A 57,671-nucleotide genomic window follows, 5' to 3' on the forward strand; every position below is an offset into this window, starting at 1 on the left:
CCGTACGCACGTACTGGCAGCCGCCGCTCGACCTGCCCGACGCCGCCGCCGTCGCCGACCTGCGCCAGGTGCTGCCCTGGGTCGACGCGGTGCATGTCTTCTCCTGGTGGCCCGGCTACCATCGGCTGCCGTTGACCGCCCGCGACCGGCTCTGGCGCGACGTCTTCGCCGAACTGCGCGGTGCCGGCCGCGACTTTGACACCCTGCTGGAGTTCGTGATCGACGACGATCCCGCCCGGGTCGCCACCGAAGCGGCTTCGCTGGCCCAGCTGATCACTGCCGATCGGCATGACGGCTGAGTTCGGGCCGCCGGCGACGGCCGGGCCCGGGCCGCTCGCCCGCCGGTGGGCGGCGCTGGATCCGCACCAGCGGACGGCAGCACTCGACCAGGCACGGCAGGCGATCGGAGTCACCGCCGGCACCGGTCGGTCGGCTTGGCCGCATGTCGACGACGTCACTGAGCGGGCCATCGTGGCAGCCGCCGAGGCCGACCGGGGCACCGCCTGGCCCCGACTGCTGCTGTCCGACTACGCCCGCTACTGGCGCGACGGGGTCCGCACCGCTTACGAGCAACCCGCCGGTGAGCTGCGGCGGCGTACCGCCACATCCGCGCTGGCCGCCGCGCTGCACGGCCAGCCCTACCTCGACGAGGCCGCCGACGGGCTGCTGCAGCTCTGCGAGCAGACCACCTGGTGCTGGGCGGCGCACGAGCAGTTCGCCGCCGAGGCCGGTCGGGTGGTGCCCGACGTCGACCGGCCGTACCTGGACCTCGGGGCGGCCGAGACGGTTGCCGTACTGGCCTGGGCCGACCTGATCCTCGGTACGGCGCTCGACGAACGCACCCCGGGGCTGCGCCAACGGATCCGCCGGGAGACCCGCGCCCGGGTGATCGAGCCGTTCCTGGGCAGCCGTGACTGGCACTGGCTCGGCCTGGACGGGCACCTGCACAACTGGAACCCGTGGATCCACGGCCACCTGCTGGCCGCCGCGTTGTTCCTGGTCGATGACGCGGACGTCCGGACCCGAACGGTCAATCTCGTCGTCGACGGACTCGACCGCTACCTCGGCTCGCTGCCCGCCGACGGCGGCTGCGACGAGGGGTACGCGTACTGGTGGAACGGGCCGGCGCGGCTGGCCGAAGCCCTCGACCTGCTCGACCGGGTCCTCGGCGGCCGGCTCGACCCGTGGCGGTGGCCGCCGTTGCCGCAACTGGCCCGCTACCCGCCCCGGATGGCCCTCGGCGACGGCTGGTACGTCAACGTCGGCGACGGGCCGGCCCGGCCGAGCGCCGCGCAGGCCTGGCAGGTGCTGCACCGCTGGGGCCGGGCCACCGGCGACCGGCAGGTGATCGACCACGCGGCCAGCCACCGTATCCCCGGTGAGCCGGCCGTGACGCTCGCCGCCGGGCTGGGCCGGGCGGTGCTCGGCCTGACCGATCCGCAGTGGATCACCCAACCACCGACCGCGCCGCCGTTGCCGGCCACCACCTGGCTGCCCGACCTGCAGTTGCTGGTCAGTCGGGAACGGGCCGGCAGCACCGCCGGGCTGACCGTGGCGGTCAAGGGCGGCCACAACGACGAGAACCACAACCACAACGACGTCGGCTCGTACCTGGTCGCGCTGGACGGGTGCCCGGTGCTGGTCGACCTCGGCCAGCCCACCTACACCGCGATCTCGTTCGCCGACCGCCGGTACGAGCAGTGGGTCACCCGCAGCGAGTGGCACAACCTGCCGGTCGTCGGTGGCCACGGGCAGGCCGCCGGCCGCGACTTCCGGGCAGCGTCGGTCGCCGCCGACACCGGACCCGATGCCGACGCGCTGCACCTGGACCTGGCCGCCGCGTACCCGCCGGAGGCCGGCTGCCGGTCGTGGCTGCGGCAGGTGCGGCTGGACCGCCGCCGGTCGACGGTGACCGTCACCGAGCGGTGGCAGGTCGACGACCCGGCCGACCTGCGGCTGCACCACGTCGTCGCCGGCGAGCCGCTGACCCACACCGCCGGGCGGCTCGCCGTACGGACCCTGGCCGGCGGGGACATCGTCCTCACCTGGGATCCGCTGCTCGGCGTCGGCCGGCTGGAGCGAGAGTCGGTCGACGACCCGCTGCTGCGCGACGTCTGGGGCCCAGCCGTGCACCGGCTCGTGCTCACCCTGCCGGCCCAGCGGACCGGTTCCGTCACCGTGACCGTCAACGGAGGCTCCGAATGATCGCCGACGAAGAGGCAGCCGACGACTGGCGGCTGTCGCCGTTCACCGGCTACACCCGCGCGCACTGGGCGGCGGCCGCCGACCGGATGCTGCTGGCGCTGCGTCCGTACGCCTCGCCCGACCACGCCCGGATCGACCTGCCCGGCCGGTCCAGCGCCTACGGACCGGACAGCGACTCGCTCGAGGCGTTCGCCCGGTCGTTTCTGCTGGCAGCGGTCCGGCTGCACGGCGAGGCCGGCGCCGACCCGCACGGGCTGGCCGACTGGTACGCCGCCGGGCTGCGCGCCGGCACCGACCCGACCTCGCCGACCGCCTGGCCCCGGCCGGACCGGCTGGACCAGGCCAAGGTCGAAGCTTGCTCGATCGCGTTGGGGCTGCACCTGACCCGGCCCTGGCTGTGGGACCGGCTCGACGAGGCGACCCGGCAGCGCACCGTCGACTGGCTGGCCACTGTCGTCGGGCAGGCGTATCCGCCGATCAACTGGGTGTGGTTCCAGATCGTCGTGGAGACCTTCCTGCGCTCGGTCGGCGGCCCGTGGTCGACTGAGGACATCGAGTCGGGGCTGCGGGTGCACGAGTCGCTGTACCGGGCCGACGGCTGGTACTCCGACGGCCCGGAGCGCGCCTACGACCACTACGTCGGCTGGGCGTTGCACGTCTACCCGCTGCTCTGGGCCGACCAGGCCGGTGAGCTGTGCCCGGACGGGCTGCGTCAGGCGTGGCGGCAGCGGCTCGCGGCGTTCCTCGACGACGCGGTCCGGCTGGTCGGGGCCGACGGGTCGCCGCTGATGCAGGGCCGCAGCCTGGCGTACCGGTTCGCGGCGGCCGCACCGCTGTGGGTCGGGGCGATGACCGGTGCGACCGACGTGGCGCCGGGGGTGCTACGTCGGGCGGCGAGCGGGATGCTGCGCCACTTCCATGACCACGGGGCACCGGACGGGCGTGGTCTGCTGCCCATCGGCTGGCACCACGAGTGGCCGACGATGGCCCAGTCGTACTCGGGGCCAGGGTCGCCGTACTGGGCGGCGAAGGGGATGCTGGGGCTGGCCCTGCCGGCCGATCATCCGGTGTGGACGGCGACCGAGCAGCCGTTACCGGTCGAGCGGGCGGACCTGCTGGCCGCGCTGCCGACGCCGGGCTGGCTGGTCGCCGGCACGCGGAGTGACGGCGTGGTCCGGGTGGTCAACCACGGCACCGACCACTCGGTGCCCGGCGACGAGCGCGCCGACTCGCCGCTGTACGCCCGGCTCGGCTACTCGACGGCGACGATGCCGCCGCTGACCGGGGCCACCGTCGGCGACCCGTCGGACAATTCGGTCACGGTGGTCGACGCGACGGGCCGGAGCAGTCACCGCAACGGGTTCGTGACGGTCGACTGCCGGCTGGTCAACGGGGTCGGTTGGGCGGTGTCGCGGGCCGACACCCACTGGGTCGACACCGACGACGACACCGGCCCGGACCACGGGTCCGGCCGGCGGGGCCGGCTGCGCCGGGGCCCAGTGGTGACGGTGGCCTCGGCGGTGCGCGGCCCGACCGAGGTACGACTGGCCCGGGTCGACTCCGCCGACGGCCTCGACGACGGCACCGTGCTGGAGCTCAGCGGCTGGCCGGTCGCCGGTGACGTACCGCCGCCCGCGCGTACCGGCGACGACCCGCCGGTGTCCGTCGTGGCCGGCGCCGCGGTCACGTCCCGGCTGGTCGGCCTGGCCGGCTTCGAGCATGCGCAGGTACGCCGGGAGCGGTCCACCTCGCCGCTGGGTGATCAGGTGGCGGTGCCGGTGCTGCGGACCGCCACCGCGCCGGCACCCGGCCGGGTGCACGTGGCGGCCGTGACCCTGACCGGCGCCGGATCCGACCCGGCCGGTGCCGGGGGAGGTCCGGCGGATGCCGCCGCGCCGGCGGTTGCGGTGACGGCCGGCGGCCCTGGCGACACGGTCGACATCCGCTGGCCGGACGGTCACACCTCGACGATGCTGCTGCCGGCCGCGCCGGGGTGAGCTCAGCGCGGCGGCCGGGGCGTGGACGATTCGCGGATCACCAGTTCGGGGGTGATCAGCACCCGTTGCACCGGGCGGCGCCGGCCCTCGACCAGCCGGGCCACCATCAGCTCGACCGCCACCCGGCCCACCTGGTTCTTCGGCGGGCGGACGGAGCTGAGCGCCGGCTCGGCCAGGTGCGCCACCTCGTCGTCGTAGGAGACCAGGGCGAGCTGGTCGGGGATCGGCACGCCCTGCTCGGCGCAGTACTGCGCGACCGACATGGCGTCCGGGTCGCCGTGCACGATCAGTGCGGTGACGCCTTCGCGGCGGCACCGCCGCAGCACGTCGCCGATGATCTCCCGGTGCCCCGGGGAGTCCAACGCGACCGCTTCCCGGATGACCAGGTCGGCGGGCAGGCCCAGGTCCGCGCAGGCCAGCGCCCAGCCCTGGGCGAGGTGGGCGGAGGTGGGACTGCCCTTGGAGAGCACCAGGCCGATCCGACGGTGACCGTGCTCGTGCAGGTGCCGTACCGCCATCTCCAGGCCGAGGGCGTGGTCGCTGCGGACCCATTCGAGCTGGCGCAGGGTAGGGGTCCACCGGGGGGCCTGCCGTTCGACCAGGATCGTCGGCACCGGCAGGTTGCCGATCCAGGCGATCATGTCGGCGGCACCGTCGGTGTCCAGGCTGGGTGCCAGCAGTAGCCCCTGCACCTGTTGCGCGTCGATCAGCCGGGTGATCTGCCGGCGGTCCTCGGTCGGGTCGTAGCTCGACCCGCGCAGCTGGATGTGTACGCCGAGCGAGGCGGCGGCGCTGCGGGCGCCGGTGACGATCTGCGGCCAGTAGTAGTCCAGTGACGGCACCACCATGCCGATGGTGAACCGGGTCGGCGCCACCCGGGGTCGGCGCGGTGCCGGCCCGAGCTGGGTGGGCAGGGTCGCACCGCCGTGCACTCTGGTCAGCAGGTTGCTCTCGGCCAGGGCGGCGATGTCGCGGCGTACGGTCAGCTCACTCACCCCGAGCAGCGGGGCCAGGTCGGCCACCCGTACCGATCCGTGCCGGCGCAGCTCCTCCAGCAGCCGCTCCCGGCGCTGCAGGTTGAACATCCGATCCGCCGGCATGGGCACTCCCGTCCATGTTCGTTCGCGAACGTTTCCGACCGAATGAGATCGGCTGGTAGCGAGCATGTTCACCGAAGGTTAACCATGTCACATCGGCGAATCCAGCAGGTCCCCACGACGTCGGACGTCGGCCGGAGATTCGCCACCAGAGGAGACACGTTGACGGTGCACACCCCGCCGCAGGCGCTCGTCGTGATGGACCGGGACTCCTACCGGGCCCACTTCGACGAGGCTCGGCTGGAGCGCCTCGGCGGCCTTGTCGCCCTGGCCGATCCGATCTGGGCCGACGAACTCGACTCCCCGGCGGTACGCGCCCGGCTGGCCACGGTCGAGGTGCTGGTGACGTCCTGGGGGGCACCCCCGCTGACCCGGCAGCGGCTGGACACCGCGCCCGCCCTGCGCGCCGTCTTCCACGCCGCCGGCAGCGTCCGGTCACTGGTGACCGACGAGGTGTGGCGGCGCGGCATCCAGGTCAGCACCGCCGCCGACGCCAACGCCGTGCCGGTCGCCGAGTACACCCTCGCCGCGATCATCTTCGCCGGCAAGAAAGTGCCGTTCATTGCCGCCGACCCTGACCGGGCGTACCGGGGATGGAGCCACCACCACGGGCACGGCGACCTGTCCAACTACCGCCGCACCATCGGCGTCGTCGGCTTCTCCCGGATCGGCCGCCGGGTCGTCGACCTGATCGGCTGCCTCGACTCGGCCCGCTGCCTGGTCGCCGACCCGTACGCCGACCCGGCCGAGGTCACGCTCGCCGGCGGCACCCTGGTCGAGCTGGCCGAGCTGCTGCCGCACAGCGACATCCTCACCCTGCACGCGCCGGAGCTGCCCAGCACGTACCGCATGATCGGCGCGGCCGAACTCGCGCTGCTGCCCGACCACGCGACCGTGATCAACACGGCCCGGGGCAGCCTGGTCGACCCGGCGGCGCTCGCCGCCGAATGCCGCTCCGGCCGGCTGTACGCGATCCTCGACGTCACCGACCCCGAACCGCTACCCGTCGACGCCGCCCTGCGCGGCAGCCCGAACGTCATGGTCAGCCCGCACCTGGCCGGTTCCCTCGGCACCGAGATCCACCGGCTGACCGACCACACCCTCGACGAACTGGCCCGCTGGACCGGCGGGGAACCACTGCACGCCGAAGTCACCCCGGACGCGTTCACGCTGCACGCCTGACCGGCCGGGCTCCGTACCACTAAGAAATCCCGCACCCTCCGCAAAAGGAGTCACCTGATGAACCGACACACCGGCAGGATGAACCGACACCTCGGCAGGGCGGTGGCCGCCGCGACCGCACTGGTTCTCGTCACCGCCGGCTGCGGTGGTGGCGACGAGCCGGCCGTCGGCGACGACGGCCGCGAGATTCTCACCATCGCCCTGTGGAACTACGACAGCACCCCCGAGTTCGCGGCCCTGATCGACGGGTTCGAGGCCGCTCACCCGGACATCGACGTGCAACCGGTGGACATCCTCGCCGACGACTACGCCGAGAAGGTCACCACCATGCTGGCCGGTGGCGACCAGACAGACGTGCTCACCATGAAGAACGTCACCGACTACTCCCGGTACGCGCTGCGCGGCCAGTTGGCGTCGGTGGCCGACGAGGCCGCCGACCTCGACCAGAGCAAGTACCTCAGCCTGGAGCCGTTCAACCTCGACGGGGACTACTTCGCGTTGCCGTACCGCCAGGACTTCTGGGTCCTGTACTACAACAAGGCCATGCTCGCCGACACCGGCGCCGACCTGACCAGCCTCACCTGGGCCGAGTACGCCGACCTGGCCAAGCAGCTGACCAGCGGCAGCGGCCAGGACACCGTCTACGGCACCTACCACCACACCTGGCGCTCCATCATCCACTCGACGGCGGCGGCGCAGAGCGGCGGCGACCTGATCGGCGGCGAGTACGGCTTCCTCAAGGACCGCTACGAGATGGTCCTCGACCTGCAGGACGCCGGCGCGACTCTGCCGTGGGCCACGGCGTCGACGCAGAAGGTCCAGTACCACACGATGTTCTCCACCGAGCAGGCCGCGATGCTGCCGATGGGCACCTGGTACGCGGCCCGGCTGATCGAGGAGAAGAAGGCCGGCAGCATCGACGTCGACTGGGGCATCGCGCCGCTGCCGCAGGTCACCGAGGGCGGCCCGGTCACCACCTTCGGCTCGCCGACGGCGTTCGCGGTCAACAACAAGGCCCGCAACTCCGAGGCCGCCCGGACCTTCGTCGCCTGGGCCGCCGGCCCCGAGGGCGCGGCGGCGATCGCCAGCATCGGCGTCTACCCGGCCTACTCCGACGAGACGATCACCGAGACCTACTTCGGCGTCGACGGCATGACCAACGACGAGGTCGCCCAGGCGGCGTTCCAGCCCGACGAGGTGGTGCTGGAGATGCCGGTCAGCGAGAAGTCCTCCGACGTGGACGTCATCCTCACCGAGGAGCACGAGCTGATCATGATCGGTGAGCGGGCCGTGGACGACGGGCTCGCCGAGATGGGCGAGCGGGTCACCTCCGAGGTCGACTGACTCGCACCATGGCGATCCACACCCCGATCGACACCGTACGCACACCGGTACCCGGCGGTCCGCCGCCGGGTACCGGTGCGGCACGTCGGCTGCGCCGACGCAACACCCTGGCCGGCTGGAGCTTCATCCTGCCGAACTTCGTCGGCTTCGCCGCGCTGACCCTGGTGCCCGTCGTCGCCGCGCTGGCGTTGGCGTTCTTGGAGTGGAACTCCTACAGCACCCCGGAATGGGTCGGGCTGGACAACTTCCGCCGGATGGTGGGCAGCGAGACGTTCTGGACCGCGCTGTACAACACCACCTACTACGCGCTCGGGCACATCCCGTTGACCCTGGTCGCCGCGCTCGGCTTCGCCGTACTGCTCAACCGGGCGCTGCGCGGCGTCCGGTTCTTCCGTACCGCGTTGTTCTTCCCCTACATCACCGCGCTGGTCGCGGTGGCCGTGGTGTGGAACATGCTGTTCAACCCCGACGCCGGGCCGGTCAACCAGCTGCTGCGGGCGATCGGCATCGACAACCCGCCGGGCTGGACCACCTCGACGACCTGGGCGATGCCGGCGGTGATCATCACCAGTGTCTGGCGGGACATGGGCTACTACATGGTGCTCTACCTGGCCGGGCTGCAGACCATCCCGGCCGAGCTGTACGAGGCGGCCCGCACCGACGGGGCGTCGGCCTGGCAGCGGTTCCGGCACATCACCGTGCCGTCGCTGCGGCCCACCACCTTCTTCGTGCTGATCATGCTGACCATCTCCAGCTTCAAGGTGTTCGACCTGATCCAGGTGATGACCGAGGGCGGTCCGGGCCGCTCCACGCTGGTGCTGTCGCAGCTGATCTTCCGGGAGGGGATCACCCAGGGCCGGTTCGGCTACTCGTCGGCGATCGCCATGGTGCTGTTCGTGGTCGTCCTGGTGATCACGGTGGTCCAGTTCCAGCTGCAGCGGAGGGGGGAACGATGAGCCTCGCCGTGCTGCGCCGGGCCGTCCTGCAGGTGCTGCTCACCGTCCTCGGCCTGGCCGTGCTGGTGCCGTTCGCCTGGATGCTGGTCTCCTCGGTCAAGCTGGACTCGCAGGTGCTCACCGTGCCGATCCAGTGGATCCCGCAGGAGTTCCACTTCGACAACTACGTCCGCATCTGGGACCGGATCCCACTCGGCACCTACCTGTACAACTCGATGTTCCTCAGCGTCACCATCACGTTCCTGCAGGTGCTGACCGGCAGCTTCGCCGCGTACGGCTTCGCGAAGATCAGCTTCCCGGGCCGTGACCTTTTGTTCCTCGCCTACATCGCCACGATCGCCGTGCCCTGGCAGGCGTACATGGTGCCGCAGTACATCATCATGGAACGGCTCGGCCTGGTGAACACCCACCTGTCGCTGATCCTGCTGCAGGCGTTCGGCGCGTTCGGGGTGTTCCTGATGCGCCAGTACTACCTGACCATCCCCGACGAGCTGACCGAGGCCGCCCGCATCGACGGCCTCAACGAGTACGGCATCTGGGCGCGCATCGTGCTGCCGCTGTCCAAGCCGGCGCTGGCCAGCCTGGCGCTGCTCACCTTCGTCAACACCTGGAACGACTACATGGGACCGTTCATCTATCTGACCAGCAACGACCTCTGGACCGTACAGATCGGGCTGCGAACCTTCATCGGGCTCTACGAAGCCGAGTACGCCATGATCATGACCGGTTCGGTGCTGTCGATCCTGCCGATCCTGGTCGTCTTCCTGTTCGGCCAGCGCTACTTCGTGCAGGGCATCGCCACGAGCGGGTTGAAATGACGGCGGCCCGCATGCGTCAACCGGCCCGGCAGCCGCTGCGGCCGTCGCTGACCGCGCGGGTCAACGTCGGCGCGGACACCTGGTCGACGATCTGGTCACTGGTGCACCGGGTGCTGGTGGTCAACCTCGGGCTGGCCGTGGCCAACCTGCCGCTGCTGGTCGCGCTCGCCGTCGTCGCCCAGCCGTGGCGCTACCCGGTCTTCTTCGGGCTGCTGTCGCTCAGCGTCGGGCCGGCGGTCACCGCCGCGTTCGGCTACCTGCGGCAGGCCGAGGACGACGACCGGGCACCGGTACGCGAGTTCTTCCGCGCGTACCGGCGGAACTTCTTTGCCGCGCTGGCCCGCTGGGCGGCGGCGACGGCGCTGGTGGCGGTCCTGGTGACCGACATCGTCTGGCTGCACGACGCCGGCACTGCGGCGGTGCTCGTACCGCTGCTGGTGGTGCTGACCGTGCTGGTTGCCGCCACGACGGTGCTGCTGTTGGCCCTGGTCGAGCTGGCCCCGGGCCTCGGCGTGCGCGCGGCCGTCCGGGCCGCGGCCTGGTCGGCGGTACGCCGGGCACCGCTGAGCCTGCTCAGCCTGGTCGTGCTGCTGGCCGCCCTGCTGTCGGTCAACCAGGCGCCGCTGCTGGCGCTGTCGACGCTGCCCGGCTGCGCGCTGCTGGTCGTCTGGGTCAACAGCCGCGCCGCGCTGGCGTCGAGTACTTGACGTACTTGACGTACGCCCCTGCCTGCGGCTTGCTTGTTCCCAAGAGGACGAGGAGGTGCCCGATGTCGGTCACGCACTATGACAGCTACACCGAGGCTCGCGCGCACTTGAAGGATCTGCTGGACGCGGCCGAGCGGGGGCGCGTGGCTACGGTCAGGCGGGATGCGGCGCGGACGGCCGTGGTGGATGTTGAACGCCTCCGTTCCTCCCTCGCATCGCTCAGTGCACACCGCGCGCAGGTCGTCGCCGAAGCGGGCGGATGGTCGGTTTTCATCCCTGGCCTGCCCATCGCGGCGGATAGCGCGACGTTCGACGAGGCGATCACTGAGATGATCGTGGCGCTGCGCGAGTACGCCGAGGACTGGCAGGAGCGCCTGCTCGACGCTCCGAATCACCGGAGCAACTGGGCGCTGGTACAGATGATCAGTCTTAGCGACGATGATCAGTTGCGAGACTGGCTTGCGGGGTCCGGCCGGTGACTTGGCCGCCGCCCACTCGCCAGGACCACGAGAGATTCTGCGACACCGAAGGGTGGAAGCGGGTGCGTGACGCCCTCGGCCGCGTCGAGGACGTACGGCGTCATGGTGAGAGATACGAGCCGCTGACGGTGGCGGGGCTGGGCGCGCTGCTCGTCGGCGCTGACGAGCAGCGACGGTGGCGGTTGGTGGCGGAGTTCCTTGAGGAGTACCGGTCGGAGCCAGCGGAGAATCGGACTGCTCTGCTGGAGCAGGAGCCGGCTGTCACCGGCGATGAGCGCTGGGACGTGTTCCTGGCCGCGTTGACGGAACACCTGGCGACCAAGGATGGTCGCGGGGCACCGGCATGGGCCGAGGCACGATCACTGCGCCGGTTCTGGTTCCCGTTCAACACCCGGGCCGCGCGGGTCGACGCGGTGGTGCACGCCCCGGCGGCGTTCCGCCGTCGCGGAGTCTACGTATCGCCGCAAGAATTGAACGTCGCGTGAGCGCCGCTGATCCGCTCCTGGACCGCGTAGCGATCGAGGACGCATTCCGCCGGCTCGACGACAAAACCTACCCGGGGTGTTCCCTCGACAGCCGGTACCGTGACATGAGGTGCGATCCGGGGTAGCGATCGCGTTTCCATGCGATGAGGAGGTTCGGGAATGGACTCCATGCCTGGTCTGACCTTCGGACAGCGTCTGAAGGTCTACCGCGAGCGGTCCGGAAAGACCCGAGCAGTGCTCGGCGGCCTCGTTGGTCGCAGTGCCGAGTGGGTCAAGGCAGTGGAAACCGATCGAATCCTGCCGCCGCGCATACACATGCTGGACCGCATCGCCCGTGTCCTGAAAGTTGATGTATCCGCGCTCATCGGGGAACTGGGTGACCACTCGGCCGTGGTGAACGGACCGGAGCATCCAGCATTGGCATCGGTTCGCGACGCCGTGAACCGCTCAACGCTGTCCAACGACGTCGCGGTACAGCCGTTGCCTCGGATCCGGGAGCGCCTTACGGCGGCGTGGCGGGCACGCCACCAGGCATCTGATCACCGCACGGTGCTTGGTGCACTCCTGCCGGACCTGTTGCGGGACGCGCAGCGTGCCGCGTTGATGTACGACGGCGACGAGCGTCGGCAGGCGCAGGCGCTGCTGGCAGAGGTACTGGGGCTGGCGCAGATGTTCCTGGCCTACCAGCCGGCGGCGGAACTCCTGTGGCGCGTCGCGGACCGCGCGATGGTCGCGGCTCAGGAGTCGGGGGATCCCGAAGCATTGGCGTGCGCTGGTTGGTTCTTGTGCCAGGTGCACCGGGACGCGGGAGACTGGGACACCGCCATGGCGGTGACGCTCGATGTCGTTTCGACGTTGGAGCCGCAGGTAGCCGAGTCGAACGCAAACTTGTTCGCTCTGTGGGGAGCACTGAACTTCGAGGCTGCCTACACCGCCGCGCGCGCCGGTGAGGAAGGTCGTGCGTGGCGGTACTGGGACCGTGCCGATCAAGTCGCTCAACGACTTCCGCAGGGCTTCTACCAGCCGCAGACCTCGTTCTCCCAGATCATCATGGGCGTACATGCGGTGACGGTGGCAGTGGAGTTGCAGAAGCCCGGCGAGGCGGTGCGGCAGTCACGGCGGATCGACCCGGCTGCAATCCCGTCAAGGCCGCGTCGTGCTCGACATCTGATCGAGGTTGCTCGTGGCGCTCACAGCAGGAGTAACTACGAGGCGGCTGTGGCGGCACTTCGGCAGGCGTACGAGTCGGCACCGGAGACGATTCGCTTCAACGGCTACGCCCGCCAGATCACCCTGGACCTGCTCGACGGGCCACGGACAATGAGGAACGAGGCTCGTGACCTTGCATCGAAGGTTGGCTTGGTCGCGTAGCGGAGCATCGCCAACTAGAGATTTGTGGAGGCGCTGTTCAGCGTCCCGCCCTACCCGGGGTAGGAATCGTCCCTCTTGGAAGATCGGGTTGCCCATAGCGTGCTGTGTGGGCCCGGCGTCGCATCCCGTGATCGCCCTTTTCGCGTGTCGGGCCCGCCTGCTGGGCGGCGGCTCGGGGTTGACGTGGAGAGCCACCTCGGGTCGCCGCCCTTCCAACGCTTGTTGAGGGGGGACCGTGTTCGGGAAGTGGTTTCAGCGTGCGGACGTACCGGTGGATGTGGTGTATCCGGTGCCGGGTCGGCGGCGGTACGCCGACCGTACGGTGCCTCCGCCGGATCGGCGGCCGGCGACCCGTACCGATCGCGCGGAGCGGCGTGGTGGTAACGCCGGCCGGCACTTCCTGCGGTGAAGAAGCCTCGGGCTGGCGGTGGGCCGGTGCATGAGCCGGTGCGTCCATCGTGGTGCTGTGCGGTCTGTCCGGACGGGACGCCGTGGCCGTGTCCGCCGGGTCGGACGCAGTTGGCGGAGGCGTACGTCGGGGAGCCGTTGGCGTTGTCGGTCGACGTCGGCGAGCTGCTGACCGTGGCGGCCGAGGAGGCCGGGATCACCGACCCGGCCGAGTTGTACGAGCGTTTCGTGTCGTGGACCTGGATCGACGCGGGTGGCAGGCGATGAGCGTGGCCGTCGGGCGTCGGATCGCGCTGTGGCGGGTACGGCGGCGGATGACCCAGCAGGTGCTCGCCGACCGGGTCGGTCGGTCGAAGAGCTGGGTGGAGAAGGTGGAGCGTGGTGTCCGGACGTTGGACCGGTTCTCGTTGATCCGGCAGGTCGCCGAGGTGCTGCGGGTCGACCCGGCGGAGTTGGTCGGCCCGGACCGGCCGTCGGGGGCCGGTGGGGCGGTCGACGGGGTGGCGGCGGTCCGAGCGGCGTTGGCCAGCTACGAGGTGTTCACCGCCGCCGACAGCGGACCGGCAGGGGAACGCGAGGTCACGCAGCGGGTGGAGCATGCGTGGTCGACGTACCAGCATGGGGATTATCCCCGGTTACTGCGGACGGTGCCGGAGTTGCTGGACGCCGCTCGGCGGCTGCACGCCACCCGGCCTGCGCCTGGGGCGGAGTTGTTGGTGCGCGCGTACCGGATCATCGCGCTCGTGCTGGTCAAGGTCGGCGAACCCGAGCTGGCCTGGTTGGCGGCCGATCGGGCGCTGGCCGTGGCCGGCGGCGATCCGGTGCTGGCCGGGTCGGCGGCGGTGCCGCTCGGGCAGGCGCTGCGTGGGTTGGGCCAGGACCGGTTGGCGATGACGACGACGGTCGCCGCCGCCGACCGCATCGCGGCGGTGTCTGTCGAGCGCGGCACGGTGTACGGGACGTTGCTGCTGCAGGCCGGGTTGGCCGCTGCCGGCTGCGGCGAGACCCGCAGCGTCGATGAGCTGCTCGGCCGGGCCGCTGACGTCGCTGGCCGGATCGGCGACGGGCTGGACTACCGTACGGCGAGCTTCGGCCCGGCGGCCGTCGAGCTGGCGCACGTCGTGGCGGCCGTGGAGTCGGGCGACGCCCGGCAGGCGGTACGCCGACACGAGGCAGCCGCCGGGCGGCAGGCGTGGCGCGGGCTGCCGGCCGAGCACCGGGCAGCGTATCTGGTGGACGCCGCGCGGGCATACCTCGACGTCGGCGACTTCGCGGCGGCGGGACGGTGGTTGGTCGAGGCGGACCGCGTCGTACCGGCTGAGATTCGCTGCCGGCCTTCCGCCCGTACGGTCGTGGCTGAGATTGCCCGGTGCGGGCCGGACACTGCCGGCGTCGCTCGGCTGGCGACGGCCCTCGGCCTGACGACCGGCGTTCCGTGACGAGGGAACCTGTATGACCCTCAACCCGCCAGTTTTACGACAACACAGGTTCCCTCGTCGGCGTCAGGCGGGCGGGCTGCGTCACCGCGTTCCTCGGTGAGGTGGAAGGCACTGATCCATGCCTCGGTACGCGCACGTTCCGTCGCCAGCGCGGCGTCGTCCCCGTCGTGTAGTTCGCTGCGGACGTCGTCCCAGTCGTGGAACTCGGTCATTGACTCTCCTGTCAGCGGGTCAAGGGGTAAACCATACGGGCGGGCAAGATGTAAGTATAGTTATAGTAACTACGCTTACACTAGCGTGGCGGGGTGGTGGGGTGGAGAAGCCGGCGGAGATTTTCGACCGTGACGTCGAGTGGGACGAGTTGGTCCGGTTCGCGTGCCTTCCTCAGGGCGGCGCGACGCTGGGAGTGGTCTCCGGTCGTCGTCGTCAGGGCAAGACGTTCCTGCTCGACGCACTGGTACGGGCGGCCGGCGGATTCATGTTCACGGCCACGGAGTCGTCCGAGGCTGACGCGTTGCGCCAGTACGGAGAGGCGCTCGGCGGCTATCTGGGTGAGGCGACGCCGCTGCGGTTCGCGAACTGGGACGAGGCGGTCATCCGGACGATGACACTCGCCCCTGCCGGGCCACTTCCGGTGGTGATCGACGAGTTTCCGTTCCTGGCCCGAGTCAGTCCGGCGCTGCCCTCGATCATCCAGCGGGCGCTCGACCCGGCTGGACAGCGGTCGAACACCCAGGTGCGGCTGCTGTTGTGCGGTTCGGCGTTGTCGTTCATGGGCGGCCTGCTGGCCGGCACCGCGCCGCTGCGCGGACGGGCCGGCCTGGAGTTGGTGGTCCGCACGCTCGACTACCGGGCAGCGGCCCGGTTCTGGGGGATCGCCGACCCACGCACCGCCCTGCTGGTCAACGCGATCGTCGGCGGCACCCCCGCCTACCGGCACGAGTTTACGCAGGACGACTCGCCGGCCGGACCGGACGATTTCGACGACTGGGTGGTGCGGGCCGTGTTGAACCCGGCCCGCCCGTTGTTCCGGGAGGCCCGCTACCTGTTGGCGGAGGAGCCCGACATCCGCGACCCAGCGTTGTACCACTCGGTGCTGGCGGGGATCGCGGACGGTCGTACCCGGCGTGGGGAGATCGCGAACTTCCTGGGTCGGCAGCCGTCCGACCTGGCCCATCCGCTGGGTGTGCTGGAGGACGTCGGCCTGGTCGTGCGGGAGACCGACGCGTTCAAGAGCAACCGGGGCGTCTACCGGATCGCTGAGCCACTGCTCGTCTTCTACCACGCCGTGATGCGTCCGGCCTGGGGCGATCTGGAGCGTGCGGGTCGGTCGCGGCAGGTCTGGCCTCGGCTGCAGCGCACGTTCCTGAGCAAGGTCGTCGGTCCGCACTTCGAAACGATCTGCCGCGAATGGGCCCGCTGGGAAGCCGATCCGGACGTTCTCGGCGGCTTTCCGACCCGGGTCGCGGCCGGTGTCGTCAACGACCCCGCCGCCCGCAGTCAGCACGAGGTGGACGTGGCGGTCTTCGGTCGCGACGAGCAGGGCAGCGAGGAGCTCCTCGCGATCGGCGAGGCCAAGTGGCGCGAGACCGTCGGCACCGGCCACCTGCGACGCCTGGCGCACATCCGTGACCTGTTGCGTGGCCGCGACAGCGTCCGGGTCGACCGGTGCCGGCTGCTGCTGTTCAGCGGCGGTGGCTTCGCCGACGACCTTCGCGCCGTGGCGGCCACGGACCCCGGCGTCCAGCTCGTCGACCTGGACCGCTTGTACGCGGCGGACCGATCCTGAGCGAACGACGTCAGCTCGACCGGCCGGCCTGACGCAGCACCCGGAGCAGGTCCTCGACCAGGTCCTCGGCGCTGGCCCGGCCCTTTCCGTCGGCCGCCAGGTGGCCGGTGATGGACAGGTCGGCGGCGCCGTGCGCCAGCGCGCGGACCAGCGCGGCGGCCCGTTCCGGGTCGCCGGCGGGCAGCGCCCCGGCGGCCTGGGCCTCGGCGGTCAGCTCGACGAGTCGCCGCCAGGTGGCGCCGGCCCGCTCGTGCAGGTCCGCGGAGGCGTTCATCGACCATCCGTAGACCAGCGCGAACCGACGCGGGTGCCGCTGCGCCCAGCGTACGTAGTCGAGCATGACGCGCCGCAGCAGCGCGGCGGCCTCGGCCCGTGGCGACGGTGTCGCCGTCATGACCCGTTCGAGCCGGTCGAACTCCTGGATGGCGACGGCCTCCAGCAGGGCCTGCTTGTCGGTGAAGTGCTTGTACGGCGCGTTGTGCGACACACCGGCACGACGGCCGACCTCCCGCAGGGTGACCCGCTCCGGGCCGCCCTCGTCGAGTAGTGCGGTCGCCGCGGCGACCAGGTCGTCCCTGGTGCTCATCGCCCGATCCTAGATCAGGTTGACGCTGTCAACCTGAACGACGTAGGGTCAAGTTGACAACGTCAACCTGTCGAAGGGTGCACACCGATGAGAACCGTCGTCATCACCGGAGCCACCACCGGCCTCGGGCTGCGCGTCGCCGCGCGGCTCGCCGCCCAGGGCTGGCACGTCGTGCTCGGCCACCGGTCAGAGAGCCGGGGAGAGGCGGCGGCCCGGCAGATCCGTCGCCGGACACCCGCGGCGAGCCTCGAACTGCTCCGGATCGACCTGGCCGACCTGAAATCGGTGGCCGACGCGGCCGGGGCACTGCGCCAGTCCGGGCAGCGTCCGCCGCTGCACGCCATCGTCGGCAACGCCGGCATCCAGGTCATCGACGGGGTACGCCGGTCCGCCGACGGCTACGAGCTCACCTTCGCCACCAACCACCTCGGTCACCACCTGCTCGTCACCGGGCTGCTGGACGACCTGCCCGCCGGGGCCCGGATCGCGATCGTCAGCAGCGGCACCCACTGGCGGGAGAAGAGCATGGGCTTTCCGGAGCCGCGCTGGACGAGCGCCCGCGAGCTCGCCGACCCGCCGCCGGATGCCGATTCGACCCCGACGGCGGGGCGGGTCCGCTACTCCACCTCGAAGCTGGCGAACATCTACTTCGTGTACGAGCTCGCCCGCCGACTGGACGGACGGCCGATCAGCGTCAACGCGTACGACCCGGGGCTGATGCCCGACACCAGCCTGTCCCGCGACTACCCGGCGCTCGCCCGGGCCGGATACCGGATGGCCGCCCCACTGATCAGCGCGCTGCTGCCCGGCGCCCGCAGCTCCCGGGCCTCCGCCCGGCACCTGGCAGACCTGGTCGGCGACGCCCGGTTCGACGGCACCACCGGGGCGTACCTGGAAGGGCCGAAGATCGCCCGGTCGTCACCCGAGTCGTACGACGTCGCCCGGGCGCGGCAGCTCTGGGCCGACAGCGAGTGGCTGATCGACCAGGCGCTCGCCCGCCGCTGAGCCGGGTGGACCGGTGCGGGTCGGTTCACCAGCCGCCGTGTTACGGTTGATGTTCGGGAAGTCCTGAACGTTCGTGATAATGGCGTTCCTCGATGGTGGCGTTCCTCATGGTGGGGCGTTCTCGGTGGCGAAGGAGATGTGCGTGGACCCGGACGCCGGGCGGCGGTACGCCGAAGAGGTCGGGGTCGCCCTCGCTCAGATGGGTACCACCCCGGCCTTCGGCAAGCTGCTCGGCTGGCTGCTGATCTGCGACCCGCCGGGCCAGACCACCGCGCAACTGTGCCAGGCGGTCGGGCTGTCCAAGGCCTCCGTCTCGGCCGGGATGCGGGCCCTGGAGCAGTCCGGCATGGTGCGTCGGGTGCCGACCAGCGGCCGGGGCCACGCGTACGAGATGCACCCGGACGCCTTCGCCCGGGCGATCGACCCCACCGACAAGATGCGCACCTTCATCGACCTGATGCAGCGCGGCATCGACCTCGTCGGCGACGCCGACGCCCCGGAGGCGGACCGGCTCCGGCACACCCGCGACTTCTACACATTCATGATCGAACGGACGCCCGCGCTGATGGAGGAGTTCCGGCGGCAGACCGAACGGGACGTGTGACGGTGCGGGTCCTGATCGTCACCGTCGGATCCCGCGGCGACGTCCAGCCGTACCTGGCGCTCGGCACCGGGCTGCAGGCGGCCGGCCACGACGTCACCCTGGCCACCTGCGCCAGGTTCCGGTCCTTCGTCACCGACCACGGCCTGGTGTACGGCCACCTCGGCGATGACATCCTGCAACTGCTCGATTCGGCGGCGGGCCGCGCCGCGATGGAGGACACCACCGGGCTTCTCGGCTCGATCAGGACCAACATCAGGCTGGCCCGGCAGGCCAACCCGATCAACCGGGGGCTGCTGGCCGACGTCTGGCAGGCGGCCCGCCAGGCCGACCCGGACGTGATCGTCTACCACCCCAAGGCGCTGGCCGGCCCGCACGTCGCCGAGAAACTCGGCGTGCCGGCAGTGCAGGCGGTGCCCGTACCGATGTCCGTGGCGACCGGCGACTTCCCGATGATCGGCATGCCCGCGTTGCCGCTCGGCCGCCGGTACAACCGGCTCACCTACCGGCTCGCCGGTGCCGGCTACCGGATGTACGACGGCATGGTCAACACCTTCCGGCAGGAGACGTTGGGGTTGGCCAGGAGCAGCGGCGCGGCCCTGGCCACCCGGCTGCCCGACGGGCGGCCGATCCCGGTGCTGCACGCGATCAGCGGCCACGTCGTGCCGCGCCCCGCCGACTGGCCCGGCCACGCCCAGCTCACCGGATACTGGTTCCTCGATGATGCCACCGGCTGGCAGCCACCGGCCGAGCTGATCGACTTCCTCGACGCCGGTGACCCACCGGTGTACATCGGCTTCGGCAGCATGGCCGGGCGGGACCCGCGGCGCCTCACCCGGGCCGTCACCGCAGCGCTGCGCCTGGCCAACGTACGCGGCGTCGTCGCCACCGGCTGGGGTGGGCTGGACGCGGCGGACCTGCCGGACACCGTCCTGCCCATCACCCAGGCACCGCACGACTGGTTGTTTCCCCGGGTGTCCGCCGTGGTGCATCACGGCGGGGCCGGCACCACCGCTGCCGCCCTGCGCGCCGGCCGACCGTCGGTGATCTGCCCGTTCATCCTGGACCAGTTCTTCTGGGGTCGGCGGGTCGCCGCGCTCGGCGCGGGCAGCGCCCCGGTGCCGCAGTCCACGCTCACCGGGCAGCGGCTCGCCGCCGCGATCCGCCAGGTCACCACCGACGCCGACATCCAGGAGGCGGCGGCCGGGTTGGGGCGGCGCATCACGGCCGAGGACGGCGTCGCGAGCGCGGTGGCGCGGATCGAAGCCGCAGCGGCGTGACCGACCCCGGGTCGTCGACGTTCACGGTCCCGAGTCGGGTTTCGGCCGCACGATGAACCAGATCGCGTGCACGTCCTGGTCGCTGCGGTTCTCCAGCAGGTGCGGGCGGGACGAGTCGAACACCATGCTGTCCCCGGCGCCGAGCACGACCTCCTGGAAGCCGACCTGACAGGTCAGCTCACCCTCCATGATGTAGGCGTGCTCGTGGCCGGTGTGCCGCTGGAACCGGCCGGACACACTGGACTTCGCACCGGGCGGGTAGGTGACCCGCAGGAACTCGGTGCCGGACCCGGTCGCCGGGCCGAGCTGCTCCCAGACGACACCGCTGTCCATCTCGATCCGTCGACCCTGGTCGCGGCGCACGATCGCCACCTCGGTGTCCAGCCGGGCCTCGATGGTGGCGGCGGCGGGGACCGGTGCGGAGCCGTTCGGCGACGGCGGGGTGTCGAACAGGTCGACCATCGACATGTCGAGGGCTTCGACGATCGCGTACAGCGTGCTCACCGAGGAGCGGGACCGGCCTGTCTCCACCAGTGAGAGCATGCTCGCTGAGACGCCGACCTTCTTGGCGAGCGCCCGCAGCGACATACCGCGTGCCTGGCGGGCGGCGCGGATCCGCCCACCCAGGTCTTCCGCCTCAGACAATGTCAAGCCACCCCAAACAGCCCAATCAGTCGATCTCTGTGAATCTACCCGATCACGCCCGGTGTCGGCTAGCTGATGCCGGGGTTTCGGTGAGTCCTGTTGAACGAAGTGTTGACTGAGGCTTGACACTGGCGTGGTGTGCGTCTCATCCTGGGCAGACACATTTCCTGGACGAGTCACCTGGGTTTCAACGACGTTCACGTAGTTCGACGAAGGGACGGCACCGATGACAGGCAACGTCCTGCTCGCGGGAGGAATAGTTGTCACGTGCGCCGGGGCAGACGAGGTGCTCTGGCCGGCGGACGTACTGATCGACAACGGGGTGATCACGGCGATCGGTCGTGACCTGCCCGCCGGTCACGCGCAGCGGGTCGACGTGTCCGGGCGCATCGTCATGCCCGGTCTGGTCGACACCCACCGGCACACCTGGCAGGCAGTGGTCCGCAACATCGCCTCGGACTGGACCCTGGACCAGTACCTGGTCGGCCTGCACGTCGGGCTGAGCCGCTACTTCCGGCCGGAGGACACCTACGCCGGAACGCTGATCGGCGCCCTGGAAGCGCTCGACGCCGGCGTCACCACCCTGCTCGACTGGTCACACAACCTGTTCACCCCCGACCACACGGACGCCGCCGTGGACGCCCTCACCGACGCCGGACTCCGCGCGGTGTTCGCCCACGGCGGGGGCGCGCAGCAGTGGGGCGGGGAGATGCCCTCACCGGTGCCGCACCCCGAGGCCGACGTACGCCGGTTGCGCGCCGGCCGGTTCGCCGACAACACCGGCCTGGTCACCATGGGGCTGGCGCTGCGCGGACCGCAGTTCAGCACCCTGGAGGTCACCAAGGGCGACTTCCAGCTCGCCCGCGAACTGGACCTGCGGGTGTCGGTGCACGTCGGCGACGGACACTGGGGCAAGATCAAACCGATCCACCAGATGAACGGCGAGGGCCTGCTCAGCGACCAGGTCACCTACGTGCACTGCAACACGCTCGCCGACGACGAGCTGCGGCTGATCGCCGACACCGGCGGCACCGCGTCGATCGCCCCCGACGTGGAAATGCAGATGGGGCACGGCTGGCCGGCCACCGGGCGGCTGCTCGACCTCGGCGTACGGCCGTCGCTGTCGGTCGACGTGTGCAGCTCCATCGGCGGCGACATGTTCACCACCATGCGTACCGCCCTCGCCGTGCAGCGGGCCACCGACAACAGCGCCGCGGTCGCGGCCGGCGAGGCCCCCGAGCGGGTCCGACTGTCCTGCGCCGACGTGCTGCGCTTCGCCACCATCGACGGCGCGCGGGCCAACGGACTCGACGCGGTCACCGGCTCGCTGGAGGTCGGCAAGGCGGCGGACATCGTCATCCTGGCCGGCGACTCACTCGCCACGATGCCGATGAACAACCCGGTCGCCTCCATCGTCTACGCCGCCCACCCCGGAATGGTCCGCGACGTGCTGGTGGCCGGCCGGTTCGTCAAGCGCGACGGCAAGCTCGTCGGGGTGGACCTCGACCGGCTGCGGGGCCTCGCCGAAGCCTCCCGCGACCACGTCATCTCCTCGCTCGACGGCGCGGCGATCGGCGGCGGCTGGCAGCCCGACCCGAAGCTGCTGCTGGCATGAGCACCCAGACCGTGGCGGGCGCACCGCCGACACCGACGACACCGGCCGTGCGGCTGGCCGACCCGCTGCGGGTGCAACTCGCCGGCTGGCCCGCGAGCCGCGCCCTGGCCGCGGTCGTGGTGCTCTTCGCCGCCAGCGCGATCATCTCGCCGGCCAGTGTCGGCAGCACGGCGCTGCTGGCCATGCTGCCGTTCGCCGCGCTGACCATGGTGGTCTCGCTCGGCCAGACCCTGGTCGTGCAGCAGGCCGGCCTCGACCTGTCGGTGGCCGGTGGCATCGCCCTCGGCGCGCTCGTCGTCGCCCGCTACGGCGGCGCGGACGCTCTCGGGCTCGCCCCGGCGATCGGGCTGGCGCTGCTCGTCGCGGCGGTCGCCGGACTGGCCAGCGGGCTCGTGGTGACGTACCTGGGGCTGCCCGCCCTGGTCGTCACCCTCGCGATGAACGCGGTGCTGCTCGGCTTCGTGCAGTACCTGTCCGGCGGCTACAGCGCCCAGGTCACCGAGTCGTTCGCCGGCTTCGCGGTCGGCCGTACCCTCGGCCTGCCCAACCTGCTCTACCTGGCGGTGGCGCTGGTCGCCGTCGCCCAACTCGTCCTCAAGACCACCGTGATCGGCCGCCGGTTCGAGCTGGTCGGCGCGAACCGGCGGGCCGCACACGCGGCCGGCATCAACACCCGGCGCTACACGGTCGCCGCCTATCTGCTGTCCGGGCTGCTCGCCGGGGCCACCGGGGTGCTGCTCGCAGGCTTCCTGCGCACCACCACGCTCAGCGCGGGGGACAGCTACCTGCTGCCGTCGGTGGCTGCCGTCGTGCTCGGCGGCACCGCACTCACCGGCGGCCGGGGGAGTCTCGTCGGCACCGCCCTGGGTGCGCTGTTCCTCGGTCAGCTCAACCAGCTGGTGCAGACGTACAGCCAGACCGCCGCGATCCAGAACATCGTCCAGGCCGTGATCATCGGCGTGGGCGTGGTGGTCCAACTCAGCCTCGCGGCGCGGCTGCGCCAACGGGCGATCAGACGTACCAGCGGATAGCCCGACCGGACCAACGGACAGCACGCCCGGACCCGAGAGCGCGACCGGACCAACGGACAAGACCAGCCCTTGACGGACCGACCCCCGTCGGCGGAAGACCTCCGCCGGCCGGCCCACTGTGGCCATATCAAGATGAATTTTCACTCTATTTCATGATCCTGATCCATCATCAAGTCAGGAGAATCTCGATGACCCGAACAACCAACCTGCGCCGCCACCGGCGGTCCGCAGCCGTCACCTTGTTCGCCACCGCCTGCCTCACCGTCACCGCCTGCTCGTCGACCGCCGCCCCGAACGAGGAGACCGGCACCGACGGCGGCACCGTCGCCATCGGCAACACCGGCCCGCTGTCCGACCTGATCGACATGAGCGAGGTCTGCGGCGACGAGCCGGTCACCGTCGGCCTGGTCGACGGCTTCGGCACCAACTCGTGGTCGCGGATCCTGCGCGCCGAGATCGAGGACGAGGCAGGCAAGTGCCCGGCGATCGAGGGCGTCGAGTACGCCGCCGGCCGCGGCGACCTGCAGGCCACCCTCTCGGCCATCACCGGCATGACCGCCAAGGGCGTCGACATCCTGCTCGTCGTGCCGTCCGCCGGACCGGGCGCGTCGCACCTGCCGGCGATCCAGGCCGCCCACGCCGCCGGCGTGGTCGTCGTCCCGATCGCCGCCGACCCCACCGGTACGCCCGGCACCGACTACTTCGACTACGTCGACTGGGACACCCGGCACGACGGCGTGCTGTGGGCACAGTGGATGGTTGACCGGCTCGGAGCGGAGGGCGGCAACGTCGTCCTGCTCGGCGGCCCGGCCGGCAACGCGGTCAGTCAGCAGGAACTCGAAGGCATCAACGAGGTCTTCGCCACCGCCCCGCAGATCAACGTGCTGACCCCGGAGCCGGTCACCACCAACTGGGACCCGGCCATGACCCAGCAGGCGATGGCCGGTCTGCTCGCCAAGTACCCGCAGATCGACGGCGTGATCAGCGACTACGGCACCGCCACCATGGGCGCCATCCGGGCGTTCCAGAGCGCCGGCCGGCCGCTGGTGCCGATCGCCACCACCGACGACAACGAACTGAGCTGCCTGTTCGACGACGCCAAGGCCGACAACCCGGACTTCGAGCTGGCCACCGTGTCGGCCCGTACCTGGATCGGCCGGGTCGGGCTGCGCAAGGCACTCGCGCAGATCAACGGCCTGGACAACCCGGAGCCGTCGCTGATCCAGCTCAGCCTCTACGAGGACTCCACCGGAGCCGCCGACGGCGCGGTCACCCCCGCCGACGCCTGCCAGCCGGCGCTGCCGCCGGGTGCCTCGCCCTCGTCGCAGCTGTCCGCCGACGACCTCGCCGCGCTGTTCGAGGGCTGACCGCGATGACGACGTCGGTCCGCCACGACACCGTGTTGACCCTGCGCGGGATCGTCAAGACCTATCCGGGCGTACGCGCCCTCGACGGGGTCGACCTGACCGTGCGGGCCGGCGAGGTGCACGCCGTCCTCGGTGAGAACGGGGCCGGAAAGTCCACCCTGGTCGGGGTCGCCGCCGGCGCGGTGGCCCCCGACTCGGGCACCATCACCCTGCTCGGGCGCGAGCACCGGCGGCTGACCCCGGCGCTGGCCCGCGACGACGGCCTGGCGCTGGTCTACCAGACGCCGGTGCTCGTCGGCAGCCTCACCGTCGCCGAGTCGATGCTGATGCTGCTGCCCGAGCGGGTCCGGCCCGGCGTCGACCAGGTGGCCACCTGGACCCGCCGCCACCTCGACGAACTCGGCCTGCCCATCGACGCCGACACCCTGGTCGCCGACCTCACCCCACGCCAGGCGCACCTGGTCGAGATCGCCGCCGCGCTCGGCAGCGAACCGCAGGTGCTCGTCCTCGACGAGCCCACCGAGGCGCTCGGGCCGGACGAGACCGAGTGGCTGTTCGAGCAGGTCCGCCGGCTGGTCGCGGCCGGCGGGGCGGTCGTCTACATCACCCACCGGATCCCGGAGATCCGCCAGATCGCGCAGCGGCTGACCGTGCTGCGTGACGGCCGGGTGGTCGACAGCGGCGACGTCGGGGCGCAGACCGACGAGGAGATCGTCGAGCTGATCGTCGGGCGCTCGCTGGAGACCACCTTCCCGCCAAAGGCCGATCTGCCCGCTGGGCGGGCCGCCGCCGACCTGCCTGCAGCCGGGCAGGCGGACCCCGACCCGCCGCTGCTGACCTTCGACGGTCTCACCGGCACCGGGTTCCGGGGCGTCGACGGCGGGGTACGCCGCGGCGAGATCCTCGGCCTCGCCGGGGTCGAGGGCAACGGGCAGCGGCAGTTCCTGCGGGCGCTCGCCGGCCTGGTGCCGGCGAGCGGCCGGGTGGCGGTCGACAGCCGGCCGGTACGGCTGACCGGGCCGGCCGCCGCCGCCCGCCACGGCATCGTCTTCCTCTCCGGCGAACGGCTCGCCGAAGCGATGTTCGGCCAGCTCAGCGTCCGGGAGAACGTGGCCGCGACGCACCTGCCGGCGGTGTCGATCGGCAAGGTGCTGCCCCGGCGGGGCGCGGAGCGGCAGACGGTGGCCGCCGCGGTGACGTCGCTGCGGGTCAAGACGGCCACCCTGGACAGTCCAGTCGGCGCGCTGTCCGGCGGCAACCAGCAGAAGGCGCTGCTGGCCCGGGCAGCGCTCGGCGAGCCCGCCGTACTGCTGGTCGAGGACCCCACCCAGGGTGTCGACGCCGGCGCCCGGGTGGAGATCTACCGGGTGCTGCGCGAGATGGCCGCGCGCGGCACCGCCGTGGTGGTGCTGTCCACCGACGCGGTCGAGCTGGAAGGGCTCTGCGACCGGGTGCTGGTCTTCTCCCGGGGCCGGGTGCAGGCCGAACTGGCCGCCGACACGCTCTCCGAGCGGCACGTCACCGGCGCCGCCGTGCTCGCCACCGAAGCGGCGGTCGAGCATGGCGCCAACCGGGCCCGTCCGCCCCGGCGGCGGCTGTTCGGCGGCGAGACGCAGACCCTGGCGGTGCTGGCGATGACCGTCGTGGGCGCAGCGGTCACCGCCGCGTCGTCGCCGGCCTTCCTGAGCCTGATCAGCCTGCAGCAGCTGCTGGTCGCCGCCGCGTCGCTGGCCCTGGTCGGCCTCGCCCAACTGGTCGTCGTCCTGACCGGCGGGATCGACCTGTCGGTCGGCTCGACGGTGGCGGTCGCGGTGGTCGTCGTGTCGTTCTTCGCCGACGGCGCACCCGCCGCCTTCGCTGTCGGGATCGTCGCGGCTGTCGGCGCCGGCGTCCTGGTCGGCCTGATAAACGGGACCCTGGTGACCGCCGTCGGGCTGCCCCCGGTGGTGGCCACACTGATCACCGGGATCGGCGTACTCGGGGTGGCGCAGCTGCTGCGGCCGCTGCCCGGCGGGGCGGCCAGCGGCGCGCTGCGGACCCTGCTCGGCACCACGATCGCCGGCGTACCGCTGACCTTCCTGGTGGCGGTCGTCGCCGGCGTCGCCGGGCACCTGCTGCTGCGCCGCTCGCGCCTCGGCCGGGCGCTGCGGGCCACCGGCTCCGACCCGGTGCGGGCCGCGCGGATGGGCGTCGACACCACCCGGACCAAACTCACCGGGTACGCCCTCGCCGGCGCGCTGGCCGCGCTCGGCGGGGTGGTGCTGTACGCGCAGACCGGAGTCGGCAACGCCGCCGTCGGCCAGGCGCTCACCCTCGCCTCCGTGGCGGCGGTGGTGCTCGGCGGGGCGAGCATCTTCGGCGGCTCCGGTTCGGCGCTGGCCACCGTCGCCGCCGCCCTGTTCCTGCAGACCGTCACCAGCGCGATCAGTTTCCTGTCGTTCAGCCTCGCCTGGCAGTTCTGGATCCAGGGCGTCCTGGTGGTGGCCGCCGCCTCGTTCCCGCTGCTGCGCAGCCGGCGACGCAGGCGGGCCGTCGTCGCACTCGCCGCCGACTGAGGCCGGCAGGCCCGACCGGGGCCAGCAGACCTGCGTACGGAAGAAGGGGGATCAGCACATGTACGGGGATCAGCGCGTCTACCACGTGACCCGAATGGACGACGAGCGGGCGGTCACGCCGCCCGGGTACGCCGAGCACAGCACCGGCTTCCGACGCCAGGACCTGATCGGCCGGGAAACCGGCTCGCACCACATGACGATGAGCACCGGCATCCTCGACCCGGGCGGTGCCATCGCGGTCACCGTTCACTCGTACGAGAAGAGCCTGTGGATCTGGTCCGGTGAACTGACCCTGACCATGCTCGGCCAGCGGCTGACCCTGCGGGCCGACGACTGCGCGTTGGTGCCGGTGGCGGTGGCGCACCAGCTCACCGCCGGGCGCGCCGGTGCCCGGTGGTTGGAGATGTCCGCGCCGGTGCGGCTGCTGCCCGGCGACCACCGCCGGGACACCTTCTTCGTCCCCGGTGAGCTCACCGGCGGCGAGTTCGGCGGCGAGGCCGGCGGGGTCGACCTGCGCGACCCCCGCAACCGGCACTCCTTCCGCTTCGACAGCTCCTCGATGGACCTGCGCCGGCTGGCCCGGGGCAGTGACCCGAACGCCCCGGAGGTGTCCGCCAGCATGGCCACCGCGCTGCTCGCGTACAGCGGCATCGGCATCCGGATGCTCGCCGACCAGCGGGTCGGTGCGCAGCTGCACACCATGTTCATGGTCGAGTACCAGCCGACCGCGGTCGCCCACCCGCACGACCACCCGTTCGAGGAGGCGTACGTGTTCACCGAGGGACGCACCGAGGCGGTGGTGGCCGGCGGCGTCGAAGTCAGCCTCGAACCCGGCGACGTGCTGTGGACCGGCTCCGGCTGCGACCACGCCTTCTACAACCGCACCGACGGGCGGACCCGGTGGATCGAGACCCAGTCGCCGCAGCCGCCCGCCCAGCACTCGTACCGGTTCAACCGCGACTGGGAGTACCTCGACCGGCAACTCTGCGCCGGAGTCCGGGTCGATCCGCGGTCGACCGGGGCCGCGCCGGACGACACCGGGACGGCTCCGCGATGAGGATCGGCCAACTGGGCACCGGGCGGATGGGCACCGCGATCGCGCGGCGGCTGATCGACGCCGGCCACCAGGTCACCGTCTGGAACCGCACCGCGGCCAAGGCCGCGCCGCTGGTCGAGCAGGGAGCGGTACCCGCGGCGACGCTCGCCGACCTGGCCGGCTGCCCGGTGGTGTTCGTCTCGGTCTCCTCCTCCGACGACCTGCTCGCCGTGCTCGACCCCGGCGACGGGTTGCTGTCCGCAGCCGACGGGGGGTTGCGGACCGTGGTGGACTGCTCCACCGTCGCGGTCGAGGCGTCCGCCGCCGCCCGCGAACTCTGCGCACAGGCCGGCGTGGCGTTCCTCGCCGCGCCGATCAGCGGCAACCCGGAGGTGGTCGGCTCCGGGCGGGCCTGCCTGGTCGCCTCCGGGCCGGCGGGCACCTTCGCCGACGTCGAGCCGCTGCTGCGGGCCGTCGGCCGGATCGCGGTGCACGCCGGGGAGCAGGAACAGGCCCGGCTGGTGAAGCTGGCCCACAACCTCTACCTGGGCGCGCTCGCGCAGGCACTGGTGGAGGTGACCACGCTGGTCGAGAAGGCCGGCACCGACCGTCGGGCGTTCCTCGACTTCCTCGGCAACGCCGTCGTCGGCTCCGAGTGGGTGCGCCAGCGTACCCCCGATCTGGCCGACCGGGACTGGACGCCCACCTTCACCGGCGTCCTGTTGCGCAAGGACCTCGACCTGGGCCTGGCCGCCGCCCGCGACCACGAGGTGCCGATGCCGGTGGTGTCCATGGTGCACCAGCTGGTGCAGCAGGCCGTCGGCAACGGCTACGGCGAGCAGGACCTGCTCGCCCTCTACGAGATCCAGGCCGCCGCCGCCGGCCTGACCGACCACCAGATGCAGGAAAGGAGTGCCCGATGAGCACCGCCACCTTCGGGTTGAACGTCGTCGACTGGGAGGCCCGGGTCGACCCGGCCCGGCTGCGCCGTGAGCGGCTGGCGCGGCTGCGCCGCCAACTCGACGCGTCGTCGGTCGGGGCACTGCTGACCTTCGACTTCCACAACATCCGCTACATGACCGCCACCCACATCGGCACCTGGGCGATGGACAAGCTGATCCGCTTCGCGCTGCTGCCGCGCGGGGGGGAACCCGTACTGTGGGACTTCGGCTCCGCCGCCCGCCACCACGAGCTGTACGCGCCGTGGCTGGACTACCGGGGCGCGACCGACGGCGAGGGCCGGCCGATCGCCCCCGCCGCGCAGGGCACCAGTGGCTCCCGGGCCGGCATCTCGGTGCTGCGCGGCGCCTTCCACCCCGACGCCGGCGTCGCCGAGGCGGTCGCGGACAAGATCTACGCCGAACTCGACCGGTACGGGCTGACCGACGCCCCGCTCGGCGTCGACATGCTCGAACTGCCGATCCTGACCGCGTTGCAGGCCAGAGGCATCGAGGTCGTCGACGGCCAGCAGATCTTCCTGGAAGCCCGGCGGATCAAGACCCCCGACGAGATCGCGCTGCTCACCACGGCCGCGTCGATGGTCGACGCCGCCTACGACGACCTGTACGCGTTCCTACGCCCCGGCGTACGGGAGAACGAAACCGTCGGGCTGGTCGCCAAGAAACTGTTCGACCTCGGCTCCGAACACGTCGAAGGGGTCAACGCGATCTCCGGGGAACGCTGCTCGCCGCACCCGCACGTGTTCAGTGACCGGCTGATCCGCCCCGGCGACCCGGCGTTCTTCGACATCCTGCACAGCTTCATGGGCTACCGCACCTGCTACTACCGCACCTTTGCGGTGGGCAGTGCCTCCCGGGCCCAGGTCGACGCCTACCAGCGGTGCCGCGACTACATGGACCAGGCGATCGAGCTGGTCAAGCCGGGCGCGACCACCGCCGACATCGTCTCGGTCTGGCCGACCGCGCAGGAGTTCGGCTTCGCCGACGAGGAGGCCGCGTTCGGCCTGCAGTACGGCCACGGCGTCGGACTGTCCATCTGGGAGAAGCCGATCTTCAGCCGACTCGTCTCACTGGAGCACCCCGAGGTGATCGAGGAGGGCATGGTCTTCGCGCTGGAGACCTACTGGCCGGCCGCCGACGGCTGGGGTGCCGCCCGGATCGAGGAGGAACTGGTCGTCACCGCCGACGGTGCCGAGGTGATCACCAAGTTCCCGGCCGAGCAGCTGCTCGTGGCCGGTCAGCGCTACTTCACCACCGGCGGGGCGCTGCCGCTGCAGCGGCACAGCCAGTCGCACATCAACAACCGGCCCGGTGCGGACGGAGTGGACCGATGACCCTGCCGCTGCAACACCACCTGTACGGCGAGCACGACGCCGTCCTGCCGCCGGGTGACGTGACCCGGCACGACAGCGCGCCGATCGACCTGGACACCCGGCTGCACCTGTACCGGCGTCAGCAGGAGATGCGCCAGTTCGAGAAGCGGGCGTACGACCTGTTCATGCAGCAGCTGGTGAAGGGCACCAGCCACCTGTCGCTGGGGATGGAGGCGATCGCCGCCGGCTTCGGTGTGGCGATGCGCGCCGACGACTACAGCTTCGCCACCTACCGGGGTCACGCGCACACCCTGGCCCGGGGCGTCGGGATGACCCCGGTGCTGGCCGAACTGCTCGGCCGGGCCAACGGCCTGCTCGGCGGCAAGGGCGGCTCGATGCACCTGACCAGCGTCGAGCACGGCATGCTGGGCTCGTACGCGATCATCGGCGCGCATCTGACGATCGCCAACGGCGCGGCCTGGTCCGCCCAGTACCGGGGCTCCGGGCAGGTCGCGGTCTGCTTCTTCGGCGACGGCACCACCAACATCGGGGCGTTCCACGAGGCGCTCAACTACGCCGCCGTGTACCGGCTGCCGGTGGTGTTCGTCTGCGAGAACAACCTGTACATGGAGTACACGGTCACCAGCGACATCACCGCGGTGCGCCGGCCGGCAGCCGACCGGGCGGCGGCGTACGGGATGACACCGATCGAGATCGACGGCAACGACGCCGACGAGGTCTACCAGACGGCCGTGGCCGCCCTGGCCCGGGCCCGGTCCGGCGCGGGACCGTCGCTGGTGGAGGCGGTCACCTACCGCCACGGCGGGCACTCCCGTGCCGACCCGGGCAAGTACCGGCCGGCGGCCGAGGTGGACGCCTGGAAGGCGTACGACCCGGTGGCGATCTACCGGGGCCGGCTGCGGCGTCTCGGCGTCGACCCGGCGCAGCTGGACCGGATCGACAAGGAGGTGGCCGACGCGGTCGACGAGGCGACCGAGCAGGCCAGCGCCGGTGAGCTGCCCCCACCGGGCAGCGCGATGACCGAGCTGTGGGCGGATGGAGGATCGTCATGGCGCAACTGAGCTACCGCGAGGCGGTCGCCCGGGGCATCGCCCAGGAGATGGACCGCGACGAGCGGGTGGTGCTGGTCGGCGAGGACGTTGCCGGTGCCGGCGGGGTGTTCAAGACGACCGCCGGGCTGCTCGACCGGTTCGGGCCGCGCCGGGTCGTCGACACCCCGATCTCCGAGCAGGCCATCCTCGGCGCGGCGATGGGTGCGGCGATGACCGGGCTGCGCCCGGTCGCCGAGATCATGTTCTCCGACTTCTTCGCGGTCTGCTGGGACATCGTGGTCAACCAGATCGCCAAGACCCGGTACATGACCAACGGCCAGGTCAGCCTGCCGCTGGTGATCAAGTCCGGCAACGGCGGAAGTCTGCGGTTCGGTGCCCAGCACTCGCAGTCGGTGGAGAACTGGGCGATGGCCGTACCCGGTCTGAAGGTGGTCAGCCCGTCCACCCCGACCGACGTGGTCGGCCTGATGGCCGCCGCCGTCCGCAGCGACGACCCGGTGCTGTTCTTCGAACACAAGGGACTGTACGCGGGGCGGGCCGAGGTGCCCGACGGGGAGATCGTCGACACCCTCGGCACCGCGAAGATCCGCCGGCCGGGCCGGGACGCCACCGTCGTCGCGCTCGGTCTGATGGTGCCCCGGGCGCTGCAGGCCGCCGACGAACTCGCCGGGCGGGGCATCGACGTCGAGGTCATCGACGTCCGGTCGCTGGTGCCGCTGGACGTGACCACCATCCTGGACTCGGTGCACCGCACCGGGCGGCTGTTCACCGTCGAGGAGAACCCGCGGCTGCTCGGCTGGGGCGCGGAGATCGCCTCGATCGCCGTCGACGAGGCGTTCTGGGACCTGGACGGGCCGGTCCAGCGGATCACCACCCCGCACATTCCACTGCCGTCCGCCGATTCGCTGGAGGACCTGGTCATCCCGTCGGTGGAGAGCATCGGGCAGACCATCGAGAAGGCGCTGCAGTCGTGACCCGCCAGCAGCACAGCCCCCGGGTGCGGCGGCTCGCCGGCGAACACGGTGTCGACCTGGCCGGCCTGCGCGGGAGCGGCCCGGCCGGTCGGGTACGCCCCGCCGACGTGCTCGCCGCCGCGCAGCCGGCCACCCGGTCGGCATCGACAGCCGCGACCGCCGCCGTGCCGAGTGCCGCCGCCGTCGTCGTGCCGGCGGCCGGCTCCGGCCGTACGGTGGCAGCCGCGGTGGTCGAAGCCCAGCTCGGCGTCGCCGACGATCGTCCGGTCGGGCCGCTCGCCGCCGTCGCGCTGCTGCGGGCGCTGCGCCGCACCCCGCTGGCCGACGCCGACGGACGGCACCTGGCGGTGCTTGTCGACGGCGCGGACGGCAGACGCGGCGTACGGGTGCTGCGCGACGCCGGGGACCTCAACCCGGCGGCCGTCGCCCGCCATCTCGCCGACCCGGACGGTCTCGCCGAGGAAGCGTCCGCCGCCGGCGACGGACCGGCACCGGCTGTCGCGCTGTGCGACAGCGCCGCCGCCGGCCTGCTGCACGAGGTCCCGCAGCTGCCGGCCGGGCTGGCGGCGGTAGTCAGCGTCGGAGTACCCGTCGAGCGACCCACCGTGGTGCGCCACGACGGTCAACCGATGCTGGCCATCGGCGCGGTCAGCACCGTCGGCATCGTCCACGACCCGGCGCGGATCGCACCCGCCGCCGCCCACGCGCTGCTCGGTGCCGTACGCGCCGAACTGGAAACCCTCCGCTCGACGACGAACCCGACGACGAACAGGAACCGTTGACCATGCCCATCGCCACCGTGAACCCGGCCACCGGCGAGACCGTACGGACGTACCCGTCGATGAGCGACGACGAGATCGAGCAGGCCCTCGCGGCTGCGGCCGCCGCCCGGCCGCCGATGCGGTCCGCCAGCTTCGCCCAGCGGGCGTCCTGGCTGCGGGCCGCCGCCGACCTGCTCGACGCCGACGCCGACGAGCTGGCCGCCACCATGACCCTGGAGATGGGCAAGCCGATCGGCGCGGCGCTGGCCGAGGTACGCAAGTCGGCGGCCGGTTGCCGGTTCTACGCCGAGCAGGCCGAACGGATGCTCGCCGACGAGCCGGTCGACCCGGCGGCGGTCGGCGCGCGCAGCGCGTACGTGCGCTACGAACCGCTCGGCGTGGTGTTGGCCGTGATGCCGTGGAACTTCCCGCTGTGGCAGGCGCTCCGGTTCGCGGCACCGGCGTTGATGGCCGGCAACGTCGGCCTGCTCAAGCACGCCTCCAACGTGCCGCAGACCGCGGTCTACCTGGTGGAGCTGTTCACCCGGGCCGGGTTCCCGGCCGGGGCGTTCCAGAGCCTGCTGATCGGCGCGTCGACGGTGGACCGGGTGATCCGCGACGACCGGGTGGCGGCGGTGACCCTCACCGGTAGTGAGGCGGCCGGGCGGGCGGTGGCCGCCGCCGCCGGGCAGGCGCTGAAGAAGACGGTGCTGGAGCTGGGCGGCTCGGACCCGTTCGTCGTGCTGCCGTCGGCGGACGTGACTCAGGCGGCGGCGGTCGCCGCGCGGGCCCGCTGCCAGAACAACGGGCAGTCGTGCATCGCGGCGAAACGGTTCATCGTGCACCGGGCGGTGCTCGACGAGTTCACCGGCGAGTTCGTGGCCCGGATGGCGGCGCTGGTGGTCGGTGACCCGGCCGACCCGGCGACCGAGGTCGGGCCGCTGGCCACCGCGCAGACCCGGCAGGACGTGGCCGACCTGGTCGACGACGCGGTGGCCCGGGGAGCGACCGTGCTGACCGGCGCGAAACTGCCGGACGGGCCGGGCTGGTTCTACCCGCCGACGGTGCTCACCGGCGTCGACCCGACCATGCGGCTGTACGCCGAGGAGGCGTTCGGCCCGGTCGCGGTGATCTACCCGGTCGACTCCCTCGACGAGGCGATCGCGGTGGCCAACGGCACCGCGTTCGGGCTCGGCTCGGTCGTCTGGACCGGCGACCCGGCCGAGCAGCGCCGCTGCGTCGACGAACTGGCGGCCGGCAGCGTCACGGTCAACGGAATGACGGTGTCCTACCCGGAGCTGCCGTTCGGCGGCATCAAGACCAGCGGGTACGGCCGGGAGCTGTCGGTGCACGGCATCCGCGAGTTCTGCAACGTCAAGGCCGTCTGGCAGGGCTGACTCCCTCGCGCCAGCGGTGCCGTGTTCATCGTCAACTGCTCAACCTTTTCAAGCGCATCTGCTTGGCGAGCTGAAACGCCTTCCTCCACGGGAACACGGTTCGTCGGTCGGTGCCGGTGCCTGGTGGGTGTGGTGTCCAATCGTCGTCCGGGCCGGAGATGACCCGGACGCCTTCGGCCCGCAGGCCGGCGATGGAGCGTTGGTACGGGGCACGGGCGGCTAGTGCGGCGTTGACGAACGGCACGACGACGGTGGGGACGCCGCGTCCGATCAGTTCGGCGGTCGAGGTGAGCGGGTAGGTGTCGGCAACGCCGCTGGCGAGACGGCAGGGGCGTCGATGAGTCGAGTGCGCTGGCGGTGGCGGCGAACTCGGTTACGGTCCGTAGTGCCGACAGTCCTTGCTCGTGTCGTCCCCACTGGACGTAGGCCGGAGCGACGTCGACGAACAGGGCTGCTTTGCGTTCGGTCAGGGTGATCTTGCCGATCCTACTTGGCGGGCGTAGGTGATGGTGGTGCCGGCGTCGCCTGTGGTGAGGGCGATGTTGACTCGGTGCTGCAGCACGTTGGTGGGGCCGAAGCCGGTCCACCGGTCGTTACCGTCGTGCCCCAGTCGGTTGGCGGCCTGCGTCGCCTCGTCCAGCATGGTGGTGGCAGCGTCGCGGTCATAGCGTCGCGGTCATCGAGCCGGGCGGCGGCGGATGCCTGCGCGAGGGTGACGGCTTGTCGGGTGTGGCCGTTGCTGATCGGTGCGTGGGTCATGATCCGTGCGTTGGTGCCGACCGCGAGGGGGTCGCCGCTGTCCGTATCGGGTGTCACCGACCAAAGGCATCTCGACGCTACTGCCGTTCGCCTGACCGACGCCGGTCGGCGTCTCGGATGGCGTGCCGGACAGCAAGGCGGATGACCCAGTAGAGGGCGACGAACCCGACCGCGTAGATGACGAGGGCACCAATGGGGACGGCGAGGGAGCCGATCTGCAGGACGTCGGACACGGCACCGACGATAGGGGGTTGGCGCCAACGTCGATGCCCGCTGTGCTGACGTCGCCGCCGGTACGCGCGTGGCCCACTCTATCCCTGAACTGGGGTGGGACGCACGAGTCGACCTGTACGTCGGATCTGTCCCGTACGCGCCGGTTGCCCCGGATCGCGCAGCGGTGGCGGCCATCCATCTAGGCCTACCGTCGCCGGCAGGCTCCAGCGGCCTACCCGCAGACTCGGGCGGGCAGCCCTCGAACGCCTGCGCAGGTCGGCGTCTCGCGACACCGGCCCTCTTGGCCTTGCTCCGGGTGGGGTTTACCGAGCCATCCCGGTCACCCGGGATGCTGGTGGGCTCTTACCCCACCGTTTCACCCTTACCGGGCGTTTCACCACCCGGCGGTCTGTTTTCTGTGGCACTGTCCCGCAGGTCGCCCCGGGTTGCCGTTAGCAACCACCCTGCCCTGTGGAGTCCGGACGTTCCTCGGCAGCAGGGGACGTATCCCCCGCTGACGCGGCCGCCCGGTCGACTCATCCGTCCGAGCATCAATCGTACGCAGCCCACGATCATTCCCGCCCGCAGGCCCGGCGGGCCACCTCGACCAGCCCAGAACAGTGATCTAGAAGAACTATGGTCGATATACCGGCCAAATCCTTCTAGATCCACCGCTCGGAAGCTGACCAGGGTCGGCGGAGCGTCGCTGCGCCACTGCACGATCGTCAACCCGCAGTTGAACTGGTTCAACCCGAGCCACCGCCAGTACGGCGCGTGCAGCGCGTGCCGGACCGCCCAGCCGATCACGAAGTTGTGCGTCACCACCAGTTCGTGCCGGTCGACGTCGCCGACCCGCCCCCAGCGGTTCGCCGCTGCCTGTGCCCGTACCGCGCCGGCCGCGAACCGACACTCGTGCACCGCGACCCGGGCAGGGCGGCGACGATCTCCTCGGCGGTCTGCACGGCCCGCGTCGCCGGACGTGGTGTGGTGGACGGCATTCCGGCCGCCGTCGCCGTCAGCGGGCTCTGGGCGCACGAGTTGGTGCACGAGTTGAAGGTCAGCGACCTCGCAAGCGGCAGATAGGGTATCTGGCCTTCAACTCGAGCGCGGAGGCCAACCCCAGCGTGGATGGAACCGGCAGGACGGCGGTCGGCGCAGGGCGCGGGTCAGCGCAGGGCGCGGACCAGCAGCAGGTCGCCGATACCGACGCCGAGGAGGCCGATGTCGACGCCGGCGGAGCATCGGGCGGCGTACCTGGTGGACGCGGTGCGGGCACACCTCGACGTCGGTGACTTCAAAGCGGCGGGTCGGTGGGTGGTCGAGGCGGACCGCTGAGATCCGCGATCGGGCTGACGACCGGCACCTCACGACGAGGGAACCTGTATGACCCTTAAACCGGCGGGTTGAGGGCCATAGCGGTTCCCTCGGTGGCGTCGGCCGGGCCGAGTACCCGGATCTGGTCGCCGGGCCGGATGACGCCCCCGACCACGACGCGGGCGTAGAGGCCACGCAGCCGGGCCTGGCGACCCTGCTCACTCCAGACCAGTTTGTGCGCGTCGCGTCCGTAGCGGTTGGCGAACTTCGCGCACCCGGTGTGCGGTTCGGCCGTCACCTCGATGACCGCCTCGTCGCCGACCGCCAGCCGGGTGCCGGCGGGCAGCGCGTCGGTGTGCAGGTCGAGATCGGCGAAGAGCTGGTCGCCGGCCAGCCCCCAGTGCTGCGGGTCGTCGCCGGCGACCAGCCGGACGAACCGGGAGTTCATCACGGTGAGCTGCCGGTCCGGGTGCGCCGAACCGTCGCCGGTCGCCGAGCTGCCGCGCTGCGCCCAGCTGTCGCCGACCAGCCCGTCGGTGATGTCGAGCGTCCCTTCGGCGAGCAGTTCCCGCTCGTCGACGGCCGGCCGGCGGACGACGAGGTCCAACGTGCCGGAGCCGCGTGGGGAGCGGGCCACCTCGGTGAGCCCGGCGGTGAGCTCGGCGGTGGGCAGGTGACGGGGCGCCGTGGTGTCCATCGGGGGGTGGTGGTCCATGTCCGGAGTGTGGCAGAGCGTACGCACGCCGTCGATAGGATTCACCGCACGCCGGTGCCGCATCGCGGCATCGAACACGTCAGGTCAGCCCGGCCTCCTTAGCGAGGATCGCGGCCTGCACCCGCGAGGCGCAACCGAGCTTGGCCAGCACCCGCGAGACGTGGGTCTTCGCGGTCGCCTCGGTGATCGCCAACGATGCCGCGATGTCGGCGTTGGACAGCCCGCGGCCGAGCGCGGCGAGCACGTCGCGTTCCCGGCTGGTGAGCGCGTCGAACGAGGGACGCGTCGATGACACCTCAGGTACGGCGGCGGAGACGAAGGCAGTGAGGAGCCGACGGGTCACCTCGGGCGCAATCACCCCGTCGCCAGCCGCGACCCGGCGGACCGCGTCCACCAGAGCCACGGGCTCGACCGACTTCAGCAGGAAACCGGCCGCTCCCGCCCGGAGTGCTCCGAACAGGTACTCGTCGATGTCGAAGGAGGTCAGGACGAGCACGTCGGCCACTCCCGCCGAGGTGATCGCCCGCGTCGCGGCGATGCCGTCGGTGCCGGGCATCCGGATGTCCATGACCACGACGTCGGGGCGCAGCGCGCACGCCTGCCGGATCGCCACCGTACCGTCGGCGGCCTCGCCGACGACGGCGATGTCGGCGGCCTGCTCCAGCATCAGCCGTAGTCCGGCGCGGATCGCGGCGTGGTCGTCGGCGAGGACGACGCGGATCCGGGCCGCCGTCACCGTAGCCCTCCGGCCGGCCGCGCCACCGGCACCTCGACCGTCGGGTGCCGGGGCAGCGTCGCCCGGACCCGCCAGTGGTCGCCGTCACGGCCCGCGCTCAGGGCACCGCCCAGCAGGGCGGCGCGCTCACGCATCGACGCCAGACCGGTGCCGGAGCTCAGCGTGGGATGGCCGAGGTCGACGGCCCGGATCAGGGTGTTGGTGACCGTTACGGTGACATGATCCGCCGCCTCGGCCACCTCGACCCGTACCTGGGATCCCGGCGCGTGTTTGCCGGCGTTCGTCAACGCCTCACGGACGATCCGGTAGGCGGCGTGCCCCACCAGCGCGGGGACCTGCGGTACGGCGGCCATGCTCAGGTCGACCCGCAGGCCGCCCGCCTCAGCCGCATCCGCCAGCTCCGGCAGGCGGTCCAGGCCGCCGGGTGCGGTGGCGTCGGCGGCCGGGAAACCGTCCGCCCGCAGTAGGAAGATCATCGACCGCATCTCCTCCAGCGCGGCGAGGCTGCTGGTGCGCACCGCCCGCAGCGCCGCCCGATCGTGTTCGGCGTCCGGCGGTCGCGCGAGTGCCGCGCCGGAGTGGATCGCCGTTGTGGACAGGTGGGCGGCGATGACGTCGTGCAGGTCCCGGGCCACCGCGGCACGTTCGGCGAGCACTGCCTCCCGGGCGGTCCGCTCGGCGGTGAGTACGCCCAATATGCGCTGCTGGCGGAGGTTCGCCGACCACCACAGCGGCACGAACAGCAGTGTGGTCAGCTGCAGACCGATGAAGACCGCGGCCCGGAACTCGCCGATGGCCAGGCCGCCGACGACGCTCGCCGTGCCGATCAGCACGAACACGACGGTCGTCACCGCGGCGCGGGCGCGGGCGGACGCGAACTGCCCTGCCGAGAAGAGCAGGTCGAACAGGACCAGAACGATCGCGATACTGCCGCCGAGGATGGCATCGGCGGCGACCACGCCGGCACCGACGCCCAACGCACGCATCGGATGCCGGCGTTTGCCCAGCATCGCGAGGCAGCCGACGGCCAGCAGGACCGAGTGCCACCACCCCTGCGTCGGACCGGCAAGGTGCCCGTCCAGCACGTCGAGGTCGTGCCAGACGTCGGTCAGCCCGACCAGGTTCAGCACCACACCGACGGCGAAGGTGGTCACGGCGGTGAGGTTGTCCTGCAGCTGGGTGCTGCCCCGCCAGCGTTCGGCCAGCCTGTGCCGCAGTCCTGGCTCCGTCACGCGGTCCATCCCATCACGGCCGGTGCGACGCCGCGTCCGTCGAAGGAGGTACGCGGGCCGGGGCCGGACAACTTTCGGCCGACGCGCCGACCTGACCGCAGCCGGCACCTTACGGCAATGGACTTTGCGCTTCTGGGGTCACTGGTCGTTCTCGCGTTGATCGACTCCACCAGTTTCGGCACGCTGCTCATCCCGATCTGGCTGCTGCTGCACCCGGGGCGGATCCGTCCCGGTCGGATCCTGGTCTTCCTCGGCACCGTCGCCGCCTTCTACTTCCTGATCGGCGTCGCCGTCGCCTCGGGCGCCGAAGCGTTCCTGCCGCAGGTCAGCCGCCTACTCGACGCCCGGCCGGTGAGGTGGGCGCAACTGGTCGTCGGCGTCGCGCTGTTCTTCTGGAGCTTCCGGCTGGACCGCAAGAACAAGCCAGCTGCTCGGGAAGGCCGATTGCAGCGCTGGCGGCAGCGGGCGCTGACCGCCGACGTGTCCGGTCTGGTCGGCTTGGCGCTCGCCGCCGCAGCGGTCGAGGTGACCACGATGCTGCCGTATCTGGCCGCTATCGGGCTGCTGACCACGGCAGGGCTCCCGCCGGGACAGTTGGCGCTGGTGATGGCCGGCTACTGCCTGCTGATGATCACTCCGGCGGTGGGGCTGCTGGTGCTGCGTGGCGCCGGTGGCCGCCGCCTGACACCACTGCTGGGCCGGATCAGCGACTGGATGGCCAGCAACAACGCCCTGTCGTGGATCGTCGGGATCGTCGGGTTCCTGCTTGCCCGCGACGCGCTGGTCCGTCTCGACGTTCTCGACTGAGCGCCGACTGGGCACCGGGACCGGTCACGCCGGGAGCGTCTCACCGACCGAGCGCCGCGTCGAGGTCGTCGAGGTGACCGGCGACCGGGCCGACGGTGAGCATGCCGCTGCCGGCCCCGGCCAGCTCACCGACGGCCGGCGCGAGTGCGGTCCGGGCGCGGCGCATCGCCGTACGGTCGTCGAGGGCGATCGCGGCCCGCGCGGTGAGGCACCACAGCGCCTCGGCCAGCAGGTCGCGCGGTGGGTCCGGGGTCTGCCGCAGTGCCGTCGCGGCGTCGGCCGGTCGGCCCCGCGCCAGCAGCAGGATCGGTCGCGCCCAGGGCCGGTAGGGACCCCAGTCGGTGTCGTCGTCGAAGCGGATCGCCCCGCCGCGCCAGACCCGCAGGCACAGCAGCGCCAGCGGGAGCAGACCCCGCTCGACGCCGGGCATGCCGGCGGTGGCGAGCCGCGCCGCCGCGTCACGGTAGGCGGCCTCGGCGGCGGCCGACGACGACCCGGTCGCGGCCAGCCGCAGCGCCCGGTACCACCCGGTGAACACCCCGACCAGCGGGCGGTCGTGCCGCTGCCCGAGCCGGTCCGCGGCGGCGGCGTGCCGGTCGGCGGCGGCGAAGTCGGCGAGCCCGCTGCGGGCCTGCAACCGGACGAGATGACCGAGGATCTCGTACGTCGCCAGACCGTTGCGGGCGCAGAGCGCGACCAGTTCGGCACCGATCTCGTCCCGCTCGGCGGCCAGACCGGTCCGGTGGAAGGTCTGCATGAACACGCCGTTGAGCGCGAACGCCAGCAGGGCCGGATCGCCCAGCCGCCGCGCGATCCGCTCCGCCTCCCGGGCCGCCTCGAACCCGCGTGCCGCGTGCGTGCCGCGTGACTCCACTGCGACCGTGGCCAGCAGCCGGGCCCGGATGGCGTCAGACAGCCCGGGACGGGCGGTGGCCAGGGCCCGCTCGGCGGCCGTGACGATCTGCGTCGCCTGCGCCGGGTCGTCCGAGCGGGTCCAGATCGCGGGTACGTCGTACCCGCCGATCACCCGGGCGGCGAGCTCAGGATCGCCCAACTGCTCGGCCACGGTGATGGCAGTGATCCGCTGCTCCCGTGCCGCTTCGAGACCGCTCGCCCCGGTCACGGCGAGACTGCGCAGCAGACCGACCGTCGACTCCAGCCGGGCTCCGGAACCGGACGGCACGCTCCGGTCGTACGCCGCCGTGGCCTCCGCCCAGAGCCGTTCCGGCGCGGCCGGACCCGGACCGTCGTCGACCCGTTCGGTCTGGCGCAGGATGTCGGCCTCCAGGTGCCGCAGTCGCGGGCCCGGATCGATGCCCAGCTCGTCGAGCAGCAGCCGGCGGGCCCGGCGCAGGACGGCGAGCGCGTCGCCTTGGCGGCCGGCCCGGTACAGCGCGAGTGCCAGCAGCCGCCACGCCTCCTCCCGCCACGGATGCCCGGCCACGTGGGCGTCGAGATCCGGTACGGCGTCGGCGGCCCGCCCGAGGCCCAACAGCGCCTCGGCCCGCTGCTCGACGGCGTTGAGCCGGAGCTGATCGAGACGGGACCGCTCGACCTGCGCCCACGGCTCGTCGTCGAATCCGGCGTACGCGGGCCCGCGCCACCAGCTCAGCGCACGATCGAGCTGGTCGAGCGCCGGGCGTGGGGCAGCCGAGGGCGTGGCAGCGACCGTGTCCTCGAACCGCCAGGCGTCGACCGCCTCCGGCGTCGGCCGCAGCGCGTACCCCGGGCCCTCGGTGACCAGCAGCCGGGCCGGCGACCGCGGCGGACGCTGCGGCTCCAGCGCGCGCCGCAACGCCGCGACGAAGGTTCGTACGGCGCTCACCGCGCCCGGCGCGGGCTCCGGCCACAGATCGTCGACGAGGCGGTCGACCGGGACGACCCGGCCCCGGGCGACGACGAGCCGGGCGAGCACCGCCCGGTGCTTCGGCCCTTTCAGGTCGATCGGCGCGCCGACGTCGTCCCAGGCGACGACCGGGCCGAGGACACCGAAGCTGACCTGCACTGACCGGACCGCCCTTCTGCACCTGCGCTCAACGTATCGCGCTCATCGGTTGCTCATCCGGGCCCGGCACGCTGGATTCCGGCACCGACCAGAAGAAAGGGTACGATCATGACTTTTGCTATCCCCGGCTTCGACTACCGGCGGGTCGCGGTAGACGGCGACGTGGCACTGAACGTGGCGGTCGGCGGTACGGGCCGCCCGATCGTGCTGCTGCACGGCTTTCCGCAGACCCACGCCATGTGGCGGCACGTCGCCGCCGACCTGGCCGCCGACCACACGGTGATCGTGCCGGACCTGCGCGGCTACGGCGCGAGTGACAAACCCGAGGTGGTCGACCGGGACACGTACTCGAAGCGGACCATGGCCGCCGACATCGTCGCGCTCGCCGGCAAGCTCGGCCACGAACGTTTCGCCCTGGCCGGCCACGACCGCGGCGCCCTGGTCGCCATCCGCGCTGGCCTGGACCATCCCGGCAAGATCAGCCACCTGGCCTCGCTCGACGTGCTGCCGACCCTGGACATGTGGGATGTTCTGCACGGCTCCACCGCCGCGGTCGCGTTCCACCTGTACCTGATGGCCCAGCCACCCGGTCTGCCCGAGCAGATGATCGGCGCCAGCGCGGACGCCTTCTTCGGTTACTTCCTCGACCTGTGGACCCGCGACCCGCAGGCCATCCCCGCCGACGCACGGGCGGAGTACCTGCGGGCCTCGCGCGAGGCGGTCACCTCGATCGTCGCCGACTACCGGGCCTCGGCCGACATCGACATCGAACACGACCGGGCCGACCGGACGGCCGGTAACCGGCTGGTCATGCCGGTCACCGTCGTGCAGCAGGACTGGGGTGCCGCACTCGGGTTCGACGCCGCCGCGCTGTGGCGTACCTGGGCCGACGACCTGGAGCACCGCACCACCTCGGCCGGACACTTCATGGCCGAGGAGGCACCCGAGGAGATCATCAAGATGCTGCGTTCGCTGCTTGAGCGCTAGCGCTCTCATGCCCCGGTGGACGGGCCGCTGGCCCGGCCCCGGGACGGGTCGGGGCCGGGCCAGCGGTGGTTCAGTTCGCGGTGCAGGTGGGGGTCATGCCGGTTCCGCTGCCGTTGCCCTGGAAGCCGAATTCGGTGACCTGGCCGGGGTTGAGCTGGCCGTTGTAACTGACGTTGGTGAATCGGACGGTGCCGGTGCTCCCGCTGGCGCTGGCGTTCCAGGTGTTGGTGACGCTGGCACCGCCGGGCAGGGTCATGGTGACGGTCCACCCGTTGGTGCCGGCGGAGCCGGCGGTGATGCGGATGGTGGCGACGAAGCCGCCGGTCCAGGAGTTCAGCGAGACGGTTGCGGTGCAGCCACCGTTGCCCGGCGGCGGCGTGGTCGGGCCCGGCGGGGGAGTGGTGGGGCCGGGTGGCGGCGTGGTCGGGTTCGGTTGGCCGCCCTGGAACTGGGAGAAGAACTGCCAGATCTCGCCCTTGGTCCAGGTGTTGACGCCGCTCTCGGTGTAGGTGCCGTCGACCGGGCCGGGGGTGTGCCCGTTGTCGTAGGCGGCCCACTGCACCGGGTACCCGGAGCGGCAGCCCGTGTAGGCGGTGGTGATGTGCGCCCGGCTGCCCTGCGCGGGCTCCCGGGGGCTCTGCTGCGTGCAGCCGTTGTTGCGGACGAACGTGTCGCGCAGTGACCGTCCCATGGAGATGGGCAGGACGTTGTCGGTGATGCCGTGCAGTCCGAAGTACGCGACCGGCTGGGTGCCACCGCTGCACCCGCTGATCAGCCCGCCGGAGATGACCGCCACGGCCCGGATCTCGTTCGGCCGGGCGCAGGCGAGCGCGTAGCTCATCCCGCCGCCCCAGCTGAAGCCGAGGGCGAAGCGCTGGGTGGTGTCCACGCAGAGGTCGCTCTCGATCCGCCGGATCATGTCGTCGAAGAAGGTGACGTCCTGTCCACCGGGGTTCGCCCAGCCGTTGTCGATCCCCTGCGGAGCGACCAGGATCGCGCTGTTGTTCGACAGTTGCTGCTGGCCGTAGTAGGCCCAGGCGGCGCCGCTGCTGCCACCTGAGTTGACGTCGTTGGCGGTGCCGCCGCGCCAGTGGTACGCGATGATCAGCCGGTACTGACGGGTGTTGTCGTAGTTGGCTGGCAGCCGCAGGATGAAGCTGCGGCTGCGGCCGCTGCTCTGGACCGTGTGGGTGCCGTTACCCATTGTCGGGTTTCGTCCGCATCCGGCGCTCGCTGCGGCAGCGCCGACGTCCGTGGCGGACACCGCGCCGGTGCCCACTGTCGTGCTGGTGCTGTCGAGATCTGCGCTGTCGAAGCCGCGGCCGAGTGCCGTGCCGGCCGCAGCCACCGCGACCAACGCCGCGAGCAGGAGAGGTCCGGGAAAGAATCGAGTTCCTGACATTGCCACTTCCTTGGATTCATGGCACAGGTGGGATGCGCACGCTGGCACGTGCGATCGATGTGTCGGTTGGTCGTCTCCGCCGGCTCGGGCGTTGGCCGGATCCCGGCTCGGCGCTCGGCGTGCCCTGGGCGGACGACTCGATCTGGGGGTTCGACCAGCGGCCCGCCCGGTGAGTCGCAGGTGTCACCCAAGACATCGATTGTGATCGATAACAAGGTGGTCGTCAAGTCGTATCGGCCGGGATCGGCCCAAGAAGGTTGGGAGCTCACCGGCCGTCCCCCGATCGGATCGGTCCGTCGAGCGGGGGCGTTGTGAGCGGTAACAGCGATCGCTCCGGGCGCAGCGCCGTGGCAAACTACCTAGAGTTCTAGAACAGATGGTGATAGTTATAGAGTTGTCGAGGATGACTCGGACGGCTGACAGACGGAGAGGTGTGGCATCGTGACCGACGTACTGCAGAGGTCCAGGAGTACCGGGATGGGTGACCCCGGTCCGACCGGGCGGTTCGGCCACTACGGCGGCGGGTACGTGCCGGAGTCGCTGGTCGAGACCTGCCGGCAGGTGGCGGAGGCGTTCCGGCGGGCGTGGTCGGACCCGGAGTTCCGGGATGGCCTCACCCGCCTGCTGGCGGTGCACGTCGGCCGTCCGACGCCGCTCACACCGGCGCTACGCCTCTCCGCGGAACTCGGCGTCCACCTGATGCTCAAGCGGGAGGACCTGACCCACACCGGCTCCCACAAGATCAACAACGTGCTCGGCCAGGCACTGCTCGCCCGCCGGATGGGCCGGTCGCACCTGATCGCCGAGACCGGCGCCGGGCAGCACGGCGTCGCCACCGCCACCGCAGCGGCGCTGCTCGGCCTACGCGCCACCGTCTTCATGGGCGAGCGGGACATCGAACGGCAGGCGCTCAACGTGTTCCGGATGCAACTGCTCGGTGCCGAGGTGGTCCCGGTCGGCACCGGCAGCCGCACTCTCTCCGACGCCACCGGCGAGGCCATACGCTATTGGGTCGGGCGTACCGACGAGGCGCACTACTGCGCCGGCTCGGTGATCGGACCGCACCCGTATCCGTGGATGGTGCGGACCTTCCAACGGGTCATCGGCGACGAGGCTCGCGGCCAGTGCGCCCGCGAGTTGGCCACTGCGGTGCCGGACTACGTCGTGGCCTGCGTCGGCGGCGGCTCCAACGCCGCCGGCACCTTCGCCGGTTTCGTCGACACATCCGCCCGGCTGGTCGGGGTGGAGGCGGCCGGTGGCGCTGGTGCGACGCTCGGTCGGGTCGGCGTCCTGCATGGATGCCGCTCCCGGTTCCTGCAGGACGACGCCGGGCAGATCGTCGAGGCGCACTCCATCGCCGCCGGACTCGACTACCCGGGCGTCGGGCCCGAGCACGCCCACCTGCGTGACCTTGGTCGGGCCCGGTACGAGACGGTGACCGACGACGAAGCGGCCGCCGCCGTGGTCCGGTTGGCCCGTACCGAGGGAATCGTCCCGGCCCTGGAATCGGCACACGCGCTCGCCTGGGTCGTCCGCGCGGCCGGCGCCGGTGAACTGCCGCCCGGCGCGACCGTCCTGCTCACTCTCTCCGGGCGCGGCGACAAGGACGTCTCGACGCTCAAGGACGTTTCGACCAGCAACGACACGCCGACCCCCGGTGACCCGGCATGACGCTCGAAGACCGGCTGCGGCGGCGCCGGGCCGCCGGGCGCAAACTGCTGATGCCGTACGTCACCGGTGGGATCACCACGACCTGGCTCGACCAGCTGCGGGCCTTCGTCGAGGCCGGAGCCGACGCGGTCGAGGTCGGTCTGCCGTTCTCCGACCCCACCCTGGACGGTGCCACCATCCAGGAGGCGACCCACCGGGCGTTGGCGCGCGGGGCGACGACCCGGGGCATCCTCGACGACCTCGCCGGCGCCGCGACCGAGGTGCCGCTGGTTGCCAGCACCTACTACAACCTGGTCCTGCACGCCGGCCCTCAGCGGTTCTGTGCCGCGCTGCGCGACGCCGGAGTCAGCGGCCTGATCGTGCCGGACCTGCCGCTCGGCGAGGCCGACGAGTTGGCCGGCTCGGCCGCCTCCGCCGGCATCGACCTGGTCCTGCTGGCCGCCCCGACCACCCCGCCGCCCCGGCTGGCACAGATCGCCGAGCGCAGCCGGGGCTTCGTCTACGCCGTGTCGGTGATGGGCACCACCGGTGAACGGACCACGGTCGCCGCCTCCGCCGGGGCACTTGTCGACCGGCTACGGTGCGCCACAGACCGGCCGGTCCTGGTGGGATTCGGCATCTCCACTGCGGAGCAGGCCGCGCACGTCGCCAGCACCGCCGACGGTGTCGTCGTGGGAGCCGCGCTGATGCGTCGGGTGCTCGATGGAGCCAGCCCGTACGATGTCGGCAGCTACCTCGCCCGGATGCGCCATGCCCTCGACCAGGACCTGCCTCCGGGCGGTGGACAGTGGACCAGAGCGTGACCGAGCAGGAGCGAGACGACCGTGACCGCGAGCCCTGGACCCGCCCCGAGGTACCAGGCCATCGCCGCCGACCTCGCGGCGAAGATCCGGGGCGGCGAGTACACCCCCGGCGATGCGCTGCCCCCGCAACGCGAGCTGAGCGCGGCCTACGGCGTCACCCTGATGACCCTGCGCCAGGCCCTGCGCCGGCTCAGCGACGACGGGCTGATCGTGCAACAGCCCGGCCGGGGCACCTTCGTCGCCCCGCCGCACCTGGCGTACGAACTCGGCTCGCTGCACAGTTTCGCCGACGACCTGGTCAGACAGGGCCACGCGGTACGCACGACCGTGCTCGCCCGGTCGGTGCGGCGCGCGTCGGCTCGCGCCGCGACCCAGTTGCGGATCGCGCCGGGCGAGCACGCGCTGCGGCTGGAGCGACTGCGTGAGTTCGCCGGCCGCCCCGCGATCCACCAGGTCTCCTGGGTACGCCAACCGCACGCCGACCGGATTCGCGGCCGGGACTTCACCGCCGAGTCGCTGTACGGCGCTCTCGCCGAGATCGGCGTCTCGGTCGCCAGGGCGACCGAGACGGTTCACCCCGGCCTGCTCGACTCCGTCGTCGCGCCCCTGCTGAAGGAACCGGCCGGCAGCGCCGTGTTCGTCAGTGACCGGATCACCTACGCCGTCGACACGACCGCCGTCGTCGTCGACCGGGCCACCATCCTCGGCAGCATGATGGAGATCCGTACCGAGCGGGCGGTCACCGGTCTGTCGCTGCGCTGGGGCGCGACCGGTTGAGTCGACCTCGGCTAAGCCCGATGGTCGTCGCGGCGGGCGAGGGCGAGGCACCGCAGTCGCTCGGCCGCCCCGGTGGCCCGGGTGAGCGCGGTCCTGACCTCGGCCGCTCCCCGCCCACACTTGATCATGTAGAAGAGGAAGAGGTTGATCGACGCCACGGACAGGGCGTACACGTACACGTCCTGCAGCGCGCCCTGGTAGACCGCGAGGCCGATCGTCCAGACGATCCCCGCGTAGAACAGCGAGGTCGGCGTCCACTCCGCGAACGACGCGAGCCCGGTGACCTTCGCGTCGCTCGACGGCACGGTGCTCAACCCCCGTCGACGCGCGTCCGTGAGGGCACGCCGGGCGAACAGGAGCGTCGCGCTGTTCGTGAACAGTGACAGGGTCTGGCCGATGGCGCTGTTGATCGGCCAGAGCCGAGGGTCGTAGAGCACGATCGGCAGCACCAACGCGGCACCGGTGACCGTCTGTATCCGGATGGCGAACTGGGCGAGGGCGGCTCGGATGGTGAGTCCGCCGGCCCGCCAGCCGGCGGCCAGCGGATTCATGCCGGCGAAAATGTTGTGGTAGTACTTCGCGGACACCATCGCATACGTCAGACCGACCAGCAGGGCGGGCGCGTTCGCCTCGATGTCCGGCATCGAGTATCCGGGAGCGCGCAGCGAGTCGAGGAACGGGAAACGGTCCTCCGAGCCACCGACCACCTGTTGCAGCGCCTCCACCAACCGGTTGCCCCAGGACCAGTCGAGCTGCCGGACGATCCAGATCAGGGTGATGGAGAACGTCACCGCCCAGGCCACCGAGGAGAGCCAGGACCAGGCCAGCAACCGGGCCGCTGCGAGGGCTGACGAGCGACTGGCGGCACCCGGCTCACCCCGGCGGGTCCGGTAGATGCGGCGCAACTGGCCGGGGGCTCCGGCGAGTGGCCGGAACAGCCCGAGGGTCAGCCGGGTCTGGAACAGCTCCCAGGTGCCACGGACCAGGTGGCCGTCCGTCGGCGGCGTCCGGGCCGCTTCGGCGTCGAGTTCGGCGGTGAAGGCGGCGTGGAGTCGGGCGTACCGGGAGATCTCCGGTGCCGGTCGCTGTTCCTGGTCGCTTGCGGCGTGCTGCCCGGTGGGTGCGGCGTCCGGAGAGAACAGCAGCAGCCGGTGGTCCGGGTGGGTGTCGATGAGATCCTCGATGAACCGGGCCAGCAGCGGCGCGTGGGCGTAGAACTCGTCCGGAACGACATCGCCCGGTTCCCCGCCACCGAACATGGTCAGCAACTTGCCCAGCGAGTAGACGTCGGACTTGTCACCGGCCGCCCCGTCGGTCTTGACCTCGGGAGCGACGAACTGTCCGTCCGGGCCTTCGAGCGCGCCGAAGGCGTACGTGTACAGGTAGTTCGCGCCGATGTCGATCAGCCGGAAAACGGGCCGGCCGTCCCGGTAGGTCACGATGATGTTCGATGGGGCGAGGTCGCCGTGCCCCCGCCGGGTCGGCTCGGCGGGGTGGTTGTCGGCGTTGAGGAACCGGTCGAGCTCTGCGAGCGCCAGGAAGGCAGCCGTGCCGTAGTCCCGCAGGTCGGCCAGGAGCACGAACCGGTCGACCGAGGCTTCACCGAGGCCCTGGTCGTCGCCGGGAGTCGCCCGCCGTCCGGGCCGCGCGCGTCGCGCGGTACGGCGTCGCGCGGTGCGCTCCCGCCACACCTCGTGCAGCCCACGCCCGGCGACGAAGTCCATCAGGATCCAGCTGTGCGAGCTGGCCCAGACCGCGACCAGGTGTTCCGCCTGGACACCGGCGAGATCGTAGAGCCCGGCGTACGCCCTGGTCGTGCTCGCGATGCGCGGGATCCGCAGGTACGGGTAGAGGATCAACTTGAGGGCGAAGGGTCGACGCAGCCCGCCCCGTCGGGTGCCGGACCCGCGCAGGATCACCGAGGTGGTCCCGTGTTCGTGGAACTCGAGGGTGTCGAAGTCGATCCCGTGGGCCCACTCGGAGCTTGCGACGGCGTCCTGACCGTCCTGGTCTGGCAGCGGTCCGCCCGCTGGCCGGTACAGTTCGCGGATCGTCTCCCGTACCGGCCGCTGTCGGACGAGGCGCCGGCACACGCCGGGACAGTCGTGACCGGGCGGGGGCGCGTCGCCGTCGGCGGTGCCCGCCCGGGCCGGCCCCGTGGCGGTCCGCCGGTCACTCGACTCGGCCAGGCCGGTCAGGGTGATCAACATCAGCGCCAGGAAGCCGACCGTCTGCCGACGCGGTACCGGCAGGGCGGCGGCACCGTCGGCGAGCCGGTCGCAGTGCCGCGCCAGACCGTCGAGGACCGCGGTCCAGCTGCCCGGGCGGAACCGGTCGTCGAAGGACCGCCGGTCGAACGGAACGTCGCGCAGCAGCGCCCGCCAGGAGGCCAGGTCGTCGGCCGTGGGTCGGTTCGTCGCAGTCGTCCGCCGTGCGCCCGCCGTCTCTCCGGCGGCCGTCGCACCGCTGGCCGGCAGCAGCAGCTTCGCCAACCGGTCGAGGTCCGGCCCGGCCGGGCCGGGCGGTCGGGAGAGCTCCTCGACCAACTGGTCGAGGGTCGGCCGGGCGGCCATCAGCGCTGGTCCACGACCATCAGGCGGGGCACCGCGTGCAGCCGCCCCGACCGGAGCAGGTCCACCGGTCGTCCCTCGACCGCGCAGTACATCAGGGAGTACGCCCGGCGCGCCGCGCTGATCAGCAGGTGCGAGCGCAGTTCGTGCCGTTTGACCTCGGTGTCCTCCGGCAACGGGGCGAGGTCGAGGACGTACGGCGCCAGGCGGCTCGCGACGTCGCGCCGGGCGGTGAGGTCGACCTGGTCGCGGAGCCGTTGCCGGACCGACGCCAGGTAGGCGGCGCCCAGCCCTTTCTTGATTTTCTCCAGGTAGCGGTGGGTGTACCGGTGCTGCAGGCCGAGCCCGCCGTTTCCGCTGCGCATGGGACGGGTGCTGAGGGAGAGCACGTGGGTGCATCCGTCGCGCAGCGCCAGCCGGAACGGCAGGGCGGTGACCACGCCACCGTCGAGGGCCCGCCAGCCCCGGAACTGCGCCGTTCCCCGTACGGCGATCGGCAGCCAGGCGGAGGCCAGCAGCGCGGCTTTGAGGTCGGTGCGGTCGGTGAAGTCGGATATCAACCGGGTGCGAATGGCATCGACATCGGTAATAGCCACATGAAGTGGGGTATCGGCCACCAGAACACGATCATAGGCGAGCGGCTTGATGATCTCCACGACCTCGCCGAACGCGTAGTCGAGATCGAGGACGTTCCCGCCACGGAGGCCGCGGGCGAAGTCGATGAATCGGCGGCTGGTCAGATCGTCGTAGTAGATCGAGACGGGGTACCAGGTCCCGCCGGCGAGGAAATAGGCGCTGTTCACCGCGCCGGACGAGCATCCGTACACCGCGTCGAACGCGTCGCTGAAACCCTGGTCCTCCAGTGCCGCGAGCATCGAGGCGGAGACGACTCCCCGCATCCCGCCACCCTCGACGGCGAGGCCGACCTTCGCCGTGTCACCGTGATCGCGGGCACCGGGCCGGCTGCCGGAGGCGCGCCGCTCCCGGATGATCTCCAGTACCGGGTGTTCGGCGTCCCAGGGCTGGGTGGCGATGGCGTCCGGCGGCCCGCCCATGCTCTCAGCCGACCTGCTCGGCGAGGCGGGGACCGGCGGGCGACACCATCGACGATGGACTCACTCTGTCGATGTTGCCAGTCGATGGATCTGTTCGGCAAACGCGAATATTCGCAGATGCCGGACACGAGGCGAGACCCCCGGGAATTGATCTTCGAATTCGGCGTCCCCTTCGTGAAGAATACTCTGATGGTCCAGGTCTCGCCGCCGTTGTTGCTCGACTGTCACGTCGCGCGTCACGCACGTCACCGTCCCCGTCGGGTTTGAGCGGGCGGTCCCGGGGCAGATGAACCGACTGGACACCGTACGCGAGTGAGAGGAGCCGCAGATGGCGACGACACTGCAGGGCAAACGGGTCGCCTTCCTGGCCGCCGACGGGGTGGAGGAGGTCGAGTACACCCAGCCACGCGAAGCGGTCGAGGCGGCCGGTGCCACCGTCGAACTGGTGTCGGTCCAGCCGGGCGAGATTCGGGCCTTCAACCACCTGGACAAGTCCCGGACGTACCCGGTGGACGTCACCGCGGACAAGGCGGACCCGGACTCCTACGACGCGCTGGTGCTGCCCGGCGGGGTGGCGAACCCGGACTTTCTGCGTACCGACCCGGACGCGGTCGACTTCGTCCGGTCGTTCTTCACCGCCGGCAAGCCGGTCGGGGCGATCTGCCACGCGCCGTGGACGATGATCGAGGCCGGGGTGGTGCAGGGCCGCACCCTCACCTCCTGGCCGAGCCTGCGCACCGACCTGACCAACGCCGGGGCGACCTGGGTGGACACCGAGTGCCAGGTGGACAACGGGCTGGTCACCAGTCGCAGACCGGACGACCTGCCGGCGTTCTGCGCGAAGCTGGTCGAGGAGATCGCCGAGGGCCGGCACTGACCATCGCAGGTGGACGCCTACCGACAGCAGCCGGTACGGGCGCGTCGTTGAGCCCGTACCGGCTGTCGGTCCGCCGCCGGGAAGCCGGCGGCGCGTCGGTGACCCGCGACGACCGCGGGGGTGACGTCAGCGGCGGTCCGCCGCCATGGCGGGGGAGAGGTGCCGGGCGTACGCCTCGGTGGTGAAGAACGCCGGCAGGTCCTCGCCGAGCGCCGTCTCCTCGACGATCCGGGCCGCCGCCTCGGCGCGGTCCCGGTCCGGACCGTCGCGTCCGTCGACCAGCGCGGCCAGCTCCTCGGCGAGCATCGACCGGACCAGCTCCTCGGTCACGCACCCGCCGTCGGCCAGCGGGGTGCCGTGGTGCAGCCACTGCCAGACCTGGCAGCGGGCGATCTCGGCGGTCGCCGCGTCCTCCATCAGGTTCCACAGCGCCACCGCGCCGGCACCGCCCAGCCAGGCGTCGACGTACCGCAGCGCCACCGCGACGTTCGACCGCACCCCGGCCGCCGTCACCTGGCCGGGCGTCTTGTCCACCGCCAGCAGCTCGGTCGCGGTCACCGCGACCTCGTCACGCAACCGGTCGACCTGGTGCGGCCGGTCGCCGAGCACCGCGTCGAAGACCTCCCGGCAGGTCGGCACCAGGCCCGGGTGGGCCACCCAGGAGCCGTCGAAGCCGTCGCCGGCCTCGCGCTGCTTGTCCGCCCGTACCTTGCCCAGCGCGGCCTCGTTGACCTGCGGGTCCCGGCTGGGGATGAAGGCCGCCATCCCGCCGATGGCGTGCGCGCCGCGTCGGTGACAGGTCCGCACCAGCAGTTCGGTGTACGCCCGCATGAACGGCACCGTCATGGTCACCTCGGCACGGTCCGGCAGCACGAAGTCCGGCCACTGCCCGAAGTTCTTGATCACGCTGAAGATGTAGTCCCACCGGCCGGCGTTCAACCCGGCCGAGTGCTCCCGCAGCTCGTACAGAATCTCCTCCATCTCGAACGCGGCGGTGATCGTCTCGATCAGCGTGGTCGCCCGGATGGTGCCCGGCGGCAGGCCGAGCCGGCGCTGGGCGAGGACGAACACCTCGTTCCACAGCCGCGCCTCGCGGTGGCTCTCCAGCTTCGGCAGGTAGAAGTACGGCCCGGCACCGGCGTCGAGCTGTCGGCGGGCGCAGTGGAAGAAGTACAGCCCGAAGTCGACCAGGCTGGCCGAGATCGGCCGACCGTCCACCACGATGCCCTTCTCCACCAGGTGCCAGCCGCGCGGACGGACCACGATCGTCGCGAGGTCGTCGCCCAGCGCGTACCGCTTGCCGCGCTCGTCGGTGAAGTCGATCCGCCGGTCCAGGGCGTCCATCAGGTTCAGCTGCCCGCCGATCACGTTGCGCCAGGTCGGGCTGGTGGCGTCCTCGAAGTCGGCCAGCCACACCTTCGCGCCCGAGTTCAGCGCGTTGACGGTCATCTTCCGGTCGGTCGGTCCGGTGATCTCCACCCGCCGGTCGAGCAGCCCGGGTGCGGCCGGGGCGACCCGCCACGTCGGGTCGGTGCGGATGTGTTCGGTCTCCGGCAGGAAGTCGGGCAGCTGGCCGGAGGCGTACCGGGCCCGCCGGGCGCGGCGGGTGTCCAGCAGCGCCACCCGCCGGGCGGCGAACTCGCCGTCCAGGGCGATCAGGAACTCCAGCGCCTCGGCGGTGAGCACCTCGTCGAACCGGTCGGCCATCGGGCCGAGAATCTCGTACCTCACGCGAACTGTTCCTCCTCGGTCGAGCCGCGCAGCGCGGTGGTCTCGCCGGCCGGGTTGAGCACCGTCGAGATCAGGTCGAAGTAGCCGGTACCCACTTCCCGCTGGTGTTTCACCGCCGTGTAGCCGGCCGGTTCGGCGGCGAACTCGCGCTCCTGCAGCGACACGTACGCGCTCATCCCGTCACTGGCGTAGCCGCGGGCCAGGTCGAACATCGAGTAGTTCAGCGCGTGGAAGCCGGCCAGGGTGATGAACTGGAACTTGTACCCCATGTGGCCCAGCTCCCGTTGGAACTTACCGATCGTCGCGTCGTCGAGGTGCTTGCGCCAGTTGAACGACGGCGAGCAGTTGTACGCCAGCAACTGGTCCGGGTACTCGCGCTTGATCGCCTCGGCGTACCGGCGGGCGACCTCCAGGTCCGGGGTGCTGGTCTCCATCCACAGCAGGTCGGCGTGCGGCGCGTAGGCCAGCCCTCGGGCGATGCACGGTTCGATGCCGTTGCGCACCCGGTAGAAGCCCTCGGCGGTGCGCTCGCCGGTGACGAACGGCCGGTCCCGTTCGTCGATGTCGGTGGTGAGCAGGGTGGCCGCCTGCGCGTCGGTGCGGGCGATGATCACGCTCGGCACGCCGGCCACGTCGGCGGCCAGCCGGGCGGCTTCGAGGGTGCGGATGTGCGCGCCGGTCGGGATCAGCACCTTGCCGCCGAGGTGGCCGCACTTCTTCTCGGCGGCCAACTGGTCCTCCCAGTGCACCCCGGCCGCGCCGGCGGCGATCATCGCGGTCATCAGCTCGTACGCGTTGAGCACCCCGCCGAAGCCGGCCTCGGCGTCGGCGACGATCGGGGCCAGCCAGTCGGTCGCCGGGCCGCCCGCACCGCCCGGCCCGGCGCTGTCGGGTCCGGTGCCGTCCGCGCCGCTCTCGGCGGTGCTGATCTGCGCGGCCCGCAGCAGCGCGTTGTTGATCCGGCGGACCACCGCCGGCACCGAGTTCGCCGGGTAGAGGCTCTGGTCGGGGTAGGTGTGCCCGGCGAGGTTGGCGTCGGCGGCCACCTGCCAGCCGGACAGGTAGATCGCCTTCAGCCCGGCCCGGACCATCTGCACCGCCTGGTTGCCGGTGAGCGCGCCGAGGGCGTGGACGTAGTCCTCGCCGTGCAGCAGCTGCCACAGCCGCCGGGCACCGTGCCGGGCCAGGGTGTGCTCCTCGGTGATGGCGCCGCGCAGCCGCACCACGTCGGCGGGGCGGTAGCTGCGCCGCACCCCGTGCCAGCGCGGGTCGGTGTCCCATTCGTGTCGCAACTGATCCACTGCGGTCCGCGCGGTCTCCACTGCGGTGTGCATCGTCGTCTCCTTCGGGTGGCGTGCGACCAACGGTCACATGACGTCGGCGACTGGTCGAGAGACGGAAGTAGCCAATTATTGAAAAGTCGTCGGCCCATTTTGCCAACTTGCGAAAGCATCCCTTCGCAGCCCTGCTAATGCTGGCCGGGTGCGTGTTAACGTTGGCGGATCGCAGCGGGGACGAGCGTGGAGGTGAGGGCGATCGCCAAGACCTTCGCCGGTGCCAGACTGCGCCGGATGCGCGAGGACCGGGGGATCAGTCAGACCGAGTTGGCCCGCCAGCTCAACATATCAGCGAGCTATCTCAACCAGATCGAACACGATTCCCGGCCACTGACCGTCGCGGTGCTGATGCGGATCACCGAGGTCTTCGGCGTCGACCCGACCAGCTTCGCCCCGCACGACACCCCGCGCCTGGTCGCCGGGCTGCGCGAGGCGCTCGGCTCCCGCACCGGCATCGGCGACCTGGCCGAGTTCGCCTCCCGGCTGCCCGAGGTGGCCGAGGCCGTGCTCGACCTGCACCGCCGCTACCAGCAGGCCGACGAGCAGCTTTCCGAGCTGGTCGGCGACCGGGAGCGGATCGGCCACAGCCCGCACGACCAGGTCACCGAGTTCTTCTACCGGCGGCAGAACTACGTCCCGGCGGTCGACGAGGCCGCCGAGCGGCTGGCCGACCAGATCGGCATCCGCCGGGGCGAGGCGCGGTCGGCGCTGCAGGACCGGCTGGCGCAGCGGCACGGCGTACGGATCTCCCGCGACGACGCCGACTCCCTCGGTGGCGAGCTGCACCGCTACCGGCCGCAGACCCGCACCCTGCACCTGTCCACCTCGCTACGACCTGGGCAGGAGGCGATCCGGATGGCCGCGCAGATCGCCCTGCTGGAGTACGCCGACGTGATCGACGAGATCATCGAGGAGGAAGGGTTCGGCGACATCCAGACGCAGATCCTGACCCGGGTCGGCCTGGCGAACTACTTCGCCGCCGCGCTGATCCTGCCGTACGAGCGGTTCCTCACCGCCGCCGAGACCCGCCGCTACGACATCGACCTGCTCACCGAGCACTTCGCGATGGGCTGGGAGACGGTCTGCCACCGGTTGAGCACCCTGCAGCGGCCCCGCTCGCGCGGGGTGCCGTTCTCGTTCGTCCGGGTCGACCGGGCCGGCAACATGTCCAAGCGTCAGTCGGCGACCGGGTTCCCGTTCTCCCGTACCGGCGGCACCTGCCCGCTGTGGAACGTCTACGAGGCGTTCGGCTCACCGGGCCGGGTGGTCACCCAGGTCGCCGCGATGCCGGACGGCCAGCGCTACCTGTGGATCGCCCGGACCGTCATCCGCCACCACGGCGGCTACGGTCAACCCGGCAAGGTGTACGCGATCGGCCTCGGTTGCGAGACCCGCCACGCCGGTCGGCTGGTCTACTCGGCCGGGATGGACCTGCACGCCGCCGACGCCGCCACCCCGATCGGCCCCGGCTGCAAGACCTGCGAACGGATGACCTGCCCGCAGCGGGCCGCCCCACCGATCAGCCGGCGGCTCGACGTCGACGAGAACCGCAGCACCTTCATCCCGTACCCGCTGCGGGACTGATTCCGGTCCCGCAGCGGACACGGCGCAGATTCAGGAGACCCCGACCCGCTGCCACTGCTGGTTGCCGCCAGTGCCGCAGGTGTACTGGATCACCCGGGCGCTGTCGGCGGTGGAGTACCCGGCGACGTCGAGGCACTTACCGCTGTGCCGGGCCACGATCCGCTGGTAGCCGGAGCCCGCGTCGACCAGTTGCCACTGCTGGTCGGTGCGGCCCGGCTGGCAGGCGTACTGGGCGACGGCGGTGTGGTCGGCGGTGGAGCCGTTCGACACGGTCAGGCAGCGGTCGCTGTGGCGGGCCACCAGCTGGTGGTAGCCGGTGCCCAGGTCACGTAGTTGCCAGTGCTGGTTGCCGCCGTTGTGGCAGCCGTACTGGGCGACGCCTGCGCCGTCCGCGGTGGACTCGTTGAGCACGTCGAGGCACTTGCCGCTGTGCCGGGCCCGTAGCGTCTCGTAGGCGTACCCGCCGCCGACGCCGGTGACCTGCCCGGTCGCGGTGTCGATGCTGACCTGCGGATGCCAGCTCATGCTCAGCGACGTGTTCGACGGAAAGGTCAGCGGCAGCCAGACGTAGCGGGACTCGTTGACCCGGCCACCCCAGGCGCTGGCCCAGCGGTCACCGAG

General features: G+C 71.6%; 50 protein-coding genes, 1 other RNA gene and 3 pseudogenes (2 of these 54 only partly in view). 35 read left to right on the forward strand and 19 right to left on the reverse strand.

Annotated features, from left to right (window positions below):
* The 3 genes in view from O7629_RS07570 to O7629_RS07580 are tightly spaced (each overlapping or abutting the next) and all read left to right on the forward strand, a layout consistent with a single transcriptional unit that may run on beyond the window.
* Positions 1–299, forward strand: the final stretch of a protein-coding gene (locus O7629_RS07570; RefSeq protein ID WP_278168320.1) for a TIM barrel protein. It extends 490 nt beyond the left edge of the window; the window shows 299 of its 789 coding nt (coding positions 491–789); its start codon lies beyond the left edge, outside the window; it ends in the stop codon at positions 297–299.
* Positions 289–2,205, forward strand: coding sequence for a heparinase II/III family protein (locus tag O7629_RS07575; RefSeq protein WP_278168321.1), 1,917 nt, complete (start codon positions 289–291; stop codon positions 2,203–2,205). The genes O7629_RS07570 and O7629_RS07575 overlap by 11 nt, the downstream gene beginning before the upstream one ends.
* Complete coding sequence (locus O7629_RS07580) at positions 2,202–4,202, forward strand: DUF2264 domain-containing protein (protein ID WP_278168322.1); 2,001 nt, start codon at positions 2,202–2,204, stop codon at positions 4,200–4,202. Before O7629_RS07575 ends, O7629_RS07580 begins: the two co-directional genes overlap by 4 nt.
* 2 nt (positions 4,203–4,204) lie before the next feature.
* Here O7629_RS07580 and O7629_RS07585 read toward each other — a convergent pair whose 3' ends face one another.
* The gene (locus O7629_RS07585; protein ID WP_278168323.1) at positions 4,205–5,302 is read right to left on the reverse strand and encodes a LacI family DNA-binding transcriptional regulator; all 1,098 of its coding nucleotides are present in this window, start codon (positions 5,300–5,302) and stop codon (positions 4,205–4,207) included.
* 165 nt (positions 5,303–5,467) lie between these two features.
* Between O7629_RS07585 and O7629_RS07590 the strand changes: the two genes are divergently transcribed.
* The 10 genes from O7629_RS07590 (at position 5,468) to O7629_RS07635 (ending at position 14,488) form a co-directional block, all read left to right on the forward strand.
* Positions 5,468–6,481 carry a hydroxyacid dehydrogenase gene (locus tag O7629_RS07590; protein WP_278174450.1) on the forward strand — a complete coding sequence of 338 codons (1,014 nt, stop codon included), beginning with the start codon at positions 5,468–5,470 and terminating at the stop codon, positions 6,479–6,481.
* 57 nt (positions 6,482–6,538) lie between these two features.
* Positions 6,539–7,825: a sugar ABC transporter substrate-binding protein gene (locus O7629_RS07595; RefSeq protein WP_278168324.1), complete on the forward strand. Its 1,287-nt coding sequence runs from the start codon at positions 6,539–6,541 to the stop codon at positions 7,823–7,825.
* A gap of 8 nt (positions 7,826–7,833) precedes the next feature.
* The gene (locus O7629_RS07600) at positions 7,834–8,781 is read left to right on the forward strand and encodes a sugar ABC transporter permease (protein WP_278168325.1); all 948 of its coding nucleotides are present in this window, start codon (positions 7,834–7,836) and stop codon (positions 8,779–8,781) included.
* Complete coding sequence (locus tag O7629_RS07605; protein ID WP_123600899.1) at positions 8,778–9,599, forward strand: carbohydrate ABC transporter permease; 822 nt, start codon at positions 8,778–8,780, stop codon at positions 9,597–9,599. The genes O7629_RS07600 and O7629_RS07605 overlap by 4 nt, the downstream gene beginning before the upstream one ends.
* 11 nt (positions 9,600–9,610) lie before the next feature.
* Positions 9,611–10,306: a YesL family protein gene (locus O7629_RS07610; protein ID WP_278168326.1), complete on the forward strand. Its 696-nt coding sequence runs from the start codon at positions 9,611–9,613 to the stop codon at positions 10,304–10,306.
* A gap of 62 nt (positions 10,307–10,368) precedes the next feature.
* A complete protein-coding gene (locus tag O7629_RS07615) occupies positions 10,369–10,785 on the forward strand; it encodes a hypothetical protein (RefSeq protein WP_278168327.1) in 417 nt (138 codons plus the stop codon).
* A 62-nt stretch (positions 10,786–10,847) separates the two neighbouring features.
* A complete protein-coding gene (locus O7629_RS07620) occupies positions 10,848–11,270 on the forward strand; it encodes a hypothetical protein (protein WP_278168328.1) in 423 nt (140 codons plus the stop codon).
* Positions 11,271–11,429: 159 nt separating this feature from the next.
* Positions 11,430–12,641, forward strand: a complete 1,212-nt coding sequence (locus tag O7629_RS07625) for a helix-turn-helix transcriptional regulator (RefSeq protein WP_278168329.1) — start codon at positions 11,430–11,432, stop codon at positions 12,639–12,641.
* A gap of 519 nt (positions 12,642–13,160) precedes the next feature.
* Positions 13,161–13,316, forward strand: coding sequence for a hypothetical protein (locus tag O7629_RS07630; protein WP_278168330.1), 156 nt, complete (start codon positions 13,161–13,163; stop codon positions 13,314–13,316).
* Positions 13,313–14,488: a helix-turn-helix domain-containing protein gene (locus tag O7629_RS07635; RefSeq protein ID WP_278168331.1), complete on the forward strand. Its 1,176-nt coding sequence runs from the start codon at positions 13,313–13,315 to the stop codon at positions 14,486–14,488. The genes O7629_RS07630 and O7629_RS07635 overlap by 4 nt, the downstream gene beginning before the upstream one ends.
* Positions 14,489–14,508: 20 nt before the next feature.
* Here the strand turns inward: O7629_RS07635 and O7629_RS07640 are convergent, their stop codons facing one another.
* A complete protein-coding gene (locus O7629_RS07640; RefSeq protein WP_278168332.1) occupies positions 14,509–14,700 on the reverse strand; it encodes a hypothetical protein in 192 nt (63 codons plus the stop codon).
* A gap of 101 nt (positions 14,701–14,801) precedes the next feature.
* On the opposite strand from O7629_RS07640, the gene O7629_RS07645 reads away from it, so the two are divergent.
* Positions 14,802–16,277, forward strand: a complete 1,476-nt coding sequence (locus tag O7629_RS07645; RefSeq protein WP_278168333.1) for an ATP-binding protein — start codon at positions 14,802–14,804, stop codon at positions 16,275–16,277.
* A gap of 10 nt (positions 16,278–16,287) precedes the next feature.
* On the opposite strand, the gene O7629_RS07650 is transcribed toward O7629_RS07645, so the two are convergent.
* Positions 16,288–16,863 carry a TetR/AcrR family transcriptional regulator gene (locus O7629_RS07650; protein ID WP_278168334.1) on the reverse strand — a complete coding sequence of 192 codons (576 nt, stop codon included), beginning with the start codon at positions 16,861–16,863 and terminating at the stop codon, positions 16,288–16,290.
* A gap of 87 nt (positions 16,864–16,950) precedes the next feature.
* Between O7629_RS07650 and O7629_RS07655 the strand changes: the two genes are divergently transcribed.
* The 3 genes from O7629_RS07655 (at position 16,951) to O7629_RS07665 (ending at position 19,749) form a co-directional block, all read left to right on the forward strand.
* Positions 16,951–17,868, forward strand: coding sequence for an SDR family NAD(P)-dependent oxidoreductase (locus O7629_RS07655; RefSeq protein ID WP_278168335.1), 918 nt, complete (start codon positions 16,951–16,953; stop codon positions 17,866–17,868).
* Positions 17,869–18,010: 142 nt separating this feature from the next.
* Complete coding sequence (locus O7629_RS07660) at positions 18,011–18,472, forward strand: MarR family transcriptional regulator (RefSeq protein ID WP_278174451.1); 462 nt, start codon at positions 18,011–18,013, stop codon at positions 18,470–18,472.
* Positions 18,469–19,749, forward strand: coding sequence for a glycosyltransferase (locus O7629_RS07665; protein ID WP_278168336.1), 1,281 nt, complete (start codon positions 18,469–18,471; stop codon positions 19,747–19,749). Before O7629_RS07660 ends, O7629_RS07665 begins: the two co-directional genes overlap by 4 nt.
* Before the next feature lie 21 nt (positions 19,750–19,770).
* Here the strand turns inward: O7629_RS07665 and O7629_RS07670 are convergent, their stop codons facing one another.
* Positions 19,771–20,394, reverse strand: a complete 624-nt coding sequence (locus O7629_RS07670; RefSeq protein ID WP_278168337.1) for a cupin domain-containing protein — start codon at positions 20,392–20,394, stop codon at positions 19,771–19,773.
* A 226-nt stretch (positions 20,395–20,620) separates the two neighbouring features.
* On the opposite strand from O7629_RS07670, the gene O7629_RS07675 reads away from it, so the two are divergent.
* From O7629_RS07675 to O7629_RS07725, 11 genes are all read left to right on the forward strand, one after another.
* On the forward strand, positions 20,621–22,009 hold the full coding sequence (locus O7629_RS07675) for an amidohydrolase family protein (RefSeq protein WP_278168338.1): 1,389 nt from the start codon (positions 20,621–20,623) through the stop codon (positions 22,007–22,009).
* Positions 22,006–23,040 carry an ABC transporter permease gene (locus O7629_RS07680; protein ID WP_278168339.1) on the forward strand — a complete coding sequence of 345 codons (1,035 nt, stop codon included), beginning with the start codon at positions 22,006–22,008 and terminating at the stop codon, positions 23,038–23,040. Before O7629_RS07675 ends, O7629_RS07680 begins: the two co-directional genes overlap by 4 nt.
* A 188-nt stretch (positions 23,041–23,228) precedes the next feature.
* On the forward strand, positions 23,229–24,407 hold the full coding sequence (locus O7629_RS07685; RefSeq protein WP_278168340.1) for a substrate-binding domain-containing protein: 1,179 nt from the start codon (positions 23,229–23,231) through the stop codon (positions 24,405–24,407).
* A gap of 5 nt (positions 24,408–24,412) precedes the next feature.
* Positions 24,413–26,962, forward strand: a complete 2,550-nt coding sequence (locus O7629_RS07690) for an ATP-binding cassette domain-containing protein (protein WP_278168341.1) — start codon at positions 24,413–24,415, stop codon at positions 26,960–26,962.
* A 58-nt stretch (positions 26,963–27,020) separates the two neighbouring features.
* Positions 27,021–28,019: a cupin domain-containing protein gene (locus O7629_RS07695; RefSeq protein ID WP_278168342.1), complete on the forward strand. Its 999-nt coding sequence runs from the start codon at positions 27,021–27,023 to the stop codon at positions 28,017–28,019.
* On the forward strand, positions 28,016–28,921 hold the full coding sequence (locus O7629_RS07700; protein WP_278168343.1) for an NAD(P)-dependent oxidoreductase: 906 nt from the start codon (positions 28,016–28,018) through the stop codon (positions 28,919–28,921). Before O7629_RS07695 ends, O7629_RS07700 begins: the two co-directional genes overlap by 4 nt.
* Entirely contained in the window at positions 28,918–30,291 is a 1,374-nt protein-coding gene (locus O7629_RS07705) for a M24 family metallopeptidase (protein WP_278168344.1), read from the forward strand. The genes O7629_RS07700 and O7629_RS07705 overlap by 4 nt, the downstream gene beginning before the upstream one ends.
* The gene (locus tag O7629_RS07710) at positions 30,288–31,352 is read left to right on the forward strand and encodes a thiamine pyrophosphate-dependent dehydrogenase E1 component subunit alpha (RefSeq protein ID WP_278168345.1); all 1,065 of its coding nucleotides are present in this window, start codon (positions 30,288–30,290) and stop codon (positions 31,350–31,352) included. The genes O7629_RS07705 and O7629_RS07710 overlap by 4 nt, the downstream gene beginning before the upstream one ends.
* On the forward strand, positions 31,340–32,317 hold the full coding sequence (locus tag O7629_RS07715) for an alpha-ketoacid dehydrogenase subunit beta (RefSeq protein WP_278168346.1): 978 nt from the start codon (positions 31,340–31,342) through the stop codon (positions 32,315–32,317). The genes O7629_RS07710 and O7629_RS07715 overlap by 13 nt, the downstream gene beginning before the upstream one ends.
* Entirely contained in the window at positions 32,314–33,099 is a 786-nt protein-coding gene (locus O7629_RS07720) for an E3 binding domain-containing protein (RefSeq protein WP_278168347.1), read from the forward strand. The genes O7629_RS07715 and O7629_RS07720 overlap by 4 nt, the downstream gene beginning before the upstream one ends.
* A 2-nt stretch (positions 33,100–33,101) precedes the next feature.
* Complete coding sequence (locus O7629_RS07725; protein ID WP_278168348.1) at positions 33,102–34,475, forward strand: NADP-dependent succinic semialdehyde dehydrogenase; 1,374 nt, start codon at positions 33,102–33,104, stop codon at positions 34,473–34,475.
* A 31-nt stretch (positions 34,476–34,506) separates the two neighbouring features.
* Here the strand turns inward: O7629_RS07725 and O7629_RS07730 are convergent.
* From O7629_RS07730 to O7629_RS07765, 8 genes and pseudogenes are all read right to left on the reverse strand, one after another.
* Positions 34,507–34,800, reverse strand: a pseudogene (locus O7629_RS07730) (flavoprotein); the annotation flags it as partial.
* Positions 34,801–34,855: 55 nt separating this feature from the next.
* Positions 34,856–35,273 (reverse strand): annotated as a pseudogene (locus tag O7629_RS07735) (hypothetical protein); the annotation flags it as partial.
* Between the two features lie 38 nt (positions 35,274–35,311).
* Positions 35,312–35,467 carry a hypothetical protein gene (locus tag O7629_RS07740; RefSeq protein ID WP_278168349.1) on the reverse strand — a complete coding sequence of 52 codons (156 nt, stop codon included), beginning with the start codon at positions 35,465–35,467 and terminating at the stop codon, positions 35,312–35,314.
* A gap of 100 nt (positions 35,468–35,567) precedes the next feature.
* Positions 35,568–35,986: RNase P RNA component class A (rnpB, locus tag O7629_RS07745), an RNA gene on the reverse strand.
* A 217-nt stretch (positions 35,987–36,203) separates the two neighbouring features.
* Positions 36,204–36,494 (reverse strand): annotated as a pseudogene (locus tag O7629_RS33610) (hypothetical protein); the annotation flags it as partial.
* Positions 36,495–36,837: 343 nt separating this feature from the next.
* On the reverse strand, positions 36,838–37,476 hold the full coding sequence (locus tag O7629_RS07755; protein ID WP_278168350.1) for an MOSC domain-containing protein: 639 nt from the start codon (positions 37,474–37,476) through the stop codon (positions 36,838–36,840).
* Positions 37,477–37,555: 79 nt separating this feature from the next.
* A complete protein-coding gene (locus tag O7629_RS07760) occupies positions 37,556–38,212 on the reverse strand; it encodes a response regulator transcription factor (protein WP_278168351.1) in 657 nt (218 codons plus the stop codon).
* On the reverse strand, positions 38,209–39,444 hold the full coding sequence (locus O7629_RS07765) for a histidine kinase (protein WP_278168352.1): 1,236 nt from the start codon (positions 39,442–39,444) through the stop codon (positions 38,209–38,211). The genes O7629_RS07760 and O7629_RS07765 overlap by 4 nt, the downstream gene beginning before the upstream one ends.
* A gap of 117 nt (positions 39,445–39,561) precedes the next feature.
* On the opposite strand from O7629_RS07765, the gene O7629_RS07770 reads away from it, so the two are divergent.
* The gene (locus tag O7629_RS07770; protein ID WP_278168353.1) at positions 39,562–40,251 is read left to right on the forward strand and encodes a GAP family protein; all 690 of its coding nucleotides are present in this window, start codon (positions 39,562–39,564) and stop codon (positions 40,249–40,251) included.
* A gap of 40 nt (positions 40,252–40,291) precedes the next feature.
* Here the strand turns inward: O7629_RS07770 and O7629_RS07775 are convergent, their stop codons facing one another.
* Positions 40,292–42,256: a BTAD domain-containing putative transcriptional regulator gene (locus tag O7629_RS07775; RefSeq protein ID WP_278168354.1), complete on the reverse strand. Its 1,965-nt coding sequence runs from the start codon at positions 42,254–42,256 to the stop codon at positions 40,292–40,294.
* A gap of 108 nt (positions 42,257–42,364) precedes the next feature.
* On the opposite strand from O7629_RS07775, the gene O7629_RS07780 reads away from it, so the two are divergent.
* Positions 42,365–43,243 carry an alpha/beta hydrolase gene (locus O7629_RS07780; protein WP_278168355.1) on the forward strand — a complete coding sequence of 293 codons (879 nt, stop codon included), beginning with the start codon at positions 42,365–42,367 and terminating at the stop codon, positions 43,241–43,243.
* A gap of 70 nt (positions 43,244–43,313) precedes the next feature.
* On the opposite strand, the gene O7629_RS07785 is transcribed toward O7629_RS07780, so the two are convergent.
* Positions 43,314–44,645, reverse strand: a complete 1,332-nt coding sequence (locus tag O7629_RS07785; RefSeq protein ID WP_278168356.1) for a cellulose binding domain-containing protein — start codon at positions 44,643–44,645, stop codon at positions 43,314–43,316.
* Positions 44,646–45,122: 477 nt separating this feature from the next.
* Between O7629_RS07785 and trpB the strand changes: the two genes are divergently transcribed.
* From trpB to O7629_RS07800, 3 genes are read left to right on the forward strand one after another with little or no spacing between them, the layout of a single operon-like run.
* Positions 45,123–46,316 carry a tryptophan synthase subunit beta gene (gene trpB / locus O7629_RS07790; protein WP_278168357.1) on the forward strand — a complete coding sequence of 398 codons (1,194 nt, stop codon included), beginning with the start codon at positions 45,123–45,125 and terminating at the stop codon, positions 46,314–46,316.
* Positions 46,313–47,119: a tryptophan synthase subunit alpha gene (gene trpA, locus O7629_RS07795; protein WP_278168358.1), complete on the forward strand. Its 807-nt coding sequence runs from the start codon at positions 46,313–46,315 to the stop codon at positions 47,117–47,119. Before trpB ends, trpA begins: the two co-directional genes overlap by 4 nt.
* A 21-nt stretch (positions 47,120–47,140) precedes the next feature.
* The gene (locus O7629_RS07800; RefSeq protein ID WP_278168359.1) at positions 47,141–47,896 is read left to right on the forward strand and encodes a GntR family transcriptional regulator; all 756 of its coding nucleotides are present in this window, start codon (positions 47,141–47,143) and stop codon (positions 47,894–47,896) included.
* Between the two features lie 11 nt (positions 47,897–47,907).
* On the opposite strand, the gene O7629_RS07805 is transcribed toward O7629_RS07800, so the two are convergent.
* Together O7629_RS07805 and O7629_RS07810 are read right to left on the reverse strand one after the other, a co-directional pair.
* Positions 47,908–50,469, reverse strand: coding sequence for a hypothetical protein (locus O7629_RS07805; RefSeq protein WP_278168360.1), 2,562 nt, complete (start codon positions 50,467–50,469; stop codon positions 47,908–47,910).
* Positions 50,469–51,521 (reverse strand): patatin-like phospholipase family protein, encoded by a 1,053-nt coding sequence (locus tag O7629_RS07810; protein WP_278168361.1) that lies wholly within the window; start codon positions 51,519–51,521, stop codon positions 50,469–50,471. The genes O7629_RS07805 and O7629_RS07810 overlap by 1 nt, the downstream gene beginning before the upstream one ends.
* Positions 51,522–51,849: 328 nt before the next feature.
* On the opposite strand from O7629_RS07810, the gene O7629_RS07815 reads away from it, so the two are divergent.
* A complete protein-coding gene (locus tag O7629_RS07815) occupies positions 51,850–52,398 on the forward strand; it encodes a type 1 glutamine amidotransferase domain-containing protein (RefSeq protein WP_278168362.1) in 549 nt (182 codons plus the stop codon).
* Positions 52,399–52,524: 126 nt separating this feature from the next.
* On the opposite strand, the gene aceB is transcribed toward O7629_RS07815, so the two are convergent.
* Complete coding sequence (gene aceB / locus O7629_RS07820; protein WP_278168363.1) at positions 52,525–54,129, reverse strand: malate synthase A; 1,605 nt, start codon at positions 54,127–54,129, stop codon at positions 52,525–52,527.
* The gene (gene aceA, locus O7629_RS07825) at positions 54,126–55,463 is read right to left on the reverse strand and encodes an isocitrate lyase (protein WP_278168364.1); all 1,338 of its coding nucleotides are present in this window, start codon (positions 55,461–55,463) and stop codon (positions 54,126–54,128) included. The genes aceB and aceA overlap by 4 nt, the downstream gene beginning before the upstream one ends.
* A gap of 192 nt (positions 55,464–55,655) precedes the next feature.
* On the opposite strand from aceA, the gene O7629_RS07830 reads away from it, so the two are divergent.
* A complete protein-coding gene (locus tag O7629_RS07830; RefSeq protein WP_278168365.1) occupies positions 55,656–57,050 on the forward strand; it encodes a short-chain fatty acyl-CoA regulator family protein in 1,395 nt (464 codons plus the stop codon).
* A gap of 30 nt (positions 57,051–57,080) precedes the next feature.
* On the opposite strand, the gene O7629_RS07835 is transcribed toward O7629_RS07830, so the two are convergent.
* A protein-coding gene (locus O7629_RS07835; RefSeq protein ID WP_278168366.1) for an RICIN domain-containing protein crosses the window boundary here: on the reverse strand, positions 57,081–57,671 show its 3' portion. The gene runs 906 nt beyond the window's last position; the window shows 591 of its 1,497 coding nt (coding positions 907–1,497); the start codon falls outside the window, past its right edge — the gene reads right to left on this strand; it ends in the stop codon at positions 57,081–57,083.

Origin of the sequence: Solwaraspora sp. WMMD792, assembly GCF_029626105.1 — a bacterium.
Lineage (GTDB): Bacteria > Actinomycetota > Actinomycetes > Mycobacteriales > Micromonosporaceae > Micromonospora_E.

Coding starts and splice junctions, on each gene's coding strand:
- O7629_RS07685 (WP_278168340.1), top strand. CDS start 23,229: ATGACCCGAACAACCAACCTGCGCCGCCACCGGCGGTCCGCAGCCGTC.
- O7629_RS07595 (WP_278168324.1), top strand. CDS start 6,539: ATGAACCGACACACCGGCAGGATGAACCGACACCTCGGCAGGGCGGTG.
- O7629_RS07640 (WP_278168332.1), bottom strand. CDS start 14,700: ATGACCGAGTTCCACGACTGGGACGACGTCCGCAGCGAACTACACGAC.
- trpB (WP_278168357.1), top strand. CDS start 45,123: ATGGGTGACCCCGGTCCGACCGGGCGGTTCGGCCACTACGGCGGCGGG.
- O7629_RS07815 (WP_278168362.1), top strand. CDS start 51,850: ATGGCGACGACACTGCAGGGCAAACGGGTCGCCTTCCTGGCCGCCGAC.
- O7629_RS07600 (WP_278168325.1), top strand. CDS start 7,834: ATGGCGATCCACACCCCGATCGACACCGTACGCACACCGGTACCCGGC.
- O7629_RS07575 (WP_278168321.1), top strand. CDS start 289: ATGACGGCTGAGTTCGGGCCGCCGGCGACGGCCGGGCCCGGGCCGCTC.
- O7629_RS07680 (WP_278168339.1), top strand. CDS start 22,006: ATGAGCACCCAGACCGTGGCGGGCGCACCGCCGACACCGACGACACCG.
- O7629_RS07585 (WP_278168323.1), bottom strand. CDS start 5,302: ATGCCGGCGGATCGGATGTTCAACCTGCAGCGCCGGGAGCGGCTGCTG.
- O7629_RS07695 (WP_278168342.1), top strand. CDS start 27,021: ATGTACGGGGATCAGCGCGTCTACCACGTGACCCGAATGGACGACGAG.
- O7629_RS07710 (WP_278168345.1), top strand. CDS start 30,288: ATGACCCTGCCGCTGCAACACCACCTGTACGGCGAGCACGACGCCGTC.
- O7629_RS07675 (WP_278168338.1), top strand. CDS start 20,621: ATGACAGGCAACGTCCTGCTCGCGGGAGGAATAGTTGTCACGTGCGCC.
- O7629_RS07655 (WP_278168335.1), top strand. CDS start 16,951: ATGAGAACCGTCGTCATCACCGGAGCCACCACCGGCCTCGGGCTGCGC.
- O7629_RS07770 (WP_278168353.1), top strand. CDS start 39,562: ATGGACTTTGCGCTTCTGGGGTCACTGGTCGTTCTCGCGTTGATCGAC.
- O7629_RS07780 (WP_278168355.1), top strand. CDS start 42,365: ATGACTTTTGCTATCCCCGGCTTCGACTACCGGCGGGTCGCGGTAGAC.
- O7629_RS07805 (WP_278168360.1), bottom strand. CDS start 50,469: ATGGCCGCCCGGCCGACCCTCGACCAGTTGGTCGAGGAGCTCTCCCGA.
- aceA (WP_278168364.1), bottom strand. CDS start 55,463: ATGCACACCGCAGTGGAGACCGCGCGGACCGCAGTGGATCAGTTGCGA.
- O7629_RS07635 (WP_278168331.1), top strand. CDS start 13,313: ATGAGCGTGGCCGTCGGGCGTCGGATCGCGCTGTGGCGGGTACGGCGG.
- trpA (WP_278168358.1), top strand. CDS start 46,313: ATGACGCTCGAAGACCGGCTGCGGCGGCGCCGGGCCGCCGGGCGCAAA.
- O7629_RS07690 (WP_278168341.1), top strand. CDS start 24,413: ATGACGACGTCGGTCCGCCACGACACCGTGTTGACCCTGCGCGGGATC.
- O7629_RS07810 (WP_278168361.1), bottom strand. CDS start 51,521: ATGGGCGGGCCGCCGGACGCCATCGCCACCCAGCCCTGGGACGCCGAA.
- O7629_RS07625 (WP_278168329.1), top strand. CDS start 11,430: ATGGACTCCATGCCTGGTCTGACCTTCGGACAGCGTCTGAAGGTCTAC.
- O7629_RS07715 (WP_278168346.1), top strand. CDS start 31,340: ATGGCGCAACTGAGCTACCGCGAGGCGGTCGCCCGGGGCATCGCCCAG.
- O7629_RS07605 (WP_123600899.1), top strand. CDS start 8,778: ATGAGCCTCGCCGTGCTGCGCCGGGCCGTCCTGCAGGTGCTGCTCACC.
- O7629_RS07610 (WP_278168326.1), top strand. CDS start 9,611: ATGCGTCAACCGGCCCGGCAGCCGCTGCGGCCGTCGCTGACCGCGCGG.
- O7629_RS07650 (WP_278168334.1), bottom strand. CDS start 16,863: ATGAGCACCAGGGACGACCTGGTCGCCGCGGCGACCGCACTACTCGAC.
- O7629_RS07755 (WP_278168350.1), bottom strand. CDS start 37,476: ATGGACCACCACCCCCCGATGGACACCACGGCGCCCCGTCACCTGCCC.
- O7629_RS07725 (WP_278168348.1), top strand. CDS start 33,102: ATGCCCATCGCCACCGTGAACCCGGCCACCGGCGAGACCGTACGGACG.
- O7629_RS07615 (WP_278168327.1), top strand. CDS start 10,369: ATGTCGGTCACGCACTATGACAGCTACACCGAGGCTCGCGCGCACTTG.
- O7629_RS07700 (WP_278168343.1), top strand. CDS start 28,016: ATGAGGATCGGCCAACTGGGCACCGGGCGGATGGGCACCGCGATCGCG.
- O7629_RS07705 (WP_278168344.1), top strand. CDS start 28,918: ATGAGCACCGCCACCTTCGGGTTGAACGTCGTCGACTGGGAGGCCCGG.
- O7629_RS07580 (WP_278168322.1), top strand. CDS start 2,202: ATGATCGCCGACGAAGAGGCAGCCGACGACTGGCGGCTGTCGCCGTTC.
- O7629_RS07785 (WP_278168356.1), bottom strand. CDS start 44,645: ATGTCAGGAACTCGATTCTTTCCCGGACCTCTCCTGCTCGCGGCGTTG.